General features: G+C 57.1%; 40 protein-coding genes and 1 tRNA gene. 16 read left to right on the top strand and 25 right to left on the bottom strand.

The genetic code is table 11. The features are described 5' to 3' along the window. Positions 1-9: 9 nt before the first annotated feature. From AC2TDJ_RS20455 to AC2TDJ_RS20470, 4 genes are all read right to left on the bottom strand, one after another. A complete protein-coding gene (locus AC2TDJ_RS20455; protein ID WP_480844528.1) occupies positions 10-492 on the bottom strand; it encodes a hypothetical protein in 483 nt (160 codons plus the stop codon). Positions 493-680: 188 nt separating this feature from the next. Continuing rightward, positions 681-899, bottom strand: a complete 219-nt coding sequence (locus AC2TDJ_RS20460; protein ID WP_170385458.1) for a hypothetical protein — start codon at positions 897-899, stop codon at positions 681-683. Between the two features lie 122 nt (positions 900-1,021). After that, a complete protein-coding gene (locus AC2TDJ_RS20465) occupies positions 1,022-1,270 on the bottom strand; it encodes a helix-turn-helix domain-containing protein (protein ID WP_480844529.1) in 249 nt (82 codons plus the stop codon). Between the two features lie 84 nt (positions 1,271-1,354). After that, entirely contained in the window at positions 1,355-2,080 is a 726-nt protein-coding gene (locus AC2TDJ_RS20470) for a hypothetical protein (protein WP_480844530.1), read from the bottom strand. A 302-nt stretch (positions 2,081-2,382) separates the two neighbouring features. On the opposite strand from AC2TDJ_RS20470, the gene AC2TDJ_RS20475 reads away from it, so the two are divergent. Next, positions 2,383-3,177 carry a heparin lyase I family protein gene (locus AC2TDJ_RS20475; RefSeq protein ID WP_480844531.1) on the top strand — a complete coding sequence of 265 codons (795 nt, stop codon included), beginning with the start codon at positions 2,383-2,385 and terminating at the stop codon, positions 3,175-3,177. 18 nt (positions 3,178-3,195) lie between these two features. Continuing rightward, the gene (locus AC2TDJ_RS20480; RefSeq protein WP_480844532.1) at positions 3,196-4,341 is read left to right on the top strand and encodes a glycoside hydrolase family 5 protein; all 1,146 of its coding nucleotides are present in this window, start codon (positions 3,196-3,198) and stop codon (positions 4,339-4,341) included. A gap of 166 nt (positions 4,342-4,507) precedes the next feature. On the opposite strand, the gene AC2TDJ_RS20485 is transcribed toward AC2TDJ_RS20480, so the two are convergent. Further along, positions 4,508-5,692: a tyrosine-type recombinase/integrase gene (locus AC2TDJ_RS20485; protein WP_480844533.1), complete on the bottom strand. Its 1,185-nt coding sequence runs from the start codon at positions 5,690-5,692 to the stop codon at positions 4,508-4,510. A gap of 695 nt (positions 5,693-6,387) precedes the next feature. On the opposite strand from AC2TDJ_RS20485, the gene AC2TDJ_RS20490 reads away from it, so the two are divergent. The 3 genes from AC2TDJ_RS20490 to AC2TDJ_RS20500 are packed head-to-tail and all read left to right on the top strand — an operon-like array spanning position 6,388 to position 11,426. Further along, positions 6,388-8,817, top strand: a complete 2,430-nt coding sequence (locus AC2TDJ_RS20490; RefSeq protein ID WP_480844534.1) for a GcvT family protein — start codon at positions 6,388-6,390, stop codon at positions 8,815-8,817. Between the two features lie 15 nt (positions 8,818-8,832). Next, on the top strand, positions 8,833-10,350 hold the full coding sequence (locus tag AC2TDJ_RS20495) for a trimethylamine methyltransferase family protein (protein WP_480844535.1): 1,518 nt from the start codon (positions 8,833-8,835) through the stop codon (positions 10,348-10,350). Positions 10,351-10,403: 53 nt separating this feature from the next. Continuing rightward, entirely contained in the window at positions 10,404-11,426 is a 1,023-nt protein-coding gene (locus AC2TDJ_RS20500) for an Ldh family oxidoreductase (RefSeq protein WP_480844536.1), read from the top strand. Positions 11,427-11,455: 29 nt separating this feature from the next. Here AC2TDJ_RS20500 and AC2TDJ_RS20505 read toward each other — a convergent pair whose 3' ends face one another. From AC2TDJ_RS20505 to AC2TDJ_RS20540, 8 genes are all read right to left on the bottom strand, one after another. Further along, positions 11,456-11,800: a DUF427 domain-containing protein gene (locus tag AC2TDJ_RS20505; protein ID WP_480844537.1), complete on the bottom strand. Its 345-nt coding sequence runs from the start codon at positions 11,798-11,800 to the stop codon at positions 11,456-11,458. A 64-nt stretch (positions 11,801-11,864) separates the two neighbouring features. Continuing rightward, entirely contained in the window at positions 11,865-13,655 is a 1,791-nt protein-coding gene (locus AC2TDJ_RS20510; protein ID WP_480844538.1) for an aminopeptidase P family protein, read from the bottom strand. A gap of 75 nt (positions 13,656-13,730) precedes the next feature. Continuing rightward, a complete protein-coding gene (locus AC2TDJ_RS20515) occupies positions 13,731-14,897 on the bottom strand; it encodes an alpha/beta hydrolase (protein ID WP_480844539.1) in 1,167 nt (388 codons plus the stop codon). 294 nt (positions 14,898-15,191) lie between these two features. Beyond that, complete coding sequence (gene cobT / locus AC2TDJ_RS20520; protein ID WP_480844540.1) at positions 15,192-17,069, bottom strand: cobaltochelatase subunit CobT; 1,878 nt, start codon at positions 17,067-17,069, stop codon at positions 15,192-15,194. Positions 17,070-17,164: 95 nt separating this feature from the next. After that, a complete protein-coding gene (locus tag AC2TDJ_RS20525; RefSeq protein WP_480844541.1) occupies positions 17,165-17,569 on the bottom strand; it encodes a hypothetical protein in 405 nt (134 codons plus the stop codon). A gap of 219 nt (positions 17,570-17,788) precedes the next feature. Continuing rightward, the gene (locus AC2TDJ_RS20530; RefSeq protein WP_480844542.1) at positions 17,789-18,490 is read right to left on the bottom strand and encodes an aspartate/glutamate racemase family protein; all 702 of its coding nucleotides are present in this window, start codon (positions 18,488-18,490) and stop codon (positions 17,789-17,791) included. A 237-nt stretch (positions 18,491-18,727) separates the two neighbouring features. Beyond that, positions 18,728-19,714, bottom strand: coding sequence for a cobaltochelatase subunit CobS (gene cobS / locus AC2TDJ_RS20535; protein WP_480844543.1), 987 nt, complete (start codon positions 19,712-19,714; stop codon positions 18,728-18,730). A 149-nt stretch (positions 19,715-19,863) separates the two neighbouring features. Continuing rightward, the gene (locus tag AC2TDJ_RS20540; RefSeq protein WP_480844544.1) at positions 19,864-20,469 is read right to left on the bottom strand and encodes a methyltransferase family protein; all 606 of its coding nucleotides are present in this window, start codon (positions 20,467-20,469) and stop codon (positions 19,864-19,866) included. Between the two features lie 453 nt (positions 20,470-20,922). Here AC2TDJ_RS20540 and AC2TDJ_RS20545 point away from each other — a divergent pair, with 453 nt between their 5' ends. After that, positions 20,923-22,377 (top strand): arylsulfatase, encoded by a 1,455-nt coding sequence (locus AC2TDJ_RS20545; RefSeq protein WP_480844545.1) that lies wholly within the window; start codon positions 20,923-20,925, stop codon positions 22,375-22,377. 66 nt (positions 22,378-22,443) lie between these two features. Here the strand turns inward: AC2TDJ_RS20545 and AC2TDJ_RS20550 are convergent, their stop codons facing one another. Further along, positions 22,444-23,070, bottom strand: coding sequence for a J domain-containing protein (locus AC2TDJ_RS20550; protein WP_480844546.1), 627 nt, complete (start codon positions 23,068-23,070; stop codon positions 22,444-22,446). A 106-nt stretch (positions 23,071-23,176) separates the two neighbouring features. Here AC2TDJ_RS20550 and AC2TDJ_RS20555 point away from each other — a divergent pair, with 106 nt between their 5' ends. Continuing rightward, positions 23,177-23,431, top strand: coding sequence for a BolA family protein (locus AC2TDJ_RS20555; protein WP_480844547.1), 255 nt, complete (start codon positions 23,177-23,179; stop codon positions 23,429-23,431). A 350-nt stretch (positions 23,432-23,781) separates the two neighbouring features. Further along, positions 23,782-25,233 (top strand): xylulokinase, encoded by a 1,452-nt coding sequence (gene xylB / locus AC2TDJ_RS20560; protein WP_480844548.1) that lies wholly within the window; start codon positions 23,782-23,784, stop codon positions 25,231-25,233. Positions 25,234-25,383: 150 nt separating this feature from the next. Here the strand turns inward: xylB and AC2TDJ_RS20565 are convergent, their stop codons facing one another. Beyond that, entirely contained in the window at positions 25,384-27,363 is a 1,980-nt protein-coding gene (locus AC2TDJ_RS20565; RefSeq protein WP_480844549.1) for a hypothetical protein, read from the bottom strand. Positions 27,364-27,828: 465 nt separating this feature from the next. Between AC2TDJ_RS20565 and AC2TDJ_RS20570 the strand changes: the two genes are divergently transcribed. From AC2TDJ_RS20570 to AC2TDJ_RS20580, 3 genes are read left to right on the top strand one after another with little or no spacing between them, the layout of a single operon-like run. Next, positions 27,829-28,119 carry a hypothetical protein gene (locus AC2TDJ_RS20570; protein ID WP_480844550.1) on the top strand — a complete coding sequence of 97 codons (291 nt, stop codon included), beginning with the start codon at positions 27,829-27,831 and terminating at the stop codon, positions 28,117-28,119. Between the two features lie 14 nt (positions 28,120-28,133). Then, complete coding sequence (locus AC2TDJ_RS20575) at positions 28,134-28,262, top strand: hypothetical protein (protein ID WP_480844551.1); 129 nt, start codon at positions 28,134-28,136, stop codon at positions 28,260-28,262. Then, a complete protein-coding gene (locus tag AC2TDJ_RS20580) occupies positions 28,255-29,499 on the top strand; it encodes a molybdopterin molybdotransferase MoeA (RefSeq protein ID WP_480844552.1) in 1,245 nt (414 codons plus the stop codon). The genes AC2TDJ_RS20575 and AC2TDJ_RS20580 overlap by 8 nt, the downstream gene beginning before the upstream one ends. 228 nt (positions 29,500-29,727) lie before the next feature. Here AC2TDJ_RS20580 and AC2TDJ_RS20585 read toward each other — a convergent pair whose 3' ends face one another. From AC2TDJ_RS20585 to AC2TDJ_RS20610, 6 genes are all read right to left on the bottom strand, one after another. After that, the gene (locus AC2TDJ_RS20585; protein ID WP_480844553.1) at positions 29,728-30,234 is read right to left on the bottom strand and encodes an N-acetyltransferase family protein; all 507 of its coding nucleotides are present in this window, start codon (positions 30,232-30,234) and stop codon (positions 29,728-29,730) included. Between the two features lie 8 nt (positions 30,235-30,242). Then, positions 30,243-30,797 carry a helix-turn-helix domain-containing protein gene (locus tag AC2TDJ_RS20590; RefSeq protein ID WP_480844554.1) on the bottom strand — a complete coding sequence of 185 codons (555 nt, stop codon included), beginning with the start codon at positions 30,795-30,797 and terminating at the stop codon, positions 30,243-30,245. A gap of 116 nt (positions 30,798-30,913) precedes the next feature. Next, positions 30,914-31,930: a Fe(3+) ABC transporter substrate-binding protein gene (locus AC2TDJ_RS20595; RefSeq protein WP_480844565.1), complete on the bottom strand. Its 1,017-nt coding sequence runs from the start codon at positions 31,928-31,930 to the stop codon at positions 30,914-30,916. A gap of 177 nt (positions 31,931-32,107) precedes the next feature. Further along, a complete protein-coding gene (locus tag AC2TDJ_RS20600; RefSeq protein WP_480844555.1) occupies positions 32,108-33,283 on the bottom strand; it encodes a WD40/YVTN/BNR-like repeat-containing protein in 1,176 nt (391 codons plus the stop codon). 113 nt (positions 33,284-33,396) lie between these two features. Then, positions 33,397-33,522 carry a type B 50S ribosomal protein L36 gene (ykgO, locus tag AC2TDJ_RS20605; RefSeq protein ID WP_068338904.1) on the bottom strand — a complete coding sequence of 42 codons (126 nt, stop codon included), beginning with the start codon at positions 33,520-33,522 and terminating at the stop codon, positions 33,397-33,399. Between the two features lie 90 nt (positions 33,523-33,612). Beyond that, positions 33,613-33,687, bottom strand: a tRNA-Val gene (locus AC2TDJ_RS20610). Between the two features lie 147 nt (positions 33,688-33,834). Between AC2TDJ_RS20610 and AC2TDJ_RS20615 the strand changes: the two genes are divergently transcribed. Next, positions 33,835-34,695, top strand: coding sequence for an N-formylglutamate amidohydrolase (locus AC2TDJ_RS20615; protein WP_480844556.1), 861 nt, complete (start codon positions 33,835-33,837; stop codon positions 34,693-34,695). A 2-nt stretch (positions 34,696-34,697) separates the two neighbouring features. On the opposite strand, the gene AC2TDJ_RS20620 is transcribed toward AC2TDJ_RS20615, so the two are convergent. Next, positions 34,698-35,951 carry a DNA polymerase IV gene (locus AC2TDJ_RS20620; RefSeq protein WP_480844557.1) on the bottom strand — a complete coding sequence of 418 codons (1,254 nt, stop codon included), beginning with the start codon at positions 35,949-35,951 and terminating at the stop codon, positions 34,698-34,700. A gap of 348 nt (positions 35,952-36,299) precedes the next feature. Next, complete coding sequence (gene pyrF, locus AC2TDJ_RS20625) at positions 36,300-37,004, bottom strand: orotidine-5'-phosphate decarboxylase (RefSeq protein WP_480844558.1); 705 nt, start codon at positions 37,002-37,004, stop codon at positions 36,300-36,302. A gap of 112 nt (positions 37,005-37,116) precedes the next feature. On the opposite strand from pyrF, the gene AC2TDJ_RS20630 reads away from it, so the two are divergent. Continuing rightward, positions 37,117-37,422, top strand: coding sequence for a hypothetical protein (locus AC2TDJ_RS20630; RefSeq protein ID WP_480844559.1), 306 nt, complete (start codon positions 37,117-37,119; stop codon positions 37,420-37,422). A 128-nt stretch (positions 37,423-37,550) separates the two neighbouring features. Further along, positions 37,551-40,169, top strand: coding sequence for an ATP-dependent chaperone ClpB (gene clpB, locus AC2TDJ_RS20635; RefSeq protein ID WP_480844560.1), 2,619 nt, complete (start codon positions 37,551-37,553; stop codon positions 40,167-40,169). Between the two features lie 87 nt (positions 40,170-40,256). Here the strand turns inward: clpB and AC2TDJ_RS20640 are convergent, their stop codons facing one another. Further along, on the bottom strand, positions 40,257-41,009 hold the full coding sequence (locus AC2TDJ_RS20640) for a ParA family protein (RefSeq protein ID WP_480844561.1): 753 nt from the start codon (positions 41,007-41,009) through the stop codon (positions 40,257-40,259). Between the two features lie 222 nt (positions 41,010-41,231). On the opposite strand from AC2TDJ_RS20640, the gene msrP reads away from it, so the two are divergent. Both msrP and msrQ read left to right on the top strand, forming a co-directional pair. Beyond that, entirely contained in the window at positions 41,232-42,134 is a 903-nt protein-coding gene (gene msrP / locus AC2TDJ_RS20645; protein WP_480844562.1) for a protein-methionine-sulfoxide reductase catalytic subunit MsrP, read from the top strand. A gap of 4 nt (positions 42,135-42,138) precedes the next feature. Then, a complete protein-coding gene (msrQ, locus tag AC2TDJ_RS20650) occupies positions 42,139-42,753 on the top strand; it encodes a protein-methionine-sulfoxide reductase heme-binding subunit MsrQ (protein WP_480844563.1) in 615 nt (204 codons plus the stop codon). On the opposite strand, the gene AC2TDJ_RS20655 is transcribed toward msrQ, so the two are convergent. Then, positions 42,735-42,997 (bottom strand): hypothetical protein (locus AC2TDJ_RS20655; RefSeq protein WP_480844564.1); only part of this gene is annotated, 263 nt, incomplete at its 5' end. The two genes, msrQ and AC2TDJ_RS20655, sit on opposite strands and share 19 nt — an antisense overlap.

Below are 42,997 nucleotides of genomic sequence, written 5' to 3' on the forward strand. Positions count from 1 at the left end.
CCTCTCTTATCAAATCGACTCAAACTGCCCCATTGGTGCTGACGTCAGACAAGCTTCACGGTCGGGTTCAAACCAAGGGGCCAGCAAGTCCACTGCGAAGTCAGCCCGTGCAACCCGCAATTGGGTTTCGACATATTTGATTCCAAAGGCTTCCATACACTCACGAAAGTGTTGCTCAGCCCCTTCAAGACCGCCTGTGGCGAGGCCAAAGGCTCGGAAGTCCACGGTGATGCCGGGATTGTTGGGAATGCGGTCTTGCGGGTCCTGAAACAGCCACACTGCCCCATGGTCGCCCGTATGAGCGGTGAAGCCGCGTGCGCCCTTGCCAGTCACGTTCAACGACACAGAGCCAAACTCGAGGACACAGTCGCTGTAGGTTTCTTTGGCGTGTTGCTTGGCGCATGCCAGTTCTTCGCGAAAGTCGTCAGGAATGTCGGCCTGAATGGTGAATTTCAGCCCATCTAAACCTGAATGCAGGATCGTTGCTTCCATTTGCGCTGACCTTCGCTTTCGTATTCGTGGAGGGGGGTGTTACAAGACTCGCCTCTATCGCGGCATGCCCTACCGCTGGGAGATTCGGTGATGTAAGGAAAATGAGTGCGGGGGCTTACGCCCCCTGAGTGCCTCCGGCGGGGCAGCATTTGTTTTGGGGCCGGAGCGAAGCCGCTCCGGCGCTGCCATCACTTGGCATTGGTTTGACGGCCAATCCAGATTTCGGCGCGCTCCGCGCATTTGGCAATATTCAGAAGGTCCGAATGGTGGAAGCTGTTCGAATTGCGCCATTCGCCGGTATCGGTCTTGTAGGCGCGGGACATGTCGACCGAGTAGAAGCCGTCATTGTCCCAAATGGTTGCAGTGATCAGGCCGATTTTGAATTTCTGTGCAGGCTGGTTTGCCATATTTCAGTGTCTTTCTGTTGATGTGTGTGGAAAAGGGCGCGGGACCGTTTCGCCCGCGCCCCTACAGAGCCATTCCGGCCCCAAAATCCCGCACGGCGCTGCCAACCCCGCGCGGGCAAAACTCAGGCTGCGGTGTAACTGCTGGTGTTGCCGTAGCGACGTGCCTCGGCCCATTCCAAAAGGTCACGGCGGCGATACCGGACAGAACGGCCCGACTTGTAGAATTTCGGGCCAAACCCCGTCACGCGCCATTTCTGAATGGTTCGCACGCTTTGGCACAGGAAGTCGGCGGCGTTGCTTTCATCAATAAAGCCGTCCAGATAATCCGTGGCGGGGCGGTTATTGTCATTTGCAGGTTCGTTGGTGAGCATCTGTTTACTCCAGTTTGAGTTGCTGATGCTCTAGACTTGGACCTACCGCCAATCTCTAAAAATGTCTATAAATCTTCGGTTGATTTATAGACCGGAACTTTCCGCTAACGATTTGAAAAGAGGAGAGAAAAACTTATGGATAGTTTTGTCTGAAATACCCGCAGGCGGTACGTATAAGTCAGCGTAACCCGATTCAATCCACTTTCTGATCTTCGGATAGTGGGACTTTTGCGATGCCGAAGGATCGATTTCGCGTATTTTGAGTAGTGCGTGGAATGCGGCTTCAATTGCAGGTCCAACTGTCGGACGTCCCGCTTTTGCGACGGGTATTTCAAACGGTTTCTTCAAAATTGGATCGGCTTCTTCTCGCACCATACGCACGCGGACGTCGACAAAGGTTAGCGATTGATAGTATAAAGTGTTGTCATCAAGCTTGGTCACTCTTGCCCATGCCTCCTTCGGGATTTGCACGGGTTTCAAGTCCAAAGTTCTCGGACGGTCGAAGCCGAACGCCCTGTACCTGCCCGATTGTAGTTTTTGGATCAGTTCGCCCGTGCACCTCTCCAATAGGTCTCGTTTTGGTTTCCCAAGATCGCCTAACTTTTTTGCGCTGTAAGCGAACAACTCTAAGCCTTCATAGTCCTGCGATTTACCTTCTTCAGCAGCGTCTTTTAAGTCTTCGATCCAAAGCTTGTTGCCAGCTTGGTCGTTAGCTGCTTTCCGCTCTTTTTCATAGATGTGTGCAGCATATGTTCTTGGGCAATCCGAAAGCCAAAAAGAGCACTTCCAAAGCTCCATGTAGTCCGCCACTGCGCGCCTCTTATATTTTGGATTAACACTGATGCACCCCCTACCCGGGGTAGGGGGTAGGTCGGGCACATTCAACCCACATATTGCAGCCACGTTATTGAAATTCCCGCTGCTGAGGTAAGCGAGTTACGTGCTGGAATAATTGCTATTAATATATGCCATCCAAGGCCAACGAAACGGGCCGTTGTTACACGCGAGCCAGAGTCCGCACATCCATGTCCACCATAGCATTCTGCATCGTGGAAGAATTTTCGGCGTGCTTGTGCTAATGTCGCCATGATCAATCAGGCAATGAGGTTTGGATGAGAATTAGCAAAGTGAATTCGTTTTATTGTCTTCTCGTTTTCACAAGTGTCAGTTGCATCGCTTTAGCACAACCGATTTTTTCGGAAGAGGCGTTACGTGAAGTAAAAAGCAATCAGTCTCCGCGAGAAGTCATAGTAAGCGGTTTCCGAAAATTTAAACGTGAACAATGGTCCAACGCACGAAGATACGGCGCGCAAATTGTGGACAACCCACCCGGAGGCTTGCCCGATAAAGCTCTGCGCATGGAATTACGCTATGGCGACTGTGGCAAGGAGAGAAAGTGGGATGACTGCGCGCGTGGAAATGAGCGCGTTGAATTTGCCAAATATAATGCTTTCCGAAACGGACAAGAAACGACCTACAACTGGTCTGTTTTCTTTGCACCCGGGTTTTCATCCAGAGGTGCCGGGCAGGTTATCGTCACACAGTTCTCAATGATGGGCGCAAACTCGCATCCGTTTCAGTTCAGCGTCCGCAATGGCTCTCTGGTTGCTTTAAAACGCGTCGAAAGCACCGATTGGAACTACGAAAGTCTTGTGAAGACGGTAATTCCAAGCCACTCGCTAACAGGGCGCTGGCATAACATCAAAGTTGACGCAAAGTGGTCGAGCGGCTCAGATGGACATTTCTTTGTCTGGGTAAACGAGAAGTTGGCCTACCAGTGGCGTGGAAGAACGCTAGGCGTCGGCAATACTGGTAGCATCAAAATTGGAATGTACCGCCAAAAGGTAACGCCAAAGGCCCCGGTCTTAGTAATGTACCTTGCTAATCTTTCTGAAAAAAAGTCATAGTTACGGGAGTTTAACGCGATGAAGAATGGTATTCTCTTTCAGGTGATAGTGCTTTGCCTTGGCTTCTTGTTTCCTACTACCAGCACGGCAGATGTTTGGTCCTCAAACGGCATTCCACCCGCGCTTAGCAACGGCTTGAAAGGCGTTGGGCTCAACACAGCGGGTGACTGGTCCAAATGTCGACAGGGCGCAAATACCAATGCGGACATGTCGCGCGCCCTAGCAGACGGATGGCGGCATATCACATATGTGATTTGCATTGATGACGTTTTGCAAATCAGCAATGGGTTCCGCTATAGCCCTAACAAGCTAAAGTCCAGAATGAGGACAGTGACGTCGCAGGTCCGTTCCTTGTCGTCTCGGTTTCCAAACGCGGTTTTTGTTGTTGCGTTCAAATCTCGCAATCAGGTCGGCGGATGGGATGCTCCAGGTCTGCGGACCAGCTTGATTTACGATGCCTACGAAAAATCCGAGGCAGTAAGAGCAAGCTATCAGCAAATGCTAAGGGATGCGGCGGTCGAAGCCAAGCCAATAAGCAGCAGCAAGTTAGCCTTTAGCATTATGAACGAACCTGAGTATCACAACAGAGGTTCGAGTGCCCTGAACCAATGGTACGAAAGCCATCTGGCGCTAGTAGATGCCGTTCAGCAAGTTGACCCCAACCGAGTGATCATTGTCGAAGGTATCTACAAGAGCGTAATTGGACGGCAACGCAAGCCATCGCAGCTCATGAAAAAACTGCCGCGCAAGAAAATCATTTACGGTTTTCACTACTATGCTCCGCATGATTTCACCCACAAAACGGGTCCGGGTGGGATGGCTTTCGACAAGGCGATAGCAAGAAAAGTGGCTAAAGACGTTAAAGCCGCAGCCGCATTCTCCAGATCCAAAAGAGTGCCTGTCATGTTGACTGAATTCGGTGTTTGGGGGCCGTATCCGACACAAGGGCCACTGAAAAGCGGTGTTTCGGCTCAGGATCGCGCTCAATGGGCTTCTGCAGTGTACGAAGGCGCGATTCCAAAGGGAGTTGGTTTGACGTGGTGGGCGTTACACGATCACAACACGCCATATCAAAGGCTTCGCTATGCAGGTGAAAAACGTCAACCAAAACTTGTGCGAGACTCTGCGCTTTGGCAGGCACTCCGGCTTGGAGGTGTGAACTAACGGACACGGTTTTGGCCGCGCTACTTACCTTGCCTTGGGTATACCTTACCCGGCGTATACCCCGGGTAGGGAGAAAACTCCCTATGTAACGTATCGTATACGTAGACGCCCTATGTAATGTAGTCGGCCTATGTATACGTATACAGAGTTGGTCGCGCTTTTTGACTTACCTAACCAGACGCAGCCCACTGCCGGTTTCCTGCACCCCGACCAACGTATTGAGCCGTGCTGCGTTTTCCTCCGCCGCCTGCCGAACCGGATCATCGGCCAGATGCGCATACCGCATAGTGGTCTGAATCTGGCTGTGCCCCAGCAACCGCCCAACCATCTGAATAGGCATGCCGGACGAAACCGCATTTGACGCATAGGTGTGGCGCAGGTCGTGAATACGAACATCTTGGAGACCAACCCGCTTACGTATACGACGCCATGGCTTTTGCAGGTCGGCGGCGTAGTGGCCGGGAACAGCCCCGGCAATTACGTAAGGGTTGTCAGGAAGCCGTGGCAGAGCGCTCAGAACTGCCCGGGCCGCCTGGGGCAGGGGAATGCGCCGCGCGCCTGTTTTGGTGTCTGGAAGCTCCATACCGGCGTCTGTGATGAACGACCATTGCAAGGTCTGGATTTCACCTAGGCGACTCCCGGTTAGGATCAGCAATCGGAAGGCGGCGACGACAAAGGGCGACTCCGAGCCATCCCGTTCCGCTTCTGCCAAAGCCTGTCCAAGTCGTTGCAATTCGTCTTGGCTCAGAAACCGTTCCCGTTTCTCTTCGCGGTATTTTGGGACATGGCGACAGGGGTTCGATCCGTCAGGCCGAAAGCCCCAGATTTCTGCCAGATTGAACATCTTGGACAACACGCCCAACGTACGGTTGGCTTGATAGGGTTTGTCCCGGAACTTGTGGTGCAACTCGGCAATGTCTTTCCGTTCTACGTCGACCACTTTAAAGCTACCAATTGCTGGAACGATGAACAGATCGATTGCCCTTTGGTACTCCCCTTGGGTGGACGGCTTGCAGCGCTCCTTGACGTGGGTGTCAAAGAACCGCTCACACAAGGCCGCAACCGTCGGTGCGCGGCGATGCTGGGCAATCTCTTCGGCAGGGTTCTCACCCTTAGCTACTTGCCCCATGAGTTCCTTTGCCAGCTTCCGCGCCTCGTCGACGGTGATCTTGCCATGCCGTCCGATGGAAACGCGCCGTGTCCTTCCGCCTTTGCGATACTGTGCCTGATAGGTCTTGGCCCCGGAGGGCATGACGCAGACACCAAACCCGGCAATCTGGCTGTCCCATACGAAGTAGTCTTTTGCCTCAACCGGTAAGGCTTCTACGGCGCGTTTGGTCAGTTTGGACATCCCTCATCCTTTCTCTGTCATCGCCCCGTGGAAGCATTGTGGAAGCAACTGGAAGCGGTTCATGGCGTAAGAGGTAGGGACGGAGCGTGCCGGGCGTCAATAATAAAACAACGATTCCAATAAGATAGAGTAGATCAGCGTTTTCCGGCGTAGCTGGTGCAGGAGAGTGTAAGCTATCTCATAACCTGAAGGTCAGAGGTTCAAATCCTCTCCCCGCAACCAAAATCCAAAAAAAGCCCGCTCGATCTACAAACAGTCCACTGGACTGTTTGCTTTACGATCTCACCTCGTCAGGCTCATAACCTGAAGGTCAGAGGTTCAATTCCTACTCCCGAAACCAAACTGAACGGTCGGAAAACAATCACCTAGCCTCGCAACCCGCAGGGCTTTTTTGCATTCCGCCAACACAAGTGAAAGCATTGTGGAAGCAAGCGGGGCGGGATGGGGAATGTGGCGGTCGGGACTGGAGTTGGAAGGATTATTGTTATTCGGTTCGCAAACGAAACTCGGGCCCAACCAAGCATTACCAATGCCTTAGGTCAGCTAATCCAGCATTATTTTTTTTGTAATTGATCCAGTGAACCTATTGAGGTCTCGTATCATTTGGATCGCCATGCTTACTTGATTTTGGCCTGCCCAGGCCAGACGATGCAGGTCGCGCCAAATCTACCCGGCAACATATGGAGGAGCCTGAGATGAAATCGCATGCGAAAGTCGTGGTTGTCGGAGGTGGATGCGTGGGCGCGTCGATCCTCTACCGGCTGACCGAACATGGCTGCACGGATGCCGTGATGCTGGAGCGGACGACCCTGACATCGGGTTCGACATGGCATGCGGCGGGTCTGTTGGTGACTTTCGTGCGTTCGCACAACGTCTCGAAGATGACGATGGAGACGATCCGCATCTATACCGAAGTCGAGCAAAAGTTGGGAAGCTCGGTCGGTCTGCGCAAAGTGGGTCAGTTGCGCATCGCAAATACCGAGAAGCGTTGGGACGAATTTCAATCCTACATCTCAATCGCCGAGGCCGCCGGGGTTCCCTGTAAACTGGTAACACCGGAGGAGATTGCCGAAATCCACCCGTTGCTGAACCAGTCCGAGCATATTCGTGGCGGGATCCTGCATACCGAAGATGGGTATGTGAACCCGGCGGACATCACCATGGCATTGGCCAAACTGGCCCGCGATGCGGGTGCCAAGGTCTATCAGAACACAGAAGCGCAATCATACGAAAAGCTGGACAACGGCCACTGGAAAGTCACGACCGATCAGGGCGAAATCACGTGCGAGCACCTGATCTTCGCGACTGGAAACTATGCCCGCGAAAACGCGCGTCGCGTAGGTCTTGATCTGCCCTGTATTCCGATTGTCCACCAGTACTGGACCACAGAAACCGTTCCGCTGCTGAAGGAGCGCCGCGCGCAAGGCTTGCCGGAATTTCCCATCCTTCGGGATGAAGATTACGGAGCGTATCTGCGAGAAGATGTAGGTGGAATTCAGTTCGGCCCGTATGAATTCACCAAAGACCTCAAGCTGTTTGCGGAAGACCGCGTGCCGCCGGATTTCGGGGCAGACTTGCTGCCCGAAGACTTCGACGCAGTGGAAACGCAGTGGGAACGCGCCATCGAACGTGTGCCGACGCTGGGAGAGATCGGCATCAAGGCCAACACCCGTGGACCGTTCCAGATGACACCGGACGAGCTGCCGCTGGCGGGGCCGGCTCCGGGACATGAGAACCTGTGGTTGGCCGAGGGTATGCCCGGTGGTATTCTCTGGGGCGGCACAGTCGGGAACCGTCTGGCCAAGTGGATTGTCGACGGCGACCCGGGGATGGACATGTCGGAACTGGACCCGCGTCGCTTCTCTGACTATGCGTCCAAGCGCTGGACCATGGACAAGGTGCGCGAAACCTGGGGCACGCATATGGATGCCCATGTCCCGGGTGAGGATTTCCCTGACGCGCGCCCTATGAAAACCGTGGGGTCGTATGACCTGCTGACCGCGCAGGGGGCGGTCTGGACCAGTTTCAACGGGTATGAGTTCCCACGCTGGTTTGCGCAGACTCCGGAGGAGGCCATCCCCGAACACAGCTTCCGCCGCACCGATCATATGGAACGGGTGCAAGAGGAAGTGCGCACAACTCGCGAGGAGTCGGGGTTCATCGAGATGTCGCCGATGACCAAATTCACCGTGCGCGGCCCCGGTGCTGCGGCGTGGTTGGACAGCATCATGGCCAACAAGCTGCCCAAGGTGGGCCGCATGACCTTATCACTGATGCTGAACCACAAGGGCGGTATGGATGCGGAATACACGATCGTGCGCTACGCCGAGGATGATTTCTATCTGATCTCGACGCCGAATTGGCGCGCGTATAACTGGGATCAGTTGCAGCGCGTTCTGCCCAAGGATGGCTCGGTCGTGATCGAGGATATCTCGGAACAGCTGGGCGTGATCGCTCTGGCCGGGCCAAAGGCGCGGGAGATTCTGCAACCGCTGACCGACAACGATTTGTCGAACGCGGCCTTCCCTTGGCTTTCGGCGCAAATGGGTGAGGTCGGGTACGCCAAAGACGTGCACCTGCTGCGCGTCTCTTATACCGGTGAGCTGGGATGGGAATTGCACCACCCGGTCGGCTACAACCGCCATCTTGTCGACCTGCTGTTGAAGGCGGGCGTCAAACCTTTTGGGCTTGAGGCGTTGGAATCCATGCGCCTCGAAAAATCCTATCGCGCGATCAATCGCGAGATCTGCAAGGACATGACGCCGTATGAGGCGAGCCTGGATCGATTTGTCGTGACCGAAGGCAGGGAATTCATCGGCAAGGCGGCCCTTCTGAGACAGAAGGATGAGGGTGGATACAACCGCCTGGTCACGTTGAAATTGCCGTTCTGCGATACCTCGGTAATGTTTGACGAAGGTGTCTACAAGGATGGCAAGTTGATCGGGCGCGTCACCTCGGGCGGGTTCTCGTATTATTGCAACCACGATATTGCAATGGCGCTGGTCCCGCCGGAACTGACCGCCGCCGGCACAGAACTGAAGGTGCTGATCCATAACGAGATGCGAGATGCCGAGGTCATCGACATTTGCGCCGTTGATCCCACCAGTGCCCGCGCGCGGGCCTGAGCGAGAGGTGGAAACATGACACAGCCAAATCCACGTTCAGCCCGCGGCGGTCGTGCCGCGCGTGTGCGCGCCCGCACAAACCCGCCGCCAGCGTATCTGTCGACCTTGAATTGCCGGGTGGGCCCCATCGATCTGCTTGGACCGGACGGCGTCGAGAGGCTTCACAACGCGGCGATGACCATCCTCGAAACGACCGGGATCGAGTTTCGCGATCCTGTAGCGCTGGCCGATTGGAAAAAACACGGTGCGGATGTCGATGGCCAGCGGGTTCGGATTGGGCGCGACATGCTGATGGATCTGATTTCGTCCGTGCCCTCGGAATGGGGTTATGCCGCGCGCAATTCTGATCGCTCCTTGCGGGTGGGGGGGCGAAATTCTGTTTTTGCCAACGCCTACGGGGCCCCGTTTGTCTATGATCTGGACGGTGTTCGCCGCCCTTCGACACTGGATGACGCGCATAACTTCTTCAAGATGAGTCAGATGAGCCAGGCTATGATGGTTCCGGGTATCCTGCCCGTCGAACCGCAGGACGTTCCGGTTCCGCAGCGCCATTTGGAGTTGGTACATGCGGCACTGACCCTGACCGACAAACCCATCAAGGGCTCGGTTCTGTCCGAGCAGGCTGCCCGAGACAGTGTTGACATGGCCCGTATCGTCTTTGGTGAGGAGTTCGTCGACAACAATGTGGTCATGGCCGCCCTTCTGAATTGCAACACCCCGCTGGTCTGGGACGAAACCATGCTGCAAAGCCTGCGGGTCTATGCGGCTGCCAACCAGCCCTGCCTGTTGTCGCCTTTCGTACTGGCGGGCGCCTCAACCCCGGCAAGTCCGCAGGGCGGCGTCGCGCTGTTGATCGCGGAGGGCCTTGCAGGCATGGCGTACAGCCAGATAATCCGCCGGGGCGCACCGATGGTTCTGGGCGTGGCGATTATGGGTGTCTCGATGAAAACCGGCGCGCCGATGATGGGCTCTCCTGAACCGGGGCTGATGAACCTGCTGGTCGGGCAGATGGCCCGCTTCTATCAGGTGCCCTGGCGGACCTGTACCATGTGGACCGGTTCGAAGTCCCCCGACATGCAAGCAGGGTATGATTCAGCCAATTCCATGTGGCCCGTTCTGTTGGGCGGTGCCAACTACATCGTTCACTCGGCAGGGTTTCTTGAAGGCGCACTGGGCGTCAGCTATTCCAAGTGGGTGCAGGACGCCCTGCAACTGGAAAACTTCCATCGCTTCTTCAGCGGCCTTCAGGACGAAGACCTGGACGCTCTTCTGGGGGATATTGGCAATATCGGTCCCGGCGGTCACTTCCTTGGCACCGATCATACGCGTGAAAACCCGATGCATATGAACCAACTGCAGAACAACGACAGTTTTGAACAATGGGAAGCAGAGGGATCGAAGACAGCCGAAATCGTCGGTCAGATAGAAGCGCGACGCATTCTGGACAATTACGTTCGGCCCTTCATGCCTGACGATCAACGCGGCGCGCTGGATGAATTTGTTGCCAAAAAGCGCGCGGAATACCAAAGCTAACAAAGATCAAACTAGGGCACCTGCGCCCTTTAGCGCCAATACAGGACAGGACTATGGAAATGGCCGACATCTCGACGAAAACGCTCTCACTTGAAGAGGTCAGGACCCTAGCCAAGTCCGTTCTGGTATCAGTTGGGATGGACGAGCGAGGCAGTAACGTTCTGGCAAATCTGGTAATGCTGTCCGAGCGTGACGGCCCACGCAGCCATGGGCTGCGCATGTTGCCGGTCTACGCGCAGAGCTTTACTTCGGGATATGCCAATCCAACGCCCAGCCCGACGGTTGAGCGTATGGCCCCTGGCGTTCTGCGCGCCGATGGTGACAACGGGTATTACCAGATCGCCGCCGAGAAGGCGCGGGTCGAACTGATAGCGTTGGCGCGTGAAAACGGAATTGCCGCCTTTACCTGCAGCAACTGTCACCACTTGGCGGCGTTGCGCTTTGACACCGAACCGCTGGCACAGGCCGGGTTGGTAGCCTTGGGCGTCGTGAACTCGTTGTCCATGGTTGTACCGCAGGGCGGTATTCGCCCTGTATTCGGAACAAACCCGATGTCATTTGCCTGCCCGCGCGATGGGAAAGAGCCGATTGTCTGGGATCAGGCTTCCTCGGTTGTGGCGCTTATGGATGTCAGAATGGCTGCGGCCGAGGGGCATGATCTGCCACGTCCGGGTGGCCTGGATACGACAGGCTCTCCCAGCACCGACCCCAACGCCATCCTTGAGACACGCAGCCTGTTGCCATTTGGCGAGCACAAGGGCGCAGCCATTGCCTTCTTGATCGAGGTTCTGGGCGCAGCGCTTGCTGGCGGAACATTGTCTGTCGACAACGCTTCGCGCGAAGCTCACGGAGCGCTGAATATCAAGGGCGGCGCCACCATGATCGCCATTGACCCGACCCGATTTGGCAACCCTGTGTTTGGTGACTACATCACCCGGATATGCGCGGAAATCGAAGGCAATGGTGAGGCCCGGGTGCCGGGGGACGGCAGGCTGTCAAAGCGGGCCTCGGCCACAAGAACCGGCGTTGCCGTCAGCACAGAACTCTTGGCGCAACTCGAAGAGCTGCGCCAATAAATCTGACGCAAAAGGCCTGCATGAGGGCGTTAAAGCTGTTCGACCTTCACCGAGTCGTTTGGATAAAACGCCAGGTGTTCCTTGATCTCCGCGACCGCGGGGATTGGTTCCTCGTAACTCCAGACGGCATTGTCGGTGACCGAGGATTTGTTGACGATCGAGAAATGCGTCGCGTCGCCCTTGTGAGGGCAGTGAGTCACCTTGTCGGTCTGGTCCAGAAAGGCCATGGCGATATCGGCGCGCGGGAAATAGATCACGGGGTCCAGATCGCCCTCAAGCAGTTCCAGCGCATTGCTGGTTTCGCCCAGAATTGCTCCTCCAGAGCGGACGGTCCATTTGCCTGGCAGGCGGCGGATCGTGATGTGATCTGTCATTCCCTCGGTCTCCTTCGTCGTGTCGGGCCCCCATCTGGTGCCCGCTTTATGTAACAGTTCGATGTCACAACGGGGCAGTTGCGGCATCCAACCACAGTTGTGCGTCAGGGCCCAGCCTGGGCCGCAGTTTTTCCGCGACGTCGCGGTGATACTCATTCAACCAGGCACGCTCGCTTGCGGTCAGCATGTCGACCACGATCAACCGACGGTCAAGGGGGACGTAGGTCAGTGTGCGCCAGCACAGCATCGCGCGTTCCGTGTCTCCGCCCGGTAAGGCCGGTGCTTCCTGAACCACCACGAGGTTTTCGAGGCGAATACCGAACGCGCCTTCCCGATAATACCCCGGCTCATTCGACAGGATCATACCGGGTTCAAGCGGTACGTGGCTGATCCGGGACAGGCGTTGAGGCCCTTCGTGAACGCTCAGGTAAGCGCCGACACCGTGCCCGACACCGTGGTTGAAATCCTGCCCGGCCATCCAGATTGGCAGTCGTGCGACGCATTCAATGTCGCGCCCTGCCAGACCAACGGGCCAGCGCAGCATAGACATTGCGATCATGCCTTTCAGAACCCGCGTAAAGCAGGCTTTCTCTTCGTCTGCGACATTACCGATTGCGATGGTCCGGGTGATATCGGTTGTGCCGTCCAGATACTGGCCGCCGCTGTCCAGAACCAGCAAATGACCGTTCTCCAACCGGCTGTCCGTTTCTTCGGTCACCCGATAGTGCATGATTGCGCCGTTCGGCCCGGTACCGGCAATGGTTTCAAACGATATGTCCTGAAGCGCGTTGTCTTTGCGGCGGAATTCCTCAAGCCGCGTGACCACCTGTATTTCGGTCAGGCTGCCGGCGGCTTGAGCGTCCAGCCAGCACAACAGTTCTATGACGGCAACCGCGTCGCGCAGATGTGCCTCAGCACTGCCGGCTATTTCAGCCTCGTTCTTGCAGGCTTTGGGAAGGGCGCAAGGATCACCGCCGTCGATCATCCGGTCACCCAGAGCGTCCGCAACGATCTGAGGCAGAGTGCCGAGATCGACCTGAACGGTGCCCTCCAATCGGCTGACCGCCGCAAGAAATTCGTCGGGCTCGTATTGTGTCACCTTCGGTCCGAAATGCCCTTCAAGTTCTGCGAGTTTTTGCGCGGCCATGAACAGATCCACGCGACCGTCGCTATGCAGAATGGCAAATCCGTGTGCCACCGGGTTGCGTGCAATGTCCGAGCCCCGAATATTCAGCAACCACATGATGGAATCGGGCAGGGTGATAACGGCTGCCGAATGCCCGGCCTTTTTCAGATCATCGGCCAGTCTGCCGATTTTGCTGTCGGCGCTTTCTCCGGCGAATTCAATGGGGTGCGCCTTGACCGGTTTCATTGGCGGGTCCGGCTGATCCTCCCAGATCCGGTCTACCAGATTGTCACATCGCACCAGCTCGATCTTGCCGCCATTCAATTCTTTCTGAGCCGTTGCAACCTGTCCCGCAGCATGCAGCCACGGATCAAACCCCACTTTGCCTCCGTTTGGCAACTGCTCCTTCAGCCAGGTGCTCAGGCTGACATCGGGCCAGGGCACCGGTGTATAGTCGCTGGCCACCTGCGCCTTGACCTGAGTGCGATAGCGCCCGTCGATAAACACCCCGGCGATATCCGCGAGCGCCGCGCAGAACCCGGCGGAACCCGTAAACCCGGTCAGCCACGCCAGCCGCTCATCCCGAGGGGCCACATACTCCCCCTGATGTGCATCTGACCGTGGAATCAGGAACCCGTCCAAACCTTCACGCGTCATCTCCGCGCGCAAGGCAGCCAGGCGAGGCGGCCCCTGTTCCGGGCGCGCAGTGACTTCGAAGGACTGGAACATGGTGGCCTCATTCTTGTCTCGATGCCGGGGAACCTGAGGCCTGCGGCGGCAAATGTCCAGCACCTCGGCCCGACGTTATTCAGTTGCGCCGAGGAAGCCTTGCAGCGTCTCGATATAGGTTTCGTAAACATCGTTGCCGGGCAGGGGAATGTGATTGGCAGTCTCCAGTATGACCAGTGACGCATCAGGAATACCCGCTGCCAACTTTCGCGCCTCTGACAAGGGATGCACAGCGCTGTTGCGACCGTGCAGAACCAACGTCGGGCATTGCACCTTTGGAAGCAGATGCAGGATCGAAGCGGTGTTCCCGCTGTCCCGCTGATACAGTTTCTGTTCGACGGAATAGAGCGCTTGCATCTCGTCCACAATCTCGCGCACCGTTTCAAGCGGGCCTTCAGGGAAATAGCTCAGCAGTGAGCCGACGGCATAACCGCTGCCTGGATCCTTCCAGCCTTCAATGATCAGGTTGCGGATCGAATCCGGCCCGGCCACGCCTTCACGGTGATCACGGCCCTCGGCCCAGCCGCCCACGATGGCCAGCCTGCTGACACGTTCGGGATATTTTGTGGCAAATTGCAGGGCCGAGAATACGCCGCCAAATTCCGAGACGATGGCAAATCGGTCGAACCCTGCGGCCTGTGTCACGGCCAGTATATCCTCTGCCACCCCTTCGTAGTTCGCCCGGCAGGGATCGCCCCAATGGGACTGCTGGCTTTTGTTGTAACGCAGCATCGTGAACTTGGCGTCCATCGCTTTCAGATAGGCGCGTTCTGATGTCAGCCGCCATTCTGCCTCAAGGTCATAAACGATCGAACCCACCCTCAGCACCGGAAGACCTTTGCCGGATACGGCGAATGCTATCGCTTGGCCATCATGGCCTCGGGCGTATTTCAGTTGCTGCATTCGCCTATTGCCGTTCGGATCGGGCTTGGGCTCGCGGTGAACCTCCGCCGTCATTTGCAACCCGCGCCGCACAATCGTCCGAATAATCCGCTGCGCCTTGCCATCGTCGCCCACCGCCTTGCGGGCCGCAGCGATGCGGGCACTGATCGTCGATTCCGAAACGAAGCGACCGTTCCAGACCCGCTCGATGATCTCTTCGCGGGCCACCAGCTTGCCGGGGCGTTCGGCCAGCAATTCCAACAGATCAAAAACCTGGGGTTCGACCGGTACAGCCTGACCGCCACGCAGAAGCACGTGACGGTCCACGTCCAGAACACAATCTGCAAACTTATAGCGCATGGGCCGAATACACTCCGTTTCGTTAGGGGCCACAAGGTTCAATGGCATTCCCAAAGGTTTCTCGGGGATTTCTCAGGATTGTCTTCAAGCGGGAAGGCAGCGCGGTTGCCAGATTGAAGGCAACAGACAGGAGATACAAATGATGCCGCCATTCGACACCGCATTGTTGCACCACACCGCCGTTCGGCACAGGTACAAGGCACCCCAGCCCGGAACCGAACGAAAAACAGGATCGGTCGTGAAGAACTGGCTGATAGGGATGCTATTCCGTCCGGCAGGGCGGGGTCAACGGGTTTAACTTGCCCGTTTCAACCCCATCACACGGGCCCGCGCGCGCGGGTCGCTGTCGAACAGGGCCGCCAGTTGCTCGGTCATCGCGCCGGCCAGCTGCTCGACATCGGTGATTGTCACCGCGCGGTCATAGTATCGGGTCACGTCGTGACCGATACCGATGGCCAGCAGCTCGACCATTTTGCGTTTTTCGACCATGGCAATGACGTCGCGCAGGTGTTTTTCCAGATAATTGGCCGGGTTCACGCTCAGCGTTGAATCATCGACCGGAGCCCCGTCCGAAATCACCATCAGAATCTTGCGCTGCTCGCGCCGCTGGATCATCCGGCGATGTGCCCATTCCAGTGCCTCGCCGTCGATGTTTTCCTTCAGCAGGCCCTCTTTCATCATCAGGCCCAGATTCGGGCGCGCGCGACGCCAAGGGGCGTCCGCACCTTTGTAGATGATGTGACGCAGATCATTCAGACGTCCCGGCTGCTGAGGGCGCCCGTCGTTCAGCCACGCCTCACGCGCCTGACCACCTTTCCATGCCCGCGTGGTAAAGCCCAGAATCTCGACCTTCACGTTGCAGCGTTCCAGCGTCCGCGCCAGAACGTCGGCACAAATTGCGGCAATTGAAATCGGACGGCCGCGCATCGAGCCCGAGTTATCCAACAGCAGCGTCACCACCGTGTCGCGGAATTCGGTATCCTTCTCGACCTTGAAGCTGAGCGGCGTGGTCGGATTTGCCACAACCCGCGCCAGGCGGCCCGCGTCCAGAATGCCTTCTTCGCGATCGAACTCCCAGCTTCGGTTCTGTTGTGCTTGCAGGCGGCGTTGCAGCTTGTTGGCCAGACGGCTGACCGCGCCTTTCAGCGGCTCGAGTTGCTGATCCAGATAGGCACGCAAACGTTCCAGTTCCGCAGGCTCGGCCAGGTCCTCGGCCGCGATCTCTTCGTCGAATGTGTTCAGGTAGACCTTGTAGTCGGGATCGGCCTCGGAGGCCGGCGGCGGGGCGGGCGGTTCCATCGGCGCCTCGCCTTCGGGCATCTCGGCCTCATCGCCCATTTCATCCTCGGCCATTTCGTCCATCGAGACCTGGGCCTGAGACTGGTCCTGCTGCTCTTCCTGCGTCTGTTCCGGGGTCGCGTCGGCGTCCTGTTCGTCCTGATCGTCCTGACCGGTGCTGTCTGGATCAGGTTGTTCTTCGGCGTCGTCCTCGGCCTGATCTTCCTGCTCGTCGTCCAGCTCGTCCGGGTCATCGCCCAACTGGTCGCCGTAGCCCAGATCCTTGATCATCTGGCGGGCGAATTTTGCGAACTCGGCCTGATCCGAGAGCACCTCGTCGAGGTTCTCGAGAACTTCACCGGCCTGTTCCTCGATAAATCCGCGCCACAGGTTCATCACGTTCTCGGCCGCAGGAGGAAGGTCGCGCCCGGTTGCCAGATGCCGGATCAGGTAACCGGCTGCGACGGACAATGGCGCCTCGGCCGGTTGCTTGCACTGATCATAGCCGCGCCTGATCGCCTCATGCCCGATCTTGACGTCGATGTTGGACGCGGTACCAGGCATATCCCGTGCGCCCATCGCCTCGCAGCGGGCAACCTCCATCGCCTCGTACAGATCGCGCGCCATGTCGCCCGGTGGCGCATAGCGCGCATGGGTCGCATCGTCGTGATACTTGCGTTGCAACGCCAACGCATCCGCCGTTCCGCGCGCCAGCAGCACTTCTTCGCGCGTCATCCGGCGTGAGACCTGCGGCAACCGCATCGACTCGCCCGACAGGCCCGAAGGGTCGACCGTGTAAGAGACGTTCAGCTCGGGATCGTCAGCCATCACCTTGGTGGCTTCGGCCAGAGCTTTCTTGAACGGATCGGCAGGGTTGTCGTTGGGTTTGCTCATCGGTGGCAGGTCCGGCGTTGTTCTGTTCGGGCAACCTAGAGCCAATCACTGGCCTTGACCATAGGGCCAGTCCCGATTTCCCGTTGCGCCACCTGTTACAGCAGGACTTCGCGGCACTCGGAAATCCGGAGCGCCAGCAATTGTTCGGCTCCGGCGACGATGCGTGCGTCAAAGCTGTAATCCATGTCAGCAAGTAATTGGGCGACTTCGACCCATCCGCGTACACGCCAGCGCTTGGGTTGATGCTCATCTACACCGTCGTCCAGGGCCCAGGGCAAAACAGCTTCGAGCATCTGGTCGAATTCCTGCTGAAGTACCGAAACGGAACCGGCCTGTTCCTCCTGCCGGGCCCGATGGCGCGTGGCCAGTGCCTCCAGCCGTCCAGAACAGGTTGCAAACAGCTCTGCGCGGTCCGAAGATTCAACGGGCAGCGCTTGCGCTGGAAAGCCTGCAAAGACGGCGGCAAATGCGAAAACTGAAAAAAGGCGAAAATATGACATGCAATTAATATAACATAGATATGCATTGTATAAAATACGTATATACATACCGCATCACTGCCTGTAGCAAACGCACCACATCTTCAAAATTGGCGTATTATTCCAGCAAGATATTGACGCAGCGGCCGTATATAGACTTGCCGTCACGGTACCGCCTAGATGCAGAAACCATTGGTGCAGATTTTAGACAAAATCTGTTTCAGTCAGCGCTTCGAGGTATCAGAGCTCAGCTCCTGCGTCGCTCAACGCGATCTCTTTGCTCGCTAGCCGCGCCAAAAGGTCCACATGAACGTCAAGCGCATCCACCACGGCATATCCCGGAGATTGACCGTCAAACGCCAGATTCAGGTCCGTTCCGGCCAGCACCACGGCGTCCGCCCCGTGATCCTCGACCAGGCGCTGGCCCGCATCCAGAAATAGCGCGCGCTGTTCGTTGGAGCAGACGCCGGCGACAGCCATATCCTGATACGTCTGCCCGAGCGTATCGATCTCATCTTCCAGAACAACGGGACGTGTCACGCGCAGTTGCCCATAAAGGCCGGTTCGCATGACGACACGCGTCCCCAGCAGGCCAACGGATTGGAAACCTTGCGCCGCAAAATAAGTGTCCAACGGTTTTACTGCGGACACCAGAGGCAGGGACGACAGGGCCACCGTCTCCTCATAACAGAAATGTCCACCCAGTGAGGTTATGGCCGCACACTCTGCCCCGGAAGCTTTGAGCCGATCGATCAGGCCGGCATACACCCGAGCCTGCGCTTTCCGTTCGTCGGCCAGGTTGTTGCGGATCAGCTCCTGCACATCGGCGTGGACGATTGTGAGTTCCAGAGGCTTACCGCGCGCGGCCATTGCTGCGGTCAGCCGCTGGTAATAAACGACCGTTGCCGCAACTCCGATTCCGCCGATCAAACCGATGTGCATCTTTTTCTCCCACCTAAGCTCCCACCTTTGTTCGTACGATAGTTGTTGCCGTCTAAAGAAAGTCCAGAGCAACGATTGCGATGCTATACCTTACAATTTGAAAGGTGAAAGTTTGGTCAGAACACTAACCGCAACGAGGCCTGGTCTTTGTCTCCATCCCTTTTTGAAATTCGCCAACCGATCCCTTGGTCAGGCAGGGAAACTGCCAAAATTTGTCGTTGAGACGAAGCTCCAGGATCACCCCAGGCTCGCACTCGCCGCACTTTCCGGCAGTTCCTCGTCAAAGCAGCGCTGATAGAATTCGGCTACGGTCTGACGCTCCAGCTCATCGCACTTGTTCAGGAACGACAGGCGGAAGGCATAGCCCACGTCGCGGAATATCTCGGCGTTTTGCGCCCAGTTGATCACGGTGCGTGGGCTCATGACGGTGGACAGGTCACCATTCATAAAGGCGGTTCGGGTCAGGTCGGCGACGGTAACCATCTGGCTGACGGTCTTGCGGCCCTTCTCGGTGTTGTAATGCGGTGCCTTCGACAACACGATCATCGTTTCTGCGTCGTGGCTGAGGTAGTTCAGCGTCGAGACCAGCGACCAGCGGTCCATCTGAGCCTGGTTGATCTGTTGCGTGCCGTGATAGAGACCCGTCGTATCGCCCAGACCGACGGTGTTTGCCGTGGCAAACAGGCGGAAGTTAGGGTTCGGCGTGATGATCTCGTTCTGGTCCAGCAAGGTCAGCTTGCCGTCATGTTCCAGCACGCGCTGGATCACGAACATCACGTCGGCGCGGCCCGCGTCGTATTCGTCGAAGACGATTGCGACCGGGTTCCGCAGGGCCCAGGGCAGGATGCCTTCGTGGAATTCGGTGACCTGCTTGCCGTCGCGCAGCTTGATGGCGTCTTTGCCGATCAGGTCGATCCGGCTGATATGGCTGTCGAGGTTCACGCGAACAGCAGGCCAGTTCAGGCGCGCGGCGACCTGTTCGATATGGGTCGATTTCCCGGTGCCGTGATAGCCCTGGATCATCACCCGGCGGTTATGGGCAAAGCCCGCCAGAATCGCCAACGTAGTTTCGGGGTCGAACTTGTAGGTGTGGTCGACGACCGGCACACGATCACTTTTCTCTGCAAAGCCTTTGACATTCATGTCGGTATCAATGCCGAACACGTCACGGACCGAGATATCTTCGGTGGGTTTTGCGTTGATGTCGATCGATCCGTCAGCCATGCGTCTTGTCCTTATCCTTTGCCCCGCCCGGCGGGTTTGAACCTGTGTGTGGTGCAACATATTACGGGCAAGGGCAAGGGAAAGCCGCGCGCGCCCCGGACTAGTGCGGTCTTTCTTTGAAACTGGACTTATGGACGTGCAAGCGCCGATTATTCGAGGATCGCGTCACGCACCCGGATCAGGCTGCGTTCGTCCACGAAGCGCGGGGTCGATTGCATGTACTCGTGAAACGCGCGGCCATAGCCCTGCAGCAACCAGCGTTCTTCGTTGAGCACGAATAAGAAGTAGATTACGAACAATGCCGCCGCCAATCCCAGGGTTGCCCACGAACCGCTGGCGATGCCCAATCCGACCGTAGCCAGAACCGAGGTCACATATTGCGGGTTTCGGGAATAGGCATACATGCCGCCCGTCACCAGGCCGTCACTCTCGCAATAGGTGTTGTCCAGGCCCAGAAAACGGTAGCCCCACAGTGTGATCCCGAAGGACAGGACCATGATCGGAACACCGATCATGTAACGCACCCAATGCCCCCAACCGTTTACCCAGACTTCGCTGAATGCGAAAACCACCGTCGCACCGCAAAACAGCCGGAACAGGCCAAAGGCGGTATGATGGCGCCATCCGCTGGCGCTAGGCCACAATCCTAACTGCGGGAGACGCAGGTTCAGCGCCAGATATGCGCTCAGCAACAGGGCCGAGCCGAGAGCAACCAACAAAGAAATCGCATGTACAGGGTAAATGAGGTGTTCCATATCACGTTCCAATTGGGACAGGTCTTTTTCGGATATGGGCTGTCAAAGCGGCCCATGAGACAGGCCGTAACGGTTATTTGTAACAGGTTGAAAAAACTCAGCGCCCTTATCAAGCACTGAACCAAACTGTCGCCCAATTGAACCGCCTCAACTTTTGGTCGACCGTTGCGGTCGCGGTTTCAGACGTGCCAGTGCTTTGGGCAGAGTGTGGTTCATGGTCATGAACGGGGTCATTCAAACCCCAGTCGGCAAGCTTAACACAAATCGCGATTGTTTCATGTATAATGACAATGGCTGCTACAAGGTGTGTGATGTCACGCGTTTGGAAGCTGTAATTTTTAAGGTCATAATTGAGGGAATGAAATGTCGAAATTCGCAAGTACGAAACGGCGCATTGCCGCTGGGCTATTGGGGATCGGATTAGCCTTTCCTGCTCTGGCTCAAGACAAGCCAATGAATTTTCTGATTATCTGGGGCGATGACATAGGTTACTGGAATGTCAGCGCCTACAACCAGGGCATGATGGGGTATGAAACCCCCAATATCGACCGCATCGCCAACGAAGGCATGCTGTTCACCCATGCGTATGGCGAGCAATCCTGTACAGCGGGCCGCGCAAGCTTTGTCACCGGACAGTCCGGTTTTCGCACCGGCTTGCTGAAGGTCGGTTTGCCTGGAGCAAAAGAGGGGATCAGTGAAAAAGATCCAACCATTGCCGAATACATGAAGTCCAAGGGCTATATGACCGGTCAGTACGGCAAGAACCATCTGGGCGATCTGGACGAGCATTTGCCGACCAATCATGGCTTCGACGAATTCTTCGGCAATCTCTATCACCTCAATGCCGAGGAAGAGCCCGAGAATGTGGACTATCCCAAAGACCCCGCATTCCGCGAACAGTTTGGCCCTCGCGGTGTGATCCGATCCAGTGCGGACGGAAATGTCGAAGATACCGGCCCCCTGACCCGCAAGCGAATGGAAACGATCGATGAAGAGGTGACGGTCGGCGCGCTGGATTTCATCGACAGAGCGGTCGAGCAGGAAAAACCATTCTTCCTTTGGTATAACACCACCCGCATGCACATTTTCACGCACCTCAAGGAGGAAAGTCAGGGCGTGACAGGTTTGGGCGTATACCCGGACGGCATGGTTGAGCACGACAAGATGGTCGGCCAGATGCTGGACAAACTGGATGAGCTTGGCATCGCCGACAATACCGTGGTCATGTATTCGACCGACAACGGGGCCGAAGTGTTCAGTTGGCCAGACGGCGGCACAACCCCCTTCCGTGGTGAGAAGAACGACAACTGGGAAGGCGGCTATCGCGTTCCGTTGCTGCTGAAATGGCCGGGGGTGATCGAACCGGGGCGTCGGTCCAACGAGATCATCAGCCACCTCGATTGGTTCCCGACCTTCATGGCGGCGCAGGGTGATGCAAACATGAAAGAGATCATGCTGACCGAGGCGCCTTTTGGAAATGGCAACGAACCGGTGCACCTCGACGGTTACAACTTCCTGCCATATTTCAAGGGCGAAACGGACGAAGGACCACGCAGGGAGTTTCTGTACTTCTCTGACGGCGGCGATCTTGTGAACTTGCGCTACAACCGTTGGAAAGTGGTCTTTGCCGAACAACGTGCCCATGGGTTTGATGTCTGGCAGGAACCGCTGACATTCCTGCGTCTGCCGAAGATCATCGATCTGTATTCCGACCCGTTTGAGCGCGCCGAGCATGAATCGATAGGCTATCCGAAATGGCGCCTAGACCGTACTTACCTGCTGGTTCCCGCGCAGGCGTTTGTCGCGCAGTTCTTGTCTACGTTCAATGACTACCCGCCAAGACAGAAACCGGCCAGTTTCTCGATCGATCAGGTTCTGGAGTCGCTTCAGCGCAATCAGGGCGGCTGATCGGGACATACCAATAAGCTTAAGGGCGCCGGTTCAGGCGCCCTTTTTGGGTTGAATGCCGGGAATTTACTTGAAGTTCCGGCTGTCCTTGATCTGATCCCAGGCCCAGACAACCTCCTGCAATTGCTCTTCCTGCGAGCGGTCGCCGCCATTCATATCCGGGTGCAGGACCTTGATCAGCTTCTTGTAGGCTTTGCGCACTTCGGCCTTGGTCCAGCTGTCCTTGGCTTCGAGGATTTCAATTGCGCGCCGCTCGGTCGGCGGCAAACGACGGCCGCCGCCACCTGCGGTACGGCCGGGATTCTTGGTTGCGTTCCCACCAAGAACCTGATGCGGGTCTTCGATACCCAAACGGGCCCAGGCGCGGGCCTCGGGGTCGCCCATGGGTTTGGTCTCACGCTCCCAAACCTTGTCCTTGGAACGTTGCGCGTTCAGTTCGGCCTCGGTGGTACCATCGAAGAAATTCCACTTCTGATTATACTCGCGTACGTGCTGCTGGCAGAACCAGTAGAAATCGTCCAATACGTCCGGCGCCTTGGGTGCGCGGAATTTTCCGGCTTCTTCGCAGCCCTCATGATCACAGATTCGGACCGAGGTTTCCGACGCACCTGACATGCCCCGGCGACCGCGCGGATTCTTCTTTTTGGCGCTGGAAACGGACATATCGAATCCGAACGGGTCTGATTTCACCATGGGCGTGCTCCTGCGAACGCGTCTTTTCGACTCGGAGGCGGCAGTTTAACGTAAGGGACAGAGAGTAGAAGAGGGGAGCGGCAAAAAATTTGCCGCCGAGCGAAAAATGACCGTTACCGAAGAAATCCGCGACCGCCTGCAGGCGGCTTTCAACCCGCGCGAGCTGGAAGTGATCGACGACAGCGAGAGCCATCGCGGCCATGCGGGGTACCGTGACGGAGGAGAGAGTCATTTCAACGTACGCATCCGGTCCGAGGCGTTTCAGGGCCAGTCCCGCGTAGCGCGGCACCGGGCCGTTCACGCCGCGCTGGGCGACGTCGTTGCACGTATTCACGCGCTGGCACTGGATATCGACGTCTGAACCGGGCAACACGTATCGCGATCAACCGCTGATCGGGAATTACCCTACCGTTATCCCCAGCGCCCGCTGAAGTGTTGAGGCAATCAGGTCAATGCCTGATCCGATCTGTCTAAAATGCGGAAGTCATGTCGGCCGGCCCCACGGGGTTGGAACACCTTTATCAGAAAATTGTTGTTACCCGGTCGACCCTGACGATGCAGATGCATCGTCAGGCCATAAGGTGCCTTGATGGGCCTGCGAATACCCCGAACGGAGGCGAAAAACCCTCCGAGCCTTTACGAAAGCCTTCAGAAGGGTTCAATCGCAAGGTATCGTGGAGATGGTGCGCGCCTGTGCAAGGGGGGGGGTGGATGTCGTTTCTGGGAATAGATCTGGGCACCTCGGGTCTGCGCGCCCTTCTGGTCGACAAGGAAGGCGTGCCAATCGGTTCGACCGAACGCCCCTATGATGCGCAGCATCCCCGCCCCGGCTGGTCCGAACAGAATCCTGCCGACTGGATTGTCGCGCTCGAAGGCGCCATCGACGAAATGCGGAACCGCTACACAGCCTTCGGCGACCTATGCGGCATTGGCGTCGCCGGACACATGCACGGAGCGACACTGCTGGACGCCAATGATGCCGTGATACGTCCCTGCATTCTGTGGAATGATTCCCGCTCCCATGCCGAGGCCGCAGAACTTGACGCACAACCCGAGGTCCGGCGTATTTCAGGCAACATCGTCTTTCCGGGCTTCACCGCGCCAAAGCTGGCGTGGATCAGAACCCATGAACCGGAGGCATTTGCACGGGTTTCGAAAGTCCTTTTGCCAGCCGCGTTTCTCAACCACTATCTGACCGGCGAATTCATTGCTGACATGTCAGACAGTGCCGGCACGTCGTGGCTCGATGTCAGACAGCGTCGCTGGTCGGAACAGCTGCTTGAGGCTGGAGGGATGCGCACGGACCAGATGCCGAAATTGGTAGAAGGAACCCAGAGTGCCGGCATGCTTCGCGCGACACTGGCGCAAAAATGGGGACTTTCCCGGCCTGTCATCGTTGCAGGTGGTGCCGGAGACAACGCGGCCGCAGCTTGCGGTATCGGAGCCTTGGAAGAGGGGCAGGGGTTTGTCTCGCTAGGCACCTCCGGCGTCTTGTTGGCCGCGCGAGATGGATGTCGCCCCGCACCGGAGTCCGCCGTGCACACCTTCTGTCATGCTGTTCCCGGGCGTTGGTATCAGATGGGCGTCATGCTGTCGGCCACCGAAAGCCTGAATTGGCTGGCCCGCATAGTCGGTGACAAGCCCTCGTCGCTCACTTCCGCTCTGGGCGATTCGATCTCGGCTCCCGGAGAGGTGCGCTTTCTTCCGTATCTTTTCGGTGAAAGAACACCTCATAATGATGCGGCCATTCGCGGTGGATTTACTGGCCTGTCCGCGGATACGAGCCAAGAGGACATGACACGCGCCGTTCTCGAAGGGGTGGCATTCGGGTTGCGCGACAGCTTCGACGCCTTGCGCGCGACAGGCGTGAGTTTCGATCGCCTGGTGGCAATTGGCGGTGGCAGCGCATCGCCCTACTGGCTGGAGTTGATTGCCACGGTTCTGGGGGTGCCTCTGGTAAAGCCAGCGTCAGGAGAATTCGGTGCGGCGCTTGGCGCGGCACGGTTGGCCATGATTGCTGCAGGACAGGGTCAGCCGGAAGAGATCATGCTTGCGCCGGAGCTTCATGCTCAATTCGATACGAACGAGACCTTGAGAGAAGGTTTCGAGGAGTCCTATCAAAAATTCAGGCGGTCCTATGCCGGGATCAAGGCAATTCAATAACCGTGACGAGAAAGATCAGCAGTTGGCTGATTTGTTAAACATTGCTGGCTTTGACCCTCACCCAAAAGGATGAATTGCACCGGGTTAAGTGTGCGCCACATAGGAAACGGCCCAATTGGTTTCAGGGGGCGACGCTTGCCTTCTGACGGGCTAACGTCCGATCAGAGAAAGCAGGGTCTCTTTTGCGTCGATCAAACGATCGGATTGTTTTTGAACCGCAAAATAGTTTCTGAATGTTTTTTCTGGGGCAAACCAAAGCATTGACGACAGACGATAAGTTGTGGCCGGTGGCTCAGCCACAGCGGCAAGCTTGTCCTCGGCTGTGACATGGACCGACAAGTTGCCAAAACTTGATGCAAGTTTTTCTTCGCAGCGCCCGACCGGGCACATGATGACGGCGGCAGTCGACTTGTCCGCCCAGCTGCGCCGCGCATAAACATTTGCGACCATTATGTCATTCCCGGTCACATCCCGGTCAAAACGATCCCGATAATTTACGTATGGCAGTATCTCTCCGAGAGCTGAATTCAGGTTCAAGACGGTCTGAACACTGTAATCGCCTCGCAATTCCTCGTGCATCCAAATCCCGGCAGCCTGACGCTGAGGCCCGTGCTCAAGCTCCCATACTGCTGGGCGAACAAGAAACAGCGCCGCTATGACACCTGCCGCCCAAACATATCGGGGCAACATCCCAGGGCCTAGCCCAGCGTACCATGCTGCCAGAAGTATTGCGCAGGCCGGGACCATGTGATGCAACAACGAGCGGAAACCTTGAGTGTAGAAAAACGCTGCGTAGCAAAGCCCAACGAACACCAGAATCTTTACGATCACCGTGCCGCGAACCAATAGTATCGGTGCCGCCAGAACAGGAACGATCGCCGCCGGCAAAAGAAGGTATGGCAAGCGTTCGAAATCAACAAAAGATAGGAAGCGAAAACGTCCCGGCGCTCCACTCACATCGAACTCGTAACCGGGAAGCGGCCAGCCCATAGACTGCGAGAGTGCATACCAGGCTTGCAAAATCAAAAGTGCCGCAATGACCGCAGCGGCAACCTTTATTAAGAACGCTCGCCGCCCTTGTCCCGCGAAAAGAAACAACAGGCCCGAAAAAAATAATATGAGAGGTCCGCCCGTAGGCACTGATATGACTGAAAGGGCTGAGAAAACCGCAGCTTCTGCAAGCTTCCCCGCGACGATGTATCCGAACGCCGCCAGGACCATCGCGCAGAACAAGACTTCGCGCGCATAGGGCATCGCCATGTCGGCATATTGCTCGTAGCTACCTGAATAGCTAAGTGAAATCGCAAAGACGATGAGCGTAGAGCCGATCAGCGCAAGATCTGTGATTGGGAAGTTCCATTGCTTTCGGATAGCCACACTCAGACGACAGATGGCCAGAAGCAGGATGCCGGATCCGACCGGGCCAACAAGACGAACGGCAGGCTCGGATTCGCCCAAGAACAATGCATACAGTGTCGAAGGGACGTGATTGATAAGTGTGTTGAACGTAGGATAGCTATTCAATCCGCCGGAGCCCGGCGGCCAAAAAGGTGTACCCGCACGCACAATCCGTATGGTGCTTTCCAATGCTTGTGCGCCATCATCATTGAATGCTTCGAAGTAGATTTTCGGAGCCAGGATTGCAACGAGCACCCAGGTAAGTGCGATGGCAGCAACAACGGCACTTATGCCTGTCCAACTGACTTCAAAGGTGTCCTGCCGAGCTACAAGGACCAGACCAAGAAACAACAATAAACCACCAGCAACGAGCACGTGAATTGATGTAAGCGGTTCTGAAATAACGGCCCCGAGCAGCAGTACCAGCACCGGCATCGCGATAAAGCCCGCTCCAATGCCGCCGAGGACACTATCCAGGATGTTCTCCGGCCGCCTCGCGCCAACATAGGCAATTGTACTTGGGCCGATCAGCCATAGTGTTGCGCAAATTGTGAGGGCAGGAGAGACCAGAACAAAAAACACTGGGTCAGCTGCGACACGTGACAACCCGTTTTCGGTGAGGGGCGAAAACGACAACGCCATGTCACCAATTGCAGAGCCAAAAAGGAATGCAAAAACAAATCCCGAAATCGAGAGCGCGGCCAAGCAACATACCAAGTAACGGGAGTTCACAGCAATATCCTTCCTTCACTCACAAATACGCACAAAAAGCCAATTTTGCCGAGAGGTCTCAAATACTATCCACGGGACATTTCTTGTTAGAAGCCGCAGGGCAACTGAAATCGGGGAATACAACCAGAAGTGTTGGGTGCAAGATCTTGGATCGTGTTTCGGCCACAACGTTCACCTGCTTTGATCTCTTGCCTAACACTGTTCGCTGTTCAATGGCCGCAACTTCATAACACAAGTCCCTCCAGCAAAAGATTGCCATTTTGGTAGAGTAGTACACAACAGAACTGCAAAATAAACGTAGGATTGGCGCGTATTTTGGGCCAATGGCACTGTTTTCACGCCTATTGCTCGGCTTGCGGTTACAAACGTTCCCGCGGGTTCCAAGGGATAGCGCCACCGAAATTCCAACGGGGCCACCCGATTTGAACTGGTCCACAGCTATGTTCAGAAAATGAAGGACCGAAATTGGCAAACAAGCGACCTGGGCCGGAAGTGGTTGCCTCTGAGTCGCGTCCGGAAACCATTCGTATTCTCCCGGAAACCACGTCGGAATATGCCAAGGCTGCCATCTTGCCTTTCTTGCTGGCCAACCCTGAGCAGCGAAGCGTGACCTATGTCAATGAAAGTATCCGAGCAGTGGTGTTCATTGGCCGCGAAAAAATGGCCGGGCTACGCGACCAAGTGCGTCGCATGCAATGGCCAGTGATGACCAGCGCTTTGGCCGATCTGCCGGGGAAACCCTCTCGGGCGGCCTGAACCCGGAGGGATAGATGGAGTTTGCCCACAAGGCCGATATGGCCATGATGCTTGCACGATCGGCGGGGGTCGCCCCGGTGGCCAAGGCCGAGCGCAGGGGGTTTGAAGGACATTTAGTGCAACTGGAGGCACAACATGGCTGACGGCTGCGGCTGCGACCGCCAAACCAATCTGTATCTCTCGGTATCCGAAGCGCTGAGCCGGGGGTTGGCCGCGTCCCGGCCGATCATTGATACTGAGATTTTGCCATTGGGACAGGTGATAGGGCGCGTTCTGGCCGAGGATTGCGTCAGCAAAGTGGACATGCCGGCCTTCGACAACTCGGCCATGGATGGTTATGCCGTCCGTCTGACCGATCTTGGTGAAGGCCCGACTTACGACCTGCAAATTGGTGGGCGCGTGGCTGCTGGCGACGGCGGCGCGCATGCTGCGCCAAGTGGTAGCGCGCTGCGCATCTTTACCGGCGCGCCGGTCCCCGCGGACTTCGATGCGATCGTGATGCAGGAAGACTGCGAAGTCACGGCTGAAGGAATCCGGTTCACCCGCCGCCCTAAGAATGGCCAGCATATACGCCGGGCGGGCGAAGACCTGAAGGCCGGTGAACCAATCCTGCGCCGGGGATGTGAGATCGGCCCGCGTGAAATTGCCGCGCTGGCCTCAGCGGGCTACGGTCAGGTCTCGGTCTATCGCAAGTTGCGAGTTACGATCTTTTCGACCGGCAGCGAGTTGTGTCAGCCCAGTGAGCCATTGAATGCCGGGCAGATCTATAACTCGAACCGCTATATGCTGCTGGCATTGTTGGACAAACCGTGGATCGACCTAATGGACAAGGGGCCGGTCGAAGACGACCCAGCGCTGTTGGAGCGGGTCTTGCGCGAGGCTTGCGACTCGTCCGATCTAATCGTCACCACAGGCGGCGTTTCGGTCGGAGACGAGGATCACATGCCGCGTATCTTCAGCCAAATCGGCGGCGAGACCGATGTGATGAAAGTGGCGATGAAGCCCGGCAAACCGATCATGTTCGGGCGACGTGGAAATGCGCTTTACATTGGTCTACCGGGAAATCCGGTTTCAGCATTTGTGACGTGGCAGATCATCGGGTCGCACATGATGGCGCGTCGCGCCGGGCTTCAAGGAACGAGCCAAACGCCGGAACAGGCCGTTTTGGCCGAACCGCTGCGGCGGCAATCAGGACGCCAGGAGTATCGCCCGGTTTGCATTGAGGGCACGTCACCGGACGGTTCCCCAAGGCTGCGCCTGATGGCGGACTCCTATAGCGGGCGCGTGGCCCTGCTGGCCGAGGCTGATGGGCTAGCCATTATCCCGGCCGATACAGAGGCCATGCCAGCCGGTCAGACCTTGGGCTTTTTGCGGTTTTGATGAACAGGTCCGCCCATGAAACCAGACGGAGCCGTATCTAGCACGCGCTGGAGTTCGGGGGATGCAGAAGCTCTGTACCAGCAGACAGGTTCGCTCGGTAGTTCTTGATGAGAGAAGAGTGCATTCTCTCGGCATCGATGATGTGCGGCTCACGAAACACTTAAAAACTCACTCTGATCCGCTGGGGTATCAGTAATTGTTTTGGCTCAAATGTGCGGAAACAGCGCTCTAACTCAGGTCTTTGTACATGTAGGTCGTGGGCTCCAACCGGTTTTCGAAAGGGTTGCGGCAGTAGTTCGGAATTTCTCCGGCAATCTGAAAACCCAGCGACTGATACAGAATTCGCGATGGATCCGAACTGCGCGTATCCAGTACCAGCATGGACTTGCCCAGTTCCGCTGCCCGCGTTTCGAGCGCCGCCATCAGCGCCCGACCCAGCCCCCGACGTCGGGCTTCCGGGTGCACCAGCAGTTTCGCCACATCGGCGCGATGTGGCTGGTTCGGCATGGCTGCCGGTATCAGCTGGACGGTTCCCTGAATGCGTCCAGCTCCGTAAAGGACGAACAGATCCAGATTGCCTAATCGCAACTCCGGTTGCACTCGATCCCGCCAATAGGTGCATGCGTCTTCGATCGAAAAGGGCAGAATGAAACCGATGCTGGCCCCGGAGTGAACGCAGCCATGCAGAATTTCGGCCAGATCATCCAGCGCGCTGTCGAAATATGCGTCGGTCAACCGTGTAATCATATCAGAACCAGAAGATAACGCGCACCGCGAGCGGGTCCGGTTTCAAACCGCGTCGGACCGGACAGATGATACCGTAAGCAGTCACCGCCACCCAGCGCGTGGCCGACACCGTCGACGGTCAGGGTCAGGGCTCCATCCAGTACAATCAGATGGTGTTCCTGCCCGGGTCTTGGCGGTGCGTCATAAGAAATGACTGTTGCAGGCGGCAGGTGACCTTCCATCACTTCACCGCTCAGACCCGCCGCAGGGGGAGAGACCGACCGTCGGGTAAACCCGGTTTCAGGATCGCTCCATTCCGGTTGGCGTTCAAAAGGGACCTTGGGATCAAAGCTGTCTTCGACCATCATCAACAACCGCGACATGGGCAACCCGTAAGCGGCGCACAGACGGCCAAGAGATTCGGCGGTCGGGCTGACATCGCCTTTCTCCATCCGCGACAGGGTGGCGCGGCTGATACCGCTTTGATCAGCTAAGTGTTCGAGCGACCAACCGCGTCCCTGACGCAGCTCATTCAAGCGACTGGCGAGGCGGTTTGAGAGGTTGTCCAGCATAGCTCACATACGAGAATCATGATCATATATGAGAGTATCGTATAAAATCTATAGGCGAGCAATGGAAAAGGGCGCAGAAAATCTGCGCCCTTTGGCTGCTCGACTAGGTGAAGGACCTATTTCCAGCCAACTTCGTTAAAGATCTTCTGTGCTTCCGGAATATTCTTGGCGACCTCGGACAAGTTCACCTCGTCCGCTTTGAACTCACCAAGCGCGGCGACGTTTTCCGCCAAGGCGACGCCTTCGACCGCAGGGAATTCGTCATTGCCGTTCGAGAAGTAGACCTGCGCCTGATCGCTGGCCAGGTATTCAAGGAACTTGACGGCGTTGTCACGGTTTGGTGCGTTGGCGGCAATGCCGGCGCCCGACAGGTTCATGTGCGCGCCTTCGGCATCCTGCGCCGGGAACTGCACACCGATCATATCGATATCGGCGCTGAGACCTTTGACGTCTTTGCGCAGGGCGCGGGCAAAGTAGTAGGAGTTCGAAACGGCGATTTCGCATTCACCCGAAACGATGCCGCGCAGCTGGTCGGTGTCACCGCCCTGAGGGTCGCGCGCCATGTTGGCGACCACGCCTTCGGCCCAGGTCCTGGCGGTTTCGGCCCCGTGGTTGGTGATGATCGAGGCCAGCAAAGTTTGGTTGTAGGTGTTGCTGGACGACCGAATGCAGACCAGACCTTTGTATTCCGGCTTGGCCAGATCCAGATAGCTCGCCGGTGGGTTTGCGACCTCCGCTTTGTCAAAGAAGATTATCCGGGCCCTCTGCGAAAAGCCGAACCACTGATTGTCTTCGTCCTGCAGATTGGCCGGGATACGCTGTTCCAGAACGTCACTGTCAACCGGTTGCAGGATGCCTGCGTTCTTGGCGCGGGCCAGGCGCGAAGTATCCACGGTCAGCAGGATATCGGCGGGCGAATTCGCACCTTCGGCTTCCATCCGGGCAATCAGCTCATCAGCTTTGCCTTCGATGCGGTTGATGGTGATGCCGGTTGCCTCTTCGAAATCGGAGTAGAGACGCTCGTCAGTGTCATAGTGGCGCGAGGAATACAGGTTCAACTCACCTTCGGCAGCGGCTGAGGTGGTGATCAGGGCCGCAAGGGCGGCGGCAACGCAAGTGGTGGATTTCAACATCATGTGTCCCAACATTTCAATTCGTTGCGGGCATAACCCGACTGAATTGGTCAATTAAACGATTCTCAGATGGATGCAAGCAAATCCGACAGATTTAGTTGGTCAAATAGCCGCGGCAGAATCAGGGGTGCAGGCCCCGGCCCGTGCAACGAGCCTTACTGCCCAGAATCTGGATGGCTATTTCTGGTCGGGTGAACCGCGATCCAAAACCTCGACGGACAGGATTGTCGGCAGATGACGGGCTGCCTCTGTCCAGGTGTCTCCCTCGTCGTCACTGGCAAACACCGACCCGCTGTTGGTGCCAAAATAAAGCCCAGCGGGATCTCGGCGGTCCCCGGCCATGGCCTGTCGCAGAACGGTAAAAAAGCAGTTTTGCTGCGGCAAGCCATGCCGCTGGTCAATCCACGTTTCACCGCCATTTGTGGATTTCCAGACCGCGGCTGCGGCGTCGGGTGGATAGCGTCCGATACTGTCGCCGTTCAAGGGCAGGGTCCAGATCGTCTCCGGGTCGCGGGGATGGACATGAATGGGAAACCCAAATGTAGAGGGCAACCCTTTGGTAATATCCTCCCAACTGCGGCCCCCGTCGGCTGAGCGCCAGACACCGTGGTGGTTCTGTTGATACAGCAAGTCCGTGGTTCCGGGAGCCTGGACCATGTTATGCACGCAATGCCCGGTTTCGCCATCCCGAGGGGCCGCAGGATGGTCGTGACGACCGCAGCTTTCCGCGTTGGACAGCCGGTTGCGTCGCTCCCAGTTTGCCCCGCCATCCTCTGATGCAAAGACGCCGGCTGCCGAGATACCGACCCAGAGTTTCTGCGCATCTTCCGGGTCAGTCACGATTGAATGCAACACCAACCCCGCGCCACCCGGGTTCCAGTCCGGAGCCGAAGGATGGTTGGTCAGTCCTTCGACCGTGGTCCACGTTCGTCCGTTGTCCTGGCTGGCCAGCAATCGTGCTGGTTTGGCCCCTGCATACAATACGCCGTGTGCGTAGTTCAGCGACCAGATCTGGGAAAACTCGTCGGCAAAAGGCGCTGGTTCGTCTGACCACCCGATTATCTCGGCAAAGTCAGGGTCATTGGCAGCCCATTCGTCCACCTGGCCCCTGGTCAACTTCGTGACTTGCCAAGTTGCTCCGCCGTCCTCGGATCGCCAGATTCCCGCGCCATTCCAGTCGCCTCCTCCGCCAGCCCACAGCGTTCCCGTCACTGCGTCTGCTATGACGTGGTTGATCGGCCAGCCATCACAGTGAGGTCCCGATACCTGCCAGTCCGACCTGTCGCCGTTACTGGAAACGATGAATGCACCTTTGGTTGTTCCGACCAGAATATCGACGCCATGTTCTTGCATGAATTTCGCGCTCCAAATGAATGGAGCAAGAGTAACATGCGATCTGGCATTGACTGAGAACAAAAAAAACCGCGCCCCAAGGCGCGGTTCTTTGAATTCAAAAATAGCTGTTCTTAGCCCTGACGAGCTTTGAACTTACGCTGCGTCTTGTTGATCACGTAGACGCGGCCTTTGCGACGCACAACACGGCAGTCACGGTGCCGGTTCTTGAGCGAGCGGAGCGAGTTCCTGACCTTCATGGTCTGTCTCCAATCTGCGGCGCCTTCATCAAGGACGTGGCCAGCGCCTGGGTTAGCGGGTGCCTCGGAAAAACCGAAACAGTGAATAGATGGTGGGCGGTACAAGGATCGAACTTGTGACCCCTTCGATGTCAACGAAGTGCTCTACCGCTGAGCTAACCGCCCACGAACCGTTGCAAGACCTGCCCCATAACGAAATGGGGCGCGGAACCCCGCGCCGGTAGCGGGGTCTATAAAAGGAGTCGTTTGGGGGATCAAGGGGTTTGGAAGAACTATTTTCCGGTCTATGTTGGTCACGAGCAAGGAGAGACCATGTCGAACGCAGCCTACGCACTGGATATGCCAGAAAACCGCAGTTCATGCGTGGTGTTTTCTTCGCCCCATAGTGGTCGGCTGTATCCGGATACCCTGCTGAGGCGTTCGGTTCTGAACCGCAATATGATTCGGTCGTCCGAGGATGCCTTTGTCGATCAGTTGTTTTCGCCGGCCCCTGACTTTGGCGCGCCACTGCTGGCTGCGGCCATGCCGCGCGCGTATCTGGACCTCAATCGCAGTGCGGATGAGTTGGATCCGGCACTGATTCAGGGGGCAAAGCGGCAGGGACACAATCCACGGGTCGCTTCCGGTCTGGGTGTCATCCCTCGGGTCGTCGCCAACGGGCGCTCGATTTATCGCGGCAAGCTGACGATGGACGAAGCTCGTCTGCGTATCGACACATATTGGCGGCCGTATCACAGACGCCTGAAGTCGCTGCTGGCCGAATCGCATACCATGTTCGGACAGGCGATTCTGATCGACTGTCATTCGATGCCGCATGAGGCGGTGGCGCTGGCCAGTAACTCGCAGCCCAAGCGGCCCGAGGTCGTTTTGGGAGATCGATTTGGCGCGTCGGCCTCCGGTGTGATCGTCGACCAGGTTGAAGCGGCCTTCACCTCTGCCGGCCTGAAAGTTGCCCGCAATGCGCCTTTTGCCGGTGCTTATGTGACCCAGACCTATGGCCGCCCGGCGCGCCATCAGCACGCGATACAGATCGAAATCGACCGGGCGCTGTACATGAACGAAGACACGATAGAGCCGAACGCCAATTTTCCCGAATTTCGCCAGGTGTTGCGTCGGGTCATCTCGGACATCGCGAGCATCGGCCGGGAACAACTGCCACTGGCGGCCGAGTGAAGTCACCGCAATGCGCGACCTTTGACAATGGCATCCGTGCCAAATCTGCGCCGTATCTCGTCGGTGGCGCGCTCCGCCTTGGACCGCTGTTCCGCGCCGGGGTCCAGCAGGTCACCTGAAATGTCTGCTTGCTCTTCTGAACACAGGTCAGACAACCCGCAACCCAGCAGCCGATAGGGCCCCTGATCACCGACCTGATCGAACAACCCGCGCGCCGTGCGGTAGATCTTGTCTGCAATCTGGGTGGCATCCCGCAGAGAGACCCGCCGAGTGATGATCTTGTGGTTAGCCCGCTTCAGCTTCAATGTCACGACCCGCCCGGCCAGACCTTTGGCCTTGGCCCGGTCGGCCACTTTTTCGGACATGCGCCACAGGTGCCCGTCCAGAATATCCAGGTTTGCTGTGTCCTCGAAAAACGTGGTCTCATTGCTGATCGATTTCATCGGCTCGTGGGCTGAAACGCGCCGCTTGTCCTGCCCCCGCGCCAAATGCCACAGGCGATACCCCATCGAGCCGAACCGGGCCGTTAGTGCTTCCTGATCCCAGCGCAGCAGGTCCGAGAACGTGCGAATACCTGCGCGGTCGAGTGACTCTTGCGCCGCGGGTCCAATTCCCCAGATCAGGCGCACAGGTTTGTCGTACAGGAAATTCGCCGTTTCGGCCTGACCGATCACGGAAAACCCACGCGGTTTGTCGAGATCCGAGGCCACCTTGGCCAGGAATTTGTTGTGACTCAATCCAATCGAGCCGGTCAGACCCAATTCATCCTTCATGCGCCTGACCAGTTTCGCCAGCATAAGCGCAGGTGGAGCGCCATGCAGCCGCTCGGTGCCCGACAAGTCCATGAAGGCTTCGTCCAGGGACAGGGGTTCGACGACAGGGGTCAGTTCATCCATCATCGCCCGGATTTCGCGCGAAGCTTTCGCATAAACCGACATGCGCGGTTTGATGACCACTGCGTCCGGGCAAAGTTTCAGGGCCTTGAACATCGGCATTGCGGAACGAACACCGCGAATGCGCGCAACATAACAGGCGGTGGACACAACGCCGCGTTTGCCGCCGCCGATGATGACCGGCTTGTCCGCCAGCTCGGGGTTGTCGCGCTTTTCGACCGAGGCATAAAATGCGTCGCAATCCATGTGGGCGATGGTCAGGTCGAACAGTTCCGGGTGCAATGTCACGCGTGGGCTGCCACAGGACGGGCAGCGTCTTTCGTCGGTCAGACGGGTCAGGCAATCTCGGCAAAGGCCGGGCATCTGCGTCCTCGCGCGTTCTGCATTTGTACCGGGGCTACTTATAACACCCTCAGCGGGCGATCAAAGGTCCGCGTTTGATTCTGCTCGAAAAAGAAAACCCCCGCTATTAGGGCGGGGGGAGGTAACGGACCTCAGGAAGAAATGGTCCGTTGGGGAGTGTTTCATCCCCAGAATCGCGCGAATCCTGCATTTTCGATAGGGTTTAAGGTCTTTGGACAAAACTCGAGTTTATCATGTGTGTTTTCGGGCACAGGGACGATTTGGCGCGGAGGTGCCAAAAATTGACGCAAGGTCAACCAGTTGTCGGTCAGTTTTTGCCTGAAATCCCTGCGAATTCGACCGCTTGATTCAGTGCCGGGTCAAGGAATTTAACTCAGCAAGAACTGCCTCTGCCGCCGCTTTGGGGTCCTCTGCCTGATAGATAGGGCGTCCCACGACGATATGGTCGGCTCCATCTCCGATAGCGCTGGCCGGGGTCGCTACACGTTTCTGATCCCCCAGGTCGGCACCTGCCGGACGGACACCGGGAGTGACGATCAATCGTCCTTCGGACTGGGGCAGGGCGCGGATCAGGGCGGCCTCCTGCGGGCTGGCGATTACACCATCGGCCCCGGCCTCGAATGCTTTGGCCGCGCGCTCGACGACCAGTTCCTGTACATCGCCACCTTTCAACAAGCTGGCATCCAGATCTTGGCGGTTCAGCGAAGTCAGGATAGTCACTGCCAAAATCTTGAGGTCCTTGCCCGAGGCGCCCTCTTTTGCCGCCCGCACCACATGCGGGTCGCCGTGAACAGTCAGGAAATCCAGATCGAACTGCGCCAGCCCGCGAACGGCGTTTTCCACCGTGTTGCCGATGTCGAACAGTTTCATGTCCAGAAAGATGCGCTTGCCGTGATCCTGCTTCAGCTCATTGGCCAAGGCCAACCCACCGCCGGTCAGCATCCCCAGGCCGATTTTGTAGAACGAAACACTGTCACCCAGCCGTTCGGCCATGGCCAGACCCTGCAGGGCGTTGGGAACATCAAGGGCTACGATCAGGCGGTCATCGGACATGGGGCAGGCTCCTAATTGGCAAACGTCTGCGTCCTAGCGGGTTCGGGCCGCTCTGTCCATGCAATGCGCGATTCCTGTGTTAAGGTCGCCGCATTCTTTGAAAGGGTCCGAGATGAAAAAGCTATTTGTTCCATTACTTGTTTTGGCAGCCTGTCAGGAAACTCCGACGGAAACGGCAGCAGACGCGGTCACTTCTCCAAATGACGATCTGAGATTTGTTGGCGGCTATCGCGCCACCGATGATGATTGTCAGTTAACCGGGGAAACTGCCTTTACGGTCAATTTTCTGGATGATGCCGCTGACCTTGTCTCGTGCCCGAACGACAGCGACGCAGCGCAGTCTCTGGTAGATATGTACGGCGCGCGCCCGGTGGCTGAAAGCGGAGGATACTCGGTCTATTCAGTACCCCGCAGATAAACGCTGAATCTGCCCTCTTAGCCTCTTGAACCGTCAAAGATATTTCCCAGATTGAATGTGAGGCTTCGACCGACGCGTGCCGCCAAGCGGGCGCATCAAAACGGGGCGCTTGAGAGAAGGAGAATAAAATGGACTTGAACAAGTTCACCGAGCGTGCACGGGGATTCGTGCAGGCGGCGCAGACCGTTGCACTGCGCGAGGGGCACCAGAGACTGGAACCCACACATATACTGAAAGCATTGATGGATGACGATCAGGGGCTGGCCAGCAACCTGATCACGCGTGCCGGTGGCGCGCCCAACCGCGTGGTTGAAGCGCTGGATGCGGCCATGGGGAAAATCCCGAAAGTCAGTGGCGACGCCAGCCAGATCTACATGGATGGCCAGACCGCCAAGGTTCTGGACGAGGCTGAGAAGATCGCCACCAAAGCAGGCGACAGTTTTGTACCGGTCGAACGCGTGTTGATGGCGCTTTGCATGGTTAAATCCAAGGCCAAGGATGCTTTGGAGGCTGGCGCCGTATCCGCGCAGAAACTCAATGAGGCGATTAACGATATTCGTAAGGGACGAACCGCTGACACGGCGTCGGCGGAAGAAGGTTATGACGCGCTCAAGAAATACGCGCGCGATCTGACCGAGGCAGCGGCCGAGGGCAAGATCGACCCGATCATCGGGCGGGATGAGGAAATCCGCCGCTCGATGCAGGTTCTGTCGCGCCGCACCAAGAACAACCCGGTTCTGATCGGCGAACCCGGTGTCGGTAAGACCGCGATTGCCGAGGGTATGGCCCTGCGCATCGTCAACGGTGACGTACCGGAATCGCTGAAGGACAAAAAGCTGCTTGCCCTCGATATGGGTGCGCTGATTGCCGGTGCGAAATACCGCGGTGAGTTCGAGGAACGCCTCAAGGCCGTTCTGACCGAAGTGACCGAGGCCGCTGGTGAGATCATCCTGTTCATCGACGAGATGCACACGCTGGTCGGCGCCGGTAAATCCGACGGCGCGATGGATGCTGCCAACCTGATCAAGCCTGCGCTTGCCCGGGGTGAGCTGCATTGTATCGGTGCAACCACGTTGGATGAGTATCGCAAGTATGTCGAAAAAGACGCGGCCCTTGCGCGCCGGTTCCAGCCTGTGATGGTCACTGAGCCAACCGTCGAGGACACGATCAGCATTCTGCGGGGTATTAAAGAGAAGTACGAGTTGCACCACGGCGTGCGCATCTCGGACTCGGCGCTGGTATCGGCGGCAACCCTGTCGCATCGCTATATCACCGACCGTTTCCTGCCCGACAAAGCCATCGACCTTGTCGATGAGGCGGCGTCGCGTCTGCGGATGGAGGTAGATTCCAAACCAGAGGAACTGGATCAGCTGGATCGCCAGATTCTGCAAATGCAGATCGAGGAAGAGGCGCTGAAGCTTGAGGACGACGCGGCATCGAAGGATCGTCTGGAAACCTTGCAAAAGGATCTGGCCGATTTGCAGGAGAAATCTGCCGAGATGACCGCCCAATGGCAGGCCGAGCGCGACAAGCTGGCCGGGGCGCGTGATCTTAAGGAACAGCTCGACAAGGCGCGGGCTGATCTGGAGATCGCCAAGCGCGAAGGTAACCTCGCCAAGGCGGGTGAGTTGTCTTATGGCGTCATCCCTGAGCTTGAGAAAAAGCTGACCGAGGCTGAGAACGCCGAAAGCAACGCGATGATGGCCGAGGAAACGGTGCGTCCAGAACAGATCGCATCCGTGGTCGAACGCTGGACCGGTATCCCGACCTCGAAAATGCTGGAAGGTGAGCGCGAGAAACTGTTGCGGATGGAAGACGATCTGCATTCGCGTGTGATCGGTCAGGATGCCGCCGTGACAGCCGTCGCCAACGCCGTGCGCCGCGCGCGTGCGGGACTGAACGACGAGAATCGGCCTCTGGGCTCGTTCCTGTTCCTCGGCCCGACCGGTGTGGGTAAGACCGAGCTGACCAAGGCCGTGGCGAACTTCCTGTTCGACGACGACAACGCGATGGTTCGTATCGACATGTCCGAGTTCATGGAGAAACACGCAGTCGCCCGTCTGATCGGTGCCCCTCCGGGCTATGTCGGCTATGATGAAGGCGGTGTGCTGACCGAAGCCGTGCGGCGCAGGCCATATCAGGTCGTGCTGTTTGACGAGGTCGAAAAGGCACACCCGGATGTGTTCAACGTGCTGTTGCAGGTTCTCGATGATGGTGTGCTGACCGATGGTCAGGGCCGCACTGTGGACTTCAAGCAAACGCTGATCATCCTGACGTCGAACCTGGGGTCCCAGGCGCTGAGCCAATTGCCCGAAGGCGCGGACAGTGCGCAGGCCAAGCGTGACGTGATGGATGCGGTCCGGGCGCACTTCCGGCCCGAGTTCCTGAACCGACTGGACGAGACCATCATCTTTGACCGGCTCAAGCGGGCCGACATGGATGGCATCGTCGATATCCAGATGGCGCGCCTGCAGAAACGTCTGGCCGCCCGCAAGATCGAGCTGGCTTTGGACGAAGGTGCCAAGGAATGGCTGGCAAACGAAGGCTATGACCCGGTCTTTGGCGCGCGTCCGCTGAAACGCGTGATCCAGCGCGCTTTGCAGAACCCGCTGGCCGAAGCACTGCTGGCTGGTGAAATCAAGGACGGTGAGACCGTTCCTGTGACCGCAGGTTCCGATGGCTTGATCATCGGCGATCGGTTGGGAACTTCTGAAAGACCCCGTCCGGATGATGCCGTGGTACATTGATCCATGTGAGACTTTCAAAGACCCGCCATTTCGGCGGGTCTTTTCTGCGTCCATGACGCTAACGTATCCAAGTTTGGTACGGGGACTTTAGGCTCGAAAGACCCGTGAAAGAACTTCTTCACACAAAGACAGATAGGCCTGACTGGCGGCGCATCCTCTGGCGGTCACCATCACCGGCGCGCGATGGACGCCCATTCTTTCCACATCGGTTGCGAAGGGAATTTGCGCGTCTAGAAAGCGATTGCCATAGTCCTTTTTCAGTTCGGTAATCGTTTCAGAGTGCAGGGTCTTGGCTCTCTGGACCATCGAGAAGAAACAATGCAGCTTTTTGACTGGAAGGTCGTTCTTCCGGAAGAACTTCACCAATTGATCCAAAGTGCGCCGCGACAACGTCGAAGGAATGACCGGTACCACGATTGCATGCGACGCCTGAAAAACGCTTTCGGACAAAAGGGACAGATTCGGCGGGCAGTCCAAAACCACGACTTCATAATCGGGCGCAACACCAGCCAATGCCGTTTCAAGCTGCGATTTGCCGTTGTTCATTTGAGAAAGCAAAACGTCGAAACTGCGAAAGCTTTGATTGGCGGGCAGAATGTCGAGGTTCTCAAAATCACTTTCGCGTATGGATTTCGCAAGTTGGTTGCTGCCTCTGAAGAACTTTGCGTTTGAAAGCCTTTTTGAAGGTTTCAAGCGGTAGTAGAACCCGGAAGCCCCCTGAGGATCGAGATCACACAGAAGCGTTTTTACACCTGCCGTGGACAGGGAATAGGCCAGATTGACCGCTGTAGCTGTTTTACCCACTCCACCCTTGTTGGAATAACAGGCAATGACCTTCATCGTGGACCGCCTCTTGAAGCATAACCGGACTGAACTTTACCAAACTTCCGTAAGTGTCCGCTCTCCCTGCGGTGCAAGTCAACGCAATACCCCGGATCTTCTCAATGCGCTTTTGGTCGGGCAACGTTACAATCCGTTCGCTCAATCGTGACGCCTGTTTCCTTGGCTCTGTGCTATCAGACATTACCTCATTGCCGAGGTGGACTGATTACGGAGATCCGGATGGCGCATCGCTGGACCAATACTTTGACACATGCCGACGTCACCCCAAGGGCGGCGTTCCTGAACCGGCGGCAGATCATGGCGGGGCTGGCAGGTGTCGGACTGACTGCGATGGCTCGACCCGCAGCGGCCGAAGACGGATTGGAGCCCAACACCTGGGAAGAGATTACATCGTACAACAATTATTATGAGTTCGGGACGCGGAAAGATGATCCGGCAAAATATGCCCATATGCTCGTGACCGAACCGTGGAGCGTCAAGATCGACGGTCTGGTCGACAATCCCGGTGAGTACGACTTCACGGACATCATGTCCGAGATGACGGTTGAAGAGCGCATCTATCGGTTCCGTTGTGTCGAGGCTTGGTCGATGGTCATTCCGTGGAATGGTTTCGAACTGGCCGATTTGCTGAATATGGCCGGCGTGCAGGATGGCGCCAAATACGTGGCGTTTGAAACCGCATATCGTCCCGACGAGATGCCCGGTGTTCAGTACCCGGTGCTCGAGTGGCCGTATCGTGAAGGGTTGAGGCTGGACGAGGCCATGCACCCGCTGACGATCATGGCCACAGGTATCTATGGCCGTCCGATTCCGAACCAGAACGGCGCACCGCTGCGTCTGGTGGTGCCGTGGAAATACGGGTTCAAATCCATCAAGTCGATTGTCCGCATCACGCTGACGGATGTGGAACCGCCGACCAGCTGGAACATGGCAAACCCGCGCGAATACGGGTTCTATAGTAATGTGAACCCGAATGTGGATCACCCGCGCTGGTCTCAGGCCTCTGAACGTCAAATCGGCGGTGGTCTCTTTGCCAAGCGGATCCCGACCCTGATGTTCAACGGTTACGAGGAAGAGGTCGCCGGGCTTTACGAAGGGATGGACCTGGCGAAAAACTATTAAGATTATGCAGACCCTGAACCAGATATTGCGCCGTATTCCCGTTTGGATGGTTTACGTGCTGGGTGCGATTCCCGGCCCCTGGTTGTTTTATCAGGGTCTGACGGGTGGTCTGGGCGTCGATCCGATCGAAGCTCTGGAGCACCGATACGGAGAACTGGCGCTGCAGCTTTTGATCTTTGTACTGGCGATCTCTCCGTTGCGCCGGTTTCTTGGTCTGAACCTGATGAAGTTCCGTCGGGCTCTGGGCGTGCTGACTTTTGGCTATGTCAGCCTGCATCTGCTGGTCTGGCTGGTTCTGGACGTGCAGGTACCAAGCCAGATTTGGGCGGATATCGTGAAGCGACCTTATATTACGGTTGGCATGGCGGCATTCGTCCTGATGCTGCCGCTGGCGGTGACATCGAACAACTTGTCTGTTCGTCGGCTGGGACCCCTGTGGCGCAGTCTGCAGCGCCTGGTCTATCCGGCAGCGTTACTGGGCGGACTGCATTACGTCATGCTTGCCAAAGGCTTTCAGATCGAACCGCTGATCTACCTGTCTCTGATCATCAGTCTGCTGTTGCTGCGTATTCCGTTCCCAACCCTGCTGACTCGGTTTCGTCAGGCCGATTCCGTCTGACTCGGGGCTGAGTCTGTGGGTAACCCTGTGTAAAAGCCATTCCTGGGGTTCAGTACGCTACCCATTGAAGCTCCGTTGAGAATGATTTTTTCATAATGCTTTGATTTAAAGCGTAAAAAACAGAAATGCGGTTTTTTGCTGGTTTCCGCAATTTTCCACTTGCGGCTTTTGATTGTTATCCTTAGAACGCCCTTCACCGGCGCTGCTGAGGCGGTTGCTGGGACGCTGGAGACGGCGGAGACGG

The sequence above is a fragment of the Ruegeria sp. HKCCD6647-2 genome (assembly GCF_057221075.1).

What these genes read in the sequence shown, in the direction of transcription:
- xylB (WP_480844548.1), top strand. Translation starts at nt 23,782, where the DNA reads ATGTCGTTTCTGGGAATAGATCTGGGCACCTCGGGTCTGCGCGCCCTT.
- msrQ (WP_480844563.1), top strand. Translation starts at nt 42,139, where the DNA reads ATGCAGACCCTGAACCAGATATTGCGCCGTATTCCCGTTTGGATGGTT.
- AC2TDJ_RS20510 (WP_480844538.1), bottom strand. Translation starts at nt 13,655, where the DNA reads ATGTTCCAGTCCTTCGAAGTCACTGCGCGCCCGGAACAGGGGCCGCCT.
- AC2TDJ_RS20590 (WP_480844554.1), bottom strand. Translation starts at nt 30,797, where the DNA reads ATGCTGGACAACCTCTCAAACCGCCTCGCCAGTCGCTTGAATGAGCTG.
- pyrF (WP_480844558.1), bottom strand. Translation starts at nt 37,004, where the DNA reads ATGTCCGATGACCGCCTGATCGTAGCCCTTGATGTTCCCAACGCCCTG.
- AC2TDJ_RS20615 (WP_480844556.1), top strand. Translation starts at nt 33,835, where the DNA reads ATGTCGAACGCAGCCTACGCACTGGATATGCCAGAAAACCGCAGTTCA.
- AC2TDJ_RS20485 (WP_480844533.1), bottom strand. Translation starts at nt 5,692, where the DNA reads ATGTCCAAACTGACCAAACGCGCCGTAGAAGCCTTACCGGTTGAGGCA.
- AC2TDJ_RS20465 (WP_480844529.1), bottom strand. Translation starts at nt 1,270, where the DNA reads ATGCTCACCAACGAACCTGCAAATGACAATAACCGCCCCGCCACGGAT.
- AC2TDJ_RS20460 (WP_170385458.1), bottom strand. Translation starts at nt 899, where the DNA reads ATGGCAAACCAGCCTGCACAGAAATTCAAAATCGGCCTGATCACTGCA.
- msrP (WP_480844562.1), top strand. Translation starts at nt 41,232, where the DNA reads ATGGCGCATCGCTGGACCAATACTTTGACACATGCCGACGTCACCCCA.
- AC2TDJ_RS20550 (WP_480844546.1), bottom strand. Translation starts at nt 23,070, where the DNA reads ATGGTGAAATCAGACCCGTTCGGATTCGATATGTCCGTTTCCAGCGCC.
- AC2TDJ_RS20580 (WP_480844552.1), top strand. Translation starts at nt 28,255, where the DNA reads ATGGCTGACGGCTGCGGCTGCGACCGCCAAACCAATCTGTATCTCTCG.
- ykgO (WP_068338904.1), bottom strand. Translation starts at nt 33,522, where the DNA reads ATGAAGGTCAGGAACTCGCTCCGCTCGCTCAAGAACCGGCACCGTGAC.
- AC2TDJ_RS20515 (WP_480844539.1), bottom strand. Translation starts at nt 14,897, where the DNA reads ATGCGCTATAAGTTTGCAGATTGTGTTCTGGACGTGGACCGTCACGTG.
- AC2TDJ_RS20455 (WP_480844528.1), bottom strand. Translation starts at nt 492, where the DNA reads ATGGAAGCAACGATCCTGCATTCAGGTTTAGATGGGCTGAAATTCACC.
- AC2TDJ_RS20630 (WP_480844559.1), top strand. Translation starts at nt 37,117, where the DNA reads ATGAAAAAGCTATTTGTTCCATTACTTGTTTTGGCAGCCTGTCAGGAA.
- AC2TDJ_RS20575 (WP_480844551.1), top strand. Translation starts at nt 28,134, where the DNA reads ATGGAGTTTGCCCACAAGGCCGATATGGCCATGATGCTTGCACGATCG.
- AC2TDJ_RS20490 (WP_480844534.1), top strand. Translation starts at nt 6,388, where the DNA reads ATGAAATCGCATGCGAAAGTCGTGGTTGTCGGAGGTGGATGCGTGGGC.
- AC2TDJ_RS20495 (WP_480844535.1), top strand. Translation starts at nt 8,833, where the DNA reads ATGACACAGCCAAATCCACGTTCAGCCCGCGGCGGTCGTGCCGCGCGT.
- AC2TDJ_RS20555 (WP_480844547.1), top strand. Translation starts at nt 23,177, where the DNA reads ATGACCGTTACCGAAGAAATCCGCGACCGCCTGCAGGCGGCTTTCAAC.
- AC2TDJ_RS20545 (WP_480844545.1), top strand. Translation starts at nt 20,923, where the DNA reads ATGAATTTTCTGATTATCTGGGGCGATGACATAGGTTACTGGAATGTC.
- AC2TDJ_RS20525 (WP_480844541.1), bottom strand. Translation starts at nt 17,569, where the DNA reads ATGTCATATTTTCGCCTTTTTTCAGTTTTCGCATTTGCCGCCGTCTTT.
- AC2TDJ_RS20640 (WP_480844561.1), bottom strand. Translation starts at nt 41,009, where the DNA reads ATGAAGGTCATTGCCTGTTATTCCAACAAGGGTGGAGTGGGTAAAACA.
- AC2TDJ_RS20530 (WP_480844542.1), bottom strand. Translation starts at nt 18,490, where the DNA reads ATGCACATCGGTTTGATCGGCGGAATCGGAGTTGCGGCAACGGTCGTT.
- AC2TDJ_RS20595 (WP_480844565.1), bottom strand. Translation starts at nt 31,930, where the DNA reads ATGTTGAAATCCACCACTTGCGTTGCCGCCGCCCTTGCGGCCCTGATC.
- cobS (WP_480844543.1), bottom strand. Translation starts at nt 19,714, where the DNA reads ATGGCTGACGGATCGATCGACATCAACGCAAAACCCACCGAAGATATC.
- AC2TDJ_RS20505 (WP_480844537.1), bottom strand. Translation starts at nt 11,800, where the DNA reads ATGACAGATCACATCACGATCCGCCGCCTGCCAGGCAAATGGACCGTC.
- AC2TDJ_RS20480 (WP_480844532.1), top strand. Translation starts at nt 3,196, where the DNA reads ATGAAGAATGGTATTCTCTTTCAGGTGATAGTGCTTTGCCTTGGCTTC.
- clpB (WP_480844560.1), top strand. Translation starts at nt 37,551, where the DNA reads ATGGACTTGAACAAGTTCACCGAGCGTGCACGGGGATTCGTGCAGGCG.
- AC2TDJ_RS20540 (WP_480844544.1), bottom strand. Translation starts at nt 20,469, where the DNA reads ATGGAACACCTCATTTACCCTGTACATGCGATTTCTTTGTTGGTTGCT.
- AC2TDJ_RS20500 (WP_480844536.1), top strand. Translation starts at nt 10,404, where the DNA reads ATGGAAATGGCCGACATCTCGACGAAAACGCTCTCACTTGAAGAGGTC.
- AC2TDJ_RS20475 (WP_480844531.1), top strand. Translation starts at nt 2,383, where the DNA reads ATGAGAATTAGCAAAGTGAATTCGTTTTATTGTCTTCTCGTTTTCACA.
- cobT (WP_480844540.1), bottom strand. Translation starts at nt 17,069, where the DNA reads ATGAGCAAACCCAACGACAACCCTGCCGATCCGTTCAAGAAAGCTCTG.
- AC2TDJ_RS20620 (WP_480844557.1), bottom strand. Translation starts at nt 35,951, where the DNA reads ATGCCCGGCCTTTGCCGAGATTGCCTGACCCGTCTGACCGACGAAAGA.
- AC2TDJ_RS20600 (WP_480844555.1), bottom strand. Translation starts at nt 33,283, where the DNA reads ATGCAAGAACATGGCGTCGATATTCTGGTCGGAACAACCAAAGGTGCA.